49 protein-coding genes (2 of these 49 cut by a window edge) are annotated in these 57,671 nt (G+C 44.8%); 20 read left to right on the top strand and 29 right to left on the bottom strand.

The window, feature by feature from the left end; all coding sequences use genetic code 11:
* Positions 1-1,045, top strand: partial view of a phosphoglucomutase/phosphomannomutase family protein gene (locus J4N40_RS03355; protein WP_033905585.1) — the 3' portion only. Its footprint begins 368 nt before the window's first position; 1,045 of the gene's 1,413 nt are visible here — the last part of the coding sequence; its start codon lies beyond the left edge, outside the window; the stop codon is at positions 1,043-1,045.
* A gap of 157 nt (positions 1,046-1,202) precedes the next feature.
* Here the strand turns inward: J4N40_RS03355 and J4N40_RS03350 are convergent, their stop codons facing one another.
* The 10 genes from J4N40_RS03350 to hrpB form a co-directional block, all read right to left on the bottom strand.
* Positions 1,203-2,234 (bottom strand): ABC transporter ATP-binding protein, encoded by a 1,032-nt coding sequence (locus J4N40_RS03350; protein WP_005380055.1) that lies wholly within the window; start codon positions 2,232-2,234, stop codon positions 1,203-1,205.
* Positions 2,234-3,859, bottom strand: coding sequence for an ABC transporter permease (locus J4N40_RS03345; RefSeq protein WP_053304117.1), 1,626 nt, complete (start codon positions 3,857-3,859; stop codon positions 2,234-2,236). Before J4N40_RS03345 ends, J4N40_RS03350 begins: the two co-directional genes overlap by 1 nt.
* 99 nt (positions 3,860-3,958) lie before the next feature.
* The gene (locus J4N40_RS03340; protein ID WP_005386566.1) at positions 3,959-4,972 is read right to left on the bottom strand and encodes a Fe(3+) ABC transporter substrate-binding protein; all 1,014 of its coding nucleotides are present in this window, start codon (positions 4,970-4,972) and stop codon (positions 3,959-3,961) included.
* Positions 4,973-5,124: 152 nt separating this feature from the next.
* Positions 5,125-6,354 carry an ammonium transporter AmtB gene (locus J4N40_RS03335; protein ID WP_047102648.1) on the bottom strand — a complete coding sequence of 410 codons (1,230 nt, stop codon included), beginning with the start codon at positions 6,352-6,354 and terminating at the stop codon, positions 5,125-5,127.
* 27 nt (positions 6,355-6,381) lie between these two features.
* A complete protein-coding gene (locus tag J4N40_RS03330) occupies positions 6,382-6,720 on the bottom strand; it encodes a P-II family nitrogen regulator (RefSeq protein WP_005386570.1) in 339 nt (112 codons plus the stop codon).
* Positions 6,721-6,908: 188 nt separating this feature from the next.
* A complete protein-coding gene (locus J4N40_RS03325) occupies positions 6,909-7,277 on the bottom strand; it encodes a YacL family protein (RefSeq protein ID WP_025768192.1) in 369 nt (122 codons plus the stop codon).
* A gap of 99 nt (positions 7,278-7,376) precedes the next feature.
* Positions 7,377-9,974 carry a bifunctional aconitate hydratase 2/2-methylisocitrate dehydratase gene (gene acnB / locus J4N40_RS03320; protein ID WP_005380009.1) on the bottom strand — a complete coding sequence of 866 codons (2,598 nt, stop codon included), beginning with the start codon at positions 9,972-9,974 and terminating at the stop codon, positions 7,377-7,379.
* Positions 9,975-10,242: 268 nt separating this feature from the next.
* Positions 10,243-12,573 carry a patatin-like phospholipase family protein gene (locus J4N40_RS03315; protein ID WP_115386276.1) on the bottom strand — a complete coding sequence of 777 codons (2,331 nt, stop codon included), beginning with the start codon at positions 12,571-12,573 and terminating at the stop codon, positions 10,243-10,245.
* A gap of 122 nt (positions 12,574-12,695) precedes the next feature.
* Complete coding sequence (gene mrcB, locus J4N40_RS03310; protein WP_250654367.1) at positions 12,696-15,068, bottom strand: penicillin-binding protein 1B; 2,373 nt, start codon at positions 15,066-15,068, stop codon at positions 12,696-12,698.
* Positions 15,061-17,529: an ATP-dependent helicase HrpB gene (gene hrpB, locus J4N40_RS03305; RefSeq protein WP_115386277.1), complete on the bottom strand. Its 2,469-nt coding sequence runs from the start codon at positions 17,527-17,529 to the stop codon at positions 15,061-15,063. Before hrpB ends, mrcB begins: the two co-directional genes overlap by 8 nt.
* A 66-nt stretch (positions 17,530-17,595) precedes the next feature.
* Between hrpB and sfsA the strand changes: the two genes are divergently transcribed.
* The 7 genes from sfsA (at position 17,596) to panC (ending at position 23,542) form a co-directional block, all read left to right on the top strand.
* Entirely contained in the window at positions 17,596-18,312 is a 717-nt protein-coding gene (sfsA, locus tag J4N40_RS03300; protein ID WP_005380023.1) for a DNA/RNA nuclease SfsA, read from the top strand.
* A gap of 136 nt (positions 18,313-18,448) precedes the next feature.
* Complete coding sequence (dksA, locus tag J4N40_RS03295) at positions 18,449-18,895, top strand: RNA polymerase-binding protein DksA (protein ID WP_005386584.1); 447 nt, start codon at positions 18,449-18,451, stop codon at positions 18,893-18,895.
* Between the two features lie 95 nt (positions 18,896-18,990).
* On the top strand, positions 18,991-19,854 hold the full coding sequence (gluQRS, locus tag J4N40_RS03290) for a tRNA glutamyl-Q(34) synthetase GluQRS (protein WP_104975576.1): 864 nt from the start codon (positions 18,991-18,993) through the stop codon (positions 19,852-19,854).
* Between the two features lie 102 nt (positions 19,855-19,956).
* A complete protein-coding gene (gene pcnB, locus J4N40_RS03285) occupies positions 19,957-21,324 on the top strand; it encodes a polynucleotide adenylyltransferase PcnB (RefSeq protein WP_005386589.1) in 1,368 nt (455 codons plus the stop codon).
* Positions 21,321-21,806, top strand: a complete 486-nt coding sequence (gene folK, locus J4N40_RS03280; RefSeq protein ID WP_005380007.1) for a 2-amino-4-hydroxy-6-hydroxymethyldihydropteridine diphosphokinase — start codon at positions 21,321-21,323, stop codon at positions 21,804-21,806. Before pcnB ends, folK begins: the two co-directional genes overlap by 4 nt.
* A 24-nt stretch (positions 21,807-21,830) precedes the next feature.
* On the top strand, positions 21,831-22,625 hold the full coding sequence (gene panB / locus J4N40_RS03275; protein WP_115386278.1) for a 3-methyl-2-oxobutanoate hydroxymethyltransferase: 795 nt from the start codon (positions 21,831-21,833) through the stop codon (positions 22,623-22,625).
* 11 nt (positions 22,626-22,636) lie between these two features.
* Complete coding sequence (gene panC, locus J4N40_RS03270; RefSeq protein WP_005380005.1) at positions 22,637-23,542, top strand: pantoate--beta-alanine ligase; 906 nt, start codon at positions 22,637-22,639, stop codon at positions 23,540-23,542.
* A gap of 53 nt (positions 23,543-23,595) precedes the next feature.
* Here the strand turns inward: panC and J4N40_RS03265 are convergent, their stop codons facing one another.
* The 4 genes from J4N40_RS03265 to J4N40_RS03250 all read right to left on the bottom strand — a co-directional run bounded on the left by J4N40_RS03265 (position 23,596) and on the right by J4N40_RS03250 (position 28,262).
* Positions 23,596-24,525: a Kdo(2)-lipid IV(A) acyltransferase gene (locus J4N40_RS03265; protein ID WP_104975578.1), complete on the bottom strand. Its 930-nt coding sequence runs from the start codon at positions 24,523-24,525 to the stop codon at positions 23,596-23,598.
* 127 nt (positions 24,526-24,652) lie between these two features.
* On the bottom strand, positions 24,653-25,423 hold the full coding sequence (locus J4N40_RS03260; RefSeq protein WP_005386598.1) for an ABC transporter permease: 771 nt from the start codon (positions 25,421-25,423) through the stop codon (positions 24,653-24,655).
* A complete protein-coding gene (locus J4N40_RS03255; RefSeq protein WP_005380000.1) occupies positions 25,424-26,341 on the bottom strand; it encodes an ABC transporter ATP-binding protein in 918 nt (305 codons plus the stop codon).
* 250 nt (positions 26,342-26,591) lie between these two features.
* Entirely contained in the window at positions 26,592-28,262 is a 1,671-nt protein-coding gene (locus tag J4N40_RS03250) for a SulP family inorganic anion transporter (RefSeq protein WP_005379997.1), read from the bottom strand.
* Between the two features lie 281 nt (positions 28,263-28,543).
* Between J4N40_RS03250 and can the strand changes: the two genes are divergently transcribed.
* The gene (gene can, locus J4N40_RS03245) at positions 28,544-29,212 is read left to right on the top strand and encodes a carbonate dehydratase (RefSeq protein ID WP_005379996.1); all 669 of its coding nucleotides are present in this window, start codon (positions 28,544-28,546) and stop codon (positions 29,210-29,212) included.
* A 75-nt stretch (positions 29,213-29,287) separates the two neighbouring features.
* Here the strand turns inward: can and hpt are convergent, their stop codons facing one another.
* Positions 29,288-29,818, bottom strand: a complete 531-nt coding sequence (gene hpt, locus J4N40_RS03240; RefSeq protein WP_005379995.1) for a hypoxanthine phosphoribosyltransferase — start codon at positions 29,816-29,818, stop codon at positions 29,288-29,290.
* Positions 29,819-30,137: 319 nt separating this feature from the next.
* On the opposite strand from hpt, the gene opaR reads away from it, so the two are divergent.
* Positions 30,138-30,752 carry a transcriptional regulator OpaR gene (gene opaR, locus J4N40_RS03235; protein ID WP_005379994.1) on the top strand — a complete coding sequence of 205 codons (615 nt, stop codon included), beginning with the start codon at positions 30,138-30,140 and terminating at the stop codon, positions 30,750-30,752.
* A 145-nt stretch (positions 30,753-30,897) separates the two neighbouring features.
* On the opposite strand, the gene lpdA is transcribed toward opaR, so the two are convergent.
* From lpdA to ampD, 5 genes are all read right to left on the bottom strand, one after another.
* On the bottom strand, positions 30,898-32,325 hold the full coding sequence (gene lpdA, locus J4N40_RS03230) for a dihydrolipoyl dehydrogenase (RefSeq protein WP_005379993.1): 1,428 nt from the start codon (positions 32,323-32,325) through the stop codon (positions 30,898-30,900).
* A 267-nt stretch (positions 32,326-32,592) separates the two neighbouring features.
* Positions 32,593-34,524 (bottom strand): pyruvate dehydrogenase complex dihydrolipoyllysine-residue acetyltransferase, encoded by a 1,932-nt coding sequence (aceF, locus tag J4N40_RS03225; RefSeq protein ID WP_250654366.1) that lies wholly within the window; start codon positions 34,522-34,524, stop codon positions 32,593-32,595.
* Between the two features lie 19 nt (positions 34,525-34,543).
* Positions 34,544-37,207, bottom strand: coding sequence for a pyruvate dehydrogenase (acetyl-transferring), homodimeric type (aceE, locus tag J4N40_RS03220; RefSeq protein WP_005386612.1), 2,664 nt, complete (start codon positions 37,205-37,207; stop codon positions 34,544-34,546).
* A 48-nt stretch (positions 37,208-37,255) separates the two neighbouring features.
* Positions 37,256-38,023, bottom strand: a complete 768-nt coding sequence (gene pdhR / locus J4N40_RS03215; protein ID WP_005379989.1) for a pyruvate dehydrogenase complex transcriptional repressor PdhR — start codon at positions 38,021-38,023, stop codon at positions 37,256-37,258.
* A 405-nt stretch (positions 38,024-38,428) separates the two neighbouring features.
* Entirely contained in the window at positions 38,429-38,980 is a 552-nt protein-coding gene (gene ampD, locus J4N40_RS03210; RefSeq protein WP_042521337.1) for a 1,6-anhydro-N-acetylmuramyl-L-alanine amidase AmpD, read from the bottom strand.
* Positions 38,981-39,072: 92 nt separating this feature from the next.
* On the opposite strand from ampD, the gene nadC reads away from it, so the two are divergent.
* The 8 genes from nadC (at position 39,073) to yacG (ending at position 46,260) form a co-directional block, all read left to right on the top strand.
* On the top strand, positions 39,073-39,960 hold the full coding sequence (gene nadC, locus J4N40_RS03205; protein ID WP_115386280.1) for a carboxylating nicotinate-nucleotide diphosphorylase: 888 nt from the start codon (positions 39,073-39,075) through the stop codon (positions 39,958-39,960).
* 263 nt (positions 39,961-40,223) lie between these two features.
* Positions 40,224-40,658, top strand: a complete 435-nt coding sequence (locus J4N40_RS03195; protein WP_029803401.1) for a type IV pilin protein — start codon at positions 40,224-40,226, stop codon at positions 40,656-40,658.
* Complete coding sequence (gene pilB, locus J4N40_RS03190) at positions 40,658-42,343, top strand: type IV-A pilus assembly ATPase PilB (RefSeq protein WP_115386281.1); 1,686 nt, start codon at positions 40,658-40,660, stop codon at positions 42,341-42,343. The genes J4N40_RS03195 and pilB overlap by 1 nt, the downstream gene beginning before the upstream one ends.
* 23 nt (positions 42,344-42,366) lie before the next feature.
* Entirely contained in the window at positions 42,367-43,590 is a 1,224-nt protein-coding gene (locus J4N40_RS03185) for a type II secretion system F family protein (protein ID WP_017635918.1), read from the top strand.
* Positions 43,591-43,654: 64 nt separating this feature from the next.
* Positions 43,655-44,524 (top strand): prepilin peptidase, encoded by an 870-nt coding sequence (locus J4N40_RS03180; RefSeq protein ID WP_025768182.1) that lies wholly within the window; start codon positions 43,655-43,657, stop codon positions 44,522-44,524.
* Complete coding sequence (gene coaE / locus J4N40_RS03175) at positions 44,525-45,139, top strand: dephospho-CoA kinase (RefSeq protein WP_017635920.1); 615 nt, start codon at positions 44,525-44,527, stop codon at positions 45,137-45,139. It begins immediately after the preceding gene.
* 27 nt (positions 45,140-45,166) lie between these two features.
* Positions 45,167-45,907, top strand: a complete 741-nt coding sequence (zapD, locus tag J4N40_RS03170; protein WP_005373086.1) for a cell division protein ZapD — start codon at positions 45,167-45,169, stop codon at positions 45,905-45,907.
* 158 nt (positions 45,908-46,065) lie between these two features.
* A complete protein-coding gene (gene yacG, locus J4N40_RS03165) occupies positions 46,066-46,260 on the top strand; it encodes a DNA gyrase inhibitor YacG (RefSeq protein ID WP_017635922.1) in 195 nt (64 codons plus the stop codon).
* Positions 46,261-47,598: 1,338 nt separating this feature from the next.
* On the opposite strand, the gene rplS is transcribed toward yacG, so the two are convergent.
* The 5 genes from rplS to ffh all read right to left on the bottom strand — a co-directional run bounded on the left by rplS (position 47,599) and on the right by ffh (position 51,201).
* Positions 47,599-47,952, bottom strand: a complete 354-nt coding sequence (rplS, locus tag J4N40_RS03160; RefSeq protein WP_005379971.1) for a 50S ribosomal protein L19 — start codon at positions 47,950-47,952, stop codon at positions 47,599-47,601.
* 41 nt (positions 47,953-47,993) lie between these two features.
* A complete protein-coding gene (trmD, locus tag J4N40_RS03155) occupies positions 47,994-48,755 on the bottom strand; it encodes a tRNA (guanosine(37)-N1)-methyltransferase TrmD (protein ID WP_115386283.1) in 762 nt (253 codons plus the stop codon).
* A gap of 27 nt (positions 48,756-48,782) precedes the next feature.
* Complete coding sequence (gene rimM, locus J4N40_RS03150) at positions 48,783-49,331, bottom strand: ribosome maturation factor RimM (protein ID WP_005379964.1); 549 nt, start codon at positions 49,329-49,331, stop codon at positions 48,783-48,785.
* Between the two features lie 29 nt (positions 49,332-49,360).
* Positions 49,361-49,609: a 30S ribosomal protein S16 gene (gene rpsP, locus J4N40_RS03145; RefSeq protein ID WP_005379962.1), complete on the bottom strand. Its 249-nt coding sequence runs from the start codon at positions 49,607-49,609 to the stop codon at positions 49,361-49,363.
* Positions 49,610-49,818: 209 nt separating this feature from the next.
* The gene (gene ffh / locus J4N40_RS03140; RefSeq protein ID WP_005385423.1) at positions 49,819-51,201 is read right to left on the bottom strand and encodes a signal recognition particle protein; all 1,383 of its coding nucleotides are present in this window, start codon (positions 51,199-51,201) and stop codon (positions 49,819-49,821) included.
* 224 nt (positions 51,202-51,425) lie between these two features.
* Between ffh and J4N40_RS03135 the strand changes: the two genes are divergently transcribed.
* Together J4N40_RS03135 and J4N40_RS03130 are read left to right on the top strand one after the other, a co-directional pair.
* Complete coding sequence (locus tag J4N40_RS03135) at positions 51,426-52,220, top strand: cytochrome C assembly family protein (protein WP_005379950.1); 795 nt, start codon at positions 51,426-51,428, stop codon at positions 52,218-52,220.
* Between the two features lie 124 nt (positions 52,221-52,344).
* The gene (locus tag J4N40_RS03130) at positions 52,345-53,625 is read left to right on the top strand and encodes an HlyC/CorC family transporter (RefSeq protein ID WP_005379948.1); all 1,281 of its coding nucleotides are present in this window, start codon (positions 52,345-52,347) and stop codon (positions 53,623-53,625) included.
* 67 nt (positions 53,626-53,692) lie between these two features.
* Here the strand turns inward: J4N40_RS03130 and luxS are convergent, their stop codons facing one another.
* From luxS to J4N40_RS03110, 4 genes are all read right to left on the bottom strand, one after another.
* Complete coding sequence (gene luxS / locus J4N40_RS03125) at positions 53,693-54,211, bottom strand: S-ribosylhomocysteine lyase (protein ID WP_017820391.1); 519 nt, start codon at positions 54,209-54,211, stop codon at positions 53,693-53,695.
* Positions 54,212-54,295: 84 nt separating this feature from the next.
* Entirely contained in the window at positions 54,296-54,901 is a 606-nt protein-coding gene (locus J4N40_RS03120; RefSeq protein WP_171343190.1) for a transglycosylase SLT domain-containing protein, read from the bottom strand.
* A gap of 23 nt (positions 54,902-54,924) precedes the next feature.
* Entirely contained in the window at positions 54,925-56,493 is a 1,569-nt protein-coding gene (gene gshA / locus J4N40_RS03115; RefSeq protein ID WP_115386284.1) for a glutamate--cysteine ligase, read from the bottom strand.
* Positions 56,494-56,649: 156 nt separating this feature from the next.
* A protein-coding gene (locus J4N40_RS03110) for a M16 family metallopeptidase (RefSeq protein WP_017820389.1) crosses the window boundary here: on the bottom strand, positions 56,650-57,671 show its 3' end. The gene runs 1,822 nt beyond the window's last position; only the last 1,022 of its 2,844 coding nucleotides appear in the window; the start codon falls outside the window, past its right edge; it ends in the stop codon at positions 56,650-56,652.

Here is a 57,671-nt window from a genome sequence, read left to right as displayed (position 1 = left end):
CATCACCCAAAAAATCGAATCACAAATAGACGCGCTCACTGCGCAAGATGTAAAAAGCGTCGACTTTGAACAAGCGGTTGAAGATAAGCTGATTGAAATCATCAATCCGATGAACGAATTCGTTGACTCAATCATCGACTTTATCGACATCGAAGCGATCAAGAAGGCGAATTTACGTGTTTTGATCGACCCAATGTTTGGTGTCGCGAAAAACGCACTGCAAACCGTATTAATCAACGGCCGCTGTGACGTTGATGTGATTAACGATGGCAAAAACCCAGATTTCGGTGGGTTAATGCCTTCGCCAAGCGCTGCAACACTCTACCGTTTGATGCACCTAGTGAAAGAGCAAGGTTACGATATTGGCATCGGTACTGATGGCGATGCGGACCGTCTTGGTATTATCGACGAAAAAGGTAACTTCATTCATCCAAATGAAGTGCTACTGCTGCTTTACTACTACCTACTTGAATACAAAGGCTGGAAAGGCTCCGTGGTACGTAACATCGCAACCACCCACCTTCTCGATAAAGTCGCCGAAGATCATGGCGAGAAATGCTTTGAGGTTCCTGTAGGCTTTAAGCACATCAGCTCCCAAATGGAAGCGGATGACTCACTGATTGGCGGGGAAAGCTCTGGTGGCCTAACCATTCGCGGCCACATCAAAGGTAAAGACGGCGTATTCGCATCAAGCCTATTGGTAGAAATGATTTCAGTAACCGGCAAGAAGCTGTCTGAGTTGCTGGATGAAATCTATGGCAAGTACGGCTATGCCTACATGGCAGAAGGCGATTGCAAGTTCAAACCAGCGCAAAAAGACGTACTGTTCAACAAGATTTATGTTGAAAAGCAGTTGCCTGAGTTTGAGTTTGAAATCGAAAAAGTCAGCTACGAAGATGGTGCGAAAGTCTACTTCAAAAACGGCGGTTGGATCATCGCTCGCTTCTCTGGTACTGAGCCACTGCTACGAATTTTTGCAGAGATGCAAGATAAGGACACTGCGGAACGTGTTCTTCAACAGTTTAAAGACTTCTTGTCTTTATAACTGAACCTTGTGCCCGCTTCGAGCACTATGATGAGAGTCGACGCTGTCTGAAAAGGCGCTCATCAACAGGAGAAGAGCACTTGCCCGGCCCCACTGCCGGGCTTTTTTATTGTATGTTGGAAAGTCGTAAACGAGATAGCAAAGATACTCAGGACCGTTAAGCAAATGCCAGGACGCCTTGCGTTTCAATTTTCACCGCGACGGACTCACCTATATTTAATGCTTGCGAAGCTGTAGCTAACAAACGGTCACCATTCGCGTTAATCACATAACGGCAGTGATCACCCATAAAATGCTGTTCCAATACGGTTACCGAACTATCTTCATCGGATTGAATTTGCACATGCTGCGGTCTTAGCAGTAAAGAGCACTCCGCCTGTACTGGAATATCTTGTTGAGCCGTGGCTTCAACCACGCCCAAGTGGGTTTCATATTCTGAATTCGAAACTCGTTTAGCAGCAAGGTAACTGCCACCACCTAAGAAATCAGCGACAAATTTACTTGAAGGTTGGTAGTAAAGCTCAGATGCTGTGCCATATTGCTCGATGACTCCATTGTTCATCACTGCCATTTTATCGGCGAAAGCAAAAGCCTCTTCACGGCTATGCGTAACAAAAATGGCAGTCACACCTTGGGCCTTAAAAATCTTACGGATCTCACTTATCAACTCATGGCGAACTTGCGTATCAATATTAGAAAACGGTTCATCCAGTAACAGTAAGTCTGGGCTGTAAGCTAATGAGCGAGCAATCGCAACACGCTGCTGCTGTCCACCAGACAATTGATGAGGATAACGATCGCCATAACCTTGAAGGTGCACGAGTTCTAACATTTCTTGAACTTTGGCATTTTTCTCTTTTGTCGAGCACTGCTTTAAGCCAAAGGCAATGTTTTGCTCCACCGTCAAGTGAGGAAAAAGTGCGTAATCTTGGAAAATCATCCCTATGTTACGCTGTTCTGGCGGCAACCAGTTTTCCCCATCATCAATTGTGACGCAATTTAGACTCATTTCGCCTGACGTTAACGGCAATAATCCCGCAACGGCCTTTAATAGTGTTGTTTTCCCACAACCACTTGCTCCTAGCAAACAGACAATCTGCCCTTGTTCTACCTCAAGAGACAATGATTCGAGTACGGTTTGATCGTCATATTGGCACGTTAGGTTTTTAATTGATAATGCACAGCTCATCAGTGATTTTGCTCCAGTGAACGGTTAACAACAACAAGCGGGATCAACCCAACAAGAACCAACAGAACCGCTGGCAAAGCGGCCAATTCTAAATGCTCATCCGAGGCGAAGTTATAAACGTATGTGGCTAGTGTTTCAAAGTTAAACGGACGAAGTAACAAAGCCGCATTAAGCTCTTTCATCGACTCGATAAACACTAATAAAGCCGCAATCAGTGCACCGCGCTTAACCAGCGGAAAGTGCACGCGCCACAGCATGACATTGGGCTTACAACCCATAGTGCGCGATGCCATATCTAACGACGGAGAAATTTTATTTAAATTACTTTCGATACTCCCAATCGCCACCGCTGAAAAGCGCACAACCATGGCAAAAACCAGGGCGAACATGGAGCCAGAAAAAATAAGTCCCGGTCTTCCCCACTCCATGGCTTTAGCAACGTCGTTGACACGATGATCCATAAACAGCACAGCGACCATCACACCGATGGCTAGTACCGTTCCTGGTACTGCATAGCCCATAGAAGAAAGACGCATAAATGCCAAGCTTTCTCGTTTACCATTGACTCGATGGGTAAAGTTAACGATCAGTGCGACAGCAACACCAATAATCGCAGCAATAACAGACACAACTAAGCTATTCCATGCGTATTCACGAAACTCTGAGGTCCAACTCTGCGCAAAATAAGTGATCGCATAATCAATCAGCTGTAGTAGCGGCAAAATAAACGCGACCGAAACCAAGCCCCAGCACCAAACTAGTGCGGTCCACTTTTTCCAGCCCGTCAACTCGTAACGAAAATCTTCGTGACTGTTAAATTGGCTTTGAAAAAGCTTTTGTTTACGGCGGCTGTATCGTTCGGCACTAAGAAGCAGTACTACAATGACGAGCATCATGGCAGAAATCTTGGCTGCCGCATTAAGATTAGAGTACCCCAACCAAGTATCGTAGACCGCTGTGGTTAACGTATTCACCGCGAAGTAACTTACCGTACCAAAGTCACCGATGGTCTCCATTGCGACCAATGATAAACCCACTGCGATAGAGGGTCTTACTAACGGCATCGAGATGCGCCAAAAGCTTTCCCATGGAGAGCACTTGAGCAAACGCGCGCTTTGCAATAAAGAGACATTTTGCTCCATAAACGCAGCCCGGCACAATAAATACACGTAAGGATACAACACCAAAGCTAACACAAAGGTCGCGCCAGGCAACGTACGAATGTCAGGGAACCAATACTCGCCAGGTCCCCATCCGGTTACATCACGCAAAAAGATTTGAATTGGACCAGCAAAATCAAACCAATCCGTAAAAATATAACCAATGATATAACCTGGCATCGCAAGAGGTAGCACCAATGCCCACTGCAACCATTTTTCGGTCGGCAGTTTACACATGGCCATTATCCAAGCGCTTGGAATACCAAGAATTAAGGACAGCACCATTACGCCAACAGTTAGCGCAACCGTGTTAAAAATATAAGTCGGCATGACCGTTGCCATTAAATGAGCAAACAAATCATCCGTTTCACCAATCGCGGTGTAGAAGATCGCTAAGATCGGCAAAACCAGTAGCAGAGTTATTACCCCACTACTGGTTTTCCATAAAGAGTGTTTATCTTTCATCGCCTAATTACTGCAAGGCTGTATGAAATACAAATGCTGTTGCAAATACATCTCATATCCTTTAATCAAATGGGGGTACTGTTATACCCCCACAAGGAATTAAAGGTCAAATTTCACTTCGTCTAATAGCTTAATTGCCGCTTCGTGGTTGGCTGCAATATCGTCTAGAGAAAGCTTGTCTGCTTTAAAGTCACCCCAAGATTCCACAAGCTCAGAACGCTTCACGCCTTCTTTAACTGGGTACTCATAGTTAACTTCTGCGTACATTTGCTGCGCTTTGTCACCCGTTAGGAATTCCATTAGCTTCACAGCATTGTCTTTGTTTGGAGAGTACTTCGCCATCGCCATACCAGAGATATTCACGTGAGTGCCTGTAGTCTCTTGGTTAGGGAAGTTGATGTAAACTGCATCAGCCCAAGCCTTTTGCTCTTTGTCGTTAACCATTTTACCTAGGTAGTAGCTGTTACCCAGAGAAACATCACATAGGCCTTCTTTGATCGCTTTAACTTGTGCACGGTCGTTGCCTTGTGGTTTGCGAGCAAGGTTTGCTTTCACGCCTTCCAACCACTCTTTGGTTTCTGCTTCGCCATTGTGAGCAATCATTGCTGAAACTAGAGAAACGTTGTACGGGTGCTTACCGCTACGAGTACAAATTTTACCTTTGAACTCTGGCTTAGCTAAGTCTGCGTAGTTGAAATCTGCGCCTAGTTTACCTACGCGATCACGTGATGAATAAACGCTACGAGAACGTAGAGTTAGAGCAAACCACTCATTCTCTTTATCTTGGTATTGAGCAGGTACGTTTTCTTCAATGATTTTGCTATCGACTTTCTGAACTAAACCTTTGTTTGTCAGTTCAGCTAGACGGCTGATGTCTGTCGTAAGAATAACGTCAGCAGGGCTGTACTCACCTTCTTGAGCTAGCTTTTCTGCTAAGCCTTTTTTAGCAAATTTTACGTTTACTTTGATGCCAGTTTCTTTAGTGAACTCATTGAACATAGGTTCAACTAGGAAAGGTTGACGGTAAGAGTAGACGTTCACTTCTTCAGCAGCCATTGCTGTTGGAGCTAGAGTAGCGCAAGTTAGTGCTGAAAGAGTTAGCAGTTTTTTCATTGTTTAATCCTTTACCATGCTAATGATAACGTTTATCAGTTGCGTTATTATATGTATGTTCAATAAGAAGACAATGACGAATATTAAAAAACCTGCTCATCGGAGCAGGTTTTATTGTGTTAAGTGTGTAACCATTTATTACAAGCTAATGATTATTTCACCGTAACAAACTCTGGGTAAGCACCAACACCACAATCATGCATGTCCATACCTTCCATTTCTTCATCTTCTGTAACGCGAATCCCGACGGTTGCTTTCAAGATTGCCCACACAACTAGGCTGGCACCAAATACCCAAGCAAAGATAACTACGGCACCTAAAAGCTGAGCACCAAACGTTGCATCACCGTTGCTCAGTGGCACTACCATTAGGCCGAAGAAACCACACACACCATGAACTGAGATAGCACCTACTGGATCGTCAATTTTAAGTTTATCTAGAGCAATGATACTGAATACTACTAGTGCACCCGACACCGCACCAATCGCAACCGCGTACAGTGGTGATGGCGATAGAGGGTCTGCAGTGATGGCAACCAAGCCAGCTAGCGCGCCATTGAGAATCATCGTTAAATCGGCTTTACCCCAAGTAGTTTTACAAACGAATAGCGCCGCAATTGCACCGGCAGCCGCTGCTGCGTTAGTGTTTAGAAAGATCTGACCTACCGCTGTAGCATTCTCAAAATCTGAAACCATCAACTGAGAACCACCGTTAAATCCAAACCAGCCAAACCAAAGGATAAAAGTACCCAACGTTGCCAAAGGCATGTTAGAACCTGGAATCGGATAAATTTCACCATTTTTACCGTACTTACCCTTACGCGCGCCAAGCAGTAACACACCAGCTAGAGCAGCAGAAGCACCTGCCATATGTACGATACCAGAACCCGCAAAGTCACTAAATCCAGCTTCTGCTAGGAAGCCTCCACCCCATGTCCAGTAACCTTCCATTGGATAGATAAACGCAGTTAAAATCGCAGAGAAAATCAAGAAAGACCAAAGCTTCATGCGCTCAGCTACCGCACCAGAAACGACGGACATGGCAGTTGCAACGAAGACAACTTGGAAGAAGAAGTCAGACTCTAAAGAGTGGTCGGCCCCTTCACCTTGAGTACCAATTAACGTACCAAATGAAGGTAACCAGCCTCCTTCTCCATTATCGACATACATGATGTTATAACCGACAATCAGAAACATCGTACATGCGATGGCGTACAAACAGATGTTCTTCGTAAGAATTTCTGTTGTGTTTTTAGAGCGCACAAGGCCAGCCTCTAGCATCGCAAAGCCTGCTGCCATCCACATTACCAACGCACCGGAAATGAGGAAGAAAAAGGTGTCAAGTGCGTAACGTAACTCGGTTACTGTTGTTGCTAATTCCATAATAAGTATCTCCAATCCTTTGAATTCTTAAAGTGCTTCTGCGTCCATTTCGCCAGTTCGGATACGCACCGCTTGGTTCAGATCGTAAACAAAAATTTTACCGTCGCCGATTTTTCCGGTTTGCGCAGCTTTTGTAATTGCTTCAACAACACGATCTACATTGTCTGCGTGAGTCGCGATTTCAATTTTCACCTTTGGTAGGAAATCAACTTGATACTCTGCACCGCGGTACAATTCCGTATGACCTTTTTGACGACCGAACCCTTTAACTTCTGATACTGTCATCCCTTCGATACCGACATCAGCCAATGCTTCTCGTACATCGTCTAATTTAAACGGCTTAATAATGGCATTGATTATTTTCATTGAGTTATCTCCGAAGCTTTCATCCTGAAACACTTCTTATAATCCAATCTACGTGCCAAGTTTTTAAGTCATTGAATAATAAAAGCTAACCTCAATTTACATATCTATAAACAAAAAGAGCGCACCATATCGGTGCGCCCTTTTCACAAATTTAAAGCAACGGCAGAGAAGTTACCCAAAACTGTGCATTAAATGTTCAAAAAGTCTTTCCATTGTTCGATAAGTGTCATGAAATCCTCTATCCCACAACTTGCTGTACTTTCTGCATTGTAGAAGTCGAACTCACTTTCCATCTCGACATCATATTCATGGGCTAATGCGTTTTCTTGTACAAGAACTTCGTCGCCCTGAATCATCAAGCTAATTTCCGTGCCTGTTAGGTTATGCTCCTGAGAAGGCGCTGAAAATGACCGCTCAATTAGCTTTTCAACCTGTGCAATCTTCATCGGATCTTTGCCAATTTCTTCTTGCAACCAGCGCCCTACAATCTCATGTCCCATGCTACATTTTACGTAGTACTCGCCCATCAACGTGTTACGAATGAATTCAAATTCCACCGAGATTGCCTATTTCGTATCAATTTGGTGCGAGTATAGCGAATTGCTCCCATAAAAAAAGCACCTCATATGAGGTGCTTTCGAATTGTGCATTTCTGATTATGCCGGTTCTTGGAAGATCACTTCGTCCGCTTTCTTGGTGTATTGATCCATTTTATGGAAGTTCAAGTAGCGGTACGTATCCGTTGCCGTAGCGTCGATTTGCTTCGCGTATTCTAGGTATTCTTCTTTGGTTGGAATCTTACCTAGGATTGCACCTACTGCAGCTAGCTCAGCTGACGATAGGTAAACATTCGCACCAGTACCCAGACGGTTCGGGAAGTTACGCGTTGAAGTCGACATTACTGTTGATTTATCTGCAACACGTGCTTGGTTACCCATACAAAGTGAACACCCTGGCGTTTCAATACGCACCCCTGCACGTCCGAAGATACCGTAGTAGCCTTCTTCAATCAGTTGGTCTTTATCCATCTTTGTTGGTGGCGCTACCCAAAGGCGCGTCGCTAACTGGCCATTGAACTTATCAAGCAATTTACCTGCTGCGCGGAAGTGACCGATGTTCGTCATACAAGAACCGATGAACACTTCATCAATCGCTGTGCCTTGTACTTCAGACAACAAACGAGCGTCATCTGGGTCATTCGGTGCACATAGTACTGGCTCATTAATTTCAGCCATATCGATTTCAATCACATGTGCGTATTCAGCGTCTTTATCTGCTTGCATCAGCTCAGGGTTTGCTAGCCACTCTTGCATTGCAGTAATGCGGCGCTCGATAGTACGGCGATCACCGTAGCCTTCAGAGATCATCCACTTCAGCATCACGATGTTAGAGTTTAAGTACTCTTCGATCGACTCTTGAGACAATTTCACAGTACAACCTGCCGCCGAACGCTCTGCAGATGCATCAGAAAGCTCAAATGCTTGCTCAACCGTTAGCGTTTCTAAGCCTTCAATCTCAAGGATACGGCCAGAAAATTCGTTGATCTTGCCCGCTTTTTCTACCGTTAGTAGACCTTGCTGAATCGCGTAGTAAGGAATGGCATGAACAAGATCACGCAGTGTGATACCCGGTTGCATTTCACCTTTAAAACGAACCAAGATTGACTCTGGCATGTCTAGCGGCATAACGCCTGTCGCAGCTGCAAAGGCAACCAAGCCCGAGCCAGCTGGGAATGAAATACCCAGAGGGAAACGAGTATGTGAGTCACCACCCGTACCGACAGTATCCGGCAGCAGCATACGGTTTAGCCATGAGTGGATAATACCGTCACCAGGACGAAGAGATACACCACCGCGGTTCATAATAAAGTCCGGAAGTGTATGGTGAGTGTTAACGTCTACTGGTTTTGGATAAGCCGATGTGTGACAGAAAGACTGCATGACAAGATCAGCAGAGAAGCCGAGACACGCCAAGTCTTTAAGTTCATCACGAGTCATAGGGCCTGTAGTATCTTGCGAACCTACTGTCGTCATTTTCGGCTCACAGTAGGTTCCAGGACGGATGCCTTCTACGCCACATGCTTTACCAACCATTTTCTGTGCAAGCGTGTAGCCTTTACCAGAATCTGCGATTTCACCAGGTTTGCGGAATACGTCCGAAGGCTCAAGACCTAGAGACTGGCGCGCTTTGTCTGTCAAACCACGACCGATGATCAATGGGATACGACCACCAGCACGAACTTCATCAATCAGTACTTCTGTTTTTAGCGAGAACTCAGCTAGAACCTCACCAGTTTCGTGGTTGCAAACTTTACCTTCATATGGGTAAACATCGATAACATCGCCCATGTTGAGCTTAGTTACGTCAACTTCGATTGGTAGTGCGCCAGCATCTTCCATTGTGTTAAAGAAGATAGGGGCAATTTTGCCACCAAGCACATACCCACCAGCTCGTTTGTTTGGAACGTAAGGGATATCATCACCCATAAACCAAAGCACTGAGTTGGTTGCAGATTTACGTGAAGAGCCAGTACCAACAACATCACCAACGTAAACCAATTGATGGCCTTTGTCTTTTAACTCTTCAATTTGCTTGATCGGGCCAATAGTACCCGGTTGATCAGGGTTTATTCCTTCACGCTCGTTTTTAAGCATCGCCAGTGCGTGTACTGGGATATCAGGGCGAGACCAAGCGTCAGGTGCAGGTGAAAGGTCATCCGTGTTCGTTTCACCTGTTACTTTAAATACGGTTAGAGTGACTTTTTCTTCAAGCTTAGGCTTAGAAAGGAACCACTCAGCATCAGCCCATGATTGAAGTACTTTCTGTGCATGCGCATTGCCTGCTTTTGCTTTCTCTTCGACGTCATAGAAAGCATCAAACATCAGCAGCGTATGAGACAGCGCTTTTACTGCGATCTCTGCCAGTGCTTCATCATCCAATAGCTCAACTAGCGGTTCGATGTTGTAACCACCTTGCATAGTGCCTAGCAGTTCAGCCGCTTTTTCACGACTCACTAATGGTGATTTAACTTCACCTTTTGCTACTGCTGTTAGGAACCCCGCTTTTACATAAGCAGCTTCATCAACACCTGGAGGGATACGGTTTTCAAGTAGGTCAAGAATGACTTCTTCTTCACCTTGCGGGGGATTTTTCAGAAGTTCTACAAGTCCAGCAACTTGTTCTGCGTCTAGCGGTTTAGGAACAACTCCTTCAGCAGCACGCTCTTCGACGTGTTTACGGTAGGCTTCAAGCACGACTTTTTCCTCTCATTGCGGTTCCTCCTCTATTATTACTATTGTTAAAGTAAAGGAGTGAACATCCTTGGAAACTTGGCTCTCCATTGCCCTTGTTTTCATTCAATTATGATTGAGAAACAGCGCCGTAGAGGCCAAACTGTGGGCAAAATAATAGCAAATTTAACCTTAAATTAAAATCTTATCATTTTGACCAACATAGCAACTTACGACTAAAGTTCTGCTAATTTTGACCAAATATGCCAAGTTTTTGCTTTCTCATACCCGATTAATTAAACGATGTTCCTACGATCAAATACACAGCATCCAAATCTTGCTCGGTACGACCGTATGCCAACATTATTGGTCCTATTGGTGAGTCAACACCAAAGAAGATGGAGCCAGCATTGTAAAGCGGCGCTTCGTTTAGTTTCAGATCATTATCAGACCAAACGCCGCCATATTCGACCGATGCGCCCAGGTAGACTGGAGCTTCAAACAATCCGAAATCATTATCAAACCACTTATATCGGTACACCAAACTGCTGAAAAATAAGTTCTGTCCGATCAGGCTATTTCTTGGGATTCCAGATAGGCTTAAAAAGCCGCCCAACTCTCTGGGATCAAGCGGTAAAGATGAGTTTTTACTCTCTACAAAACTATATTCAGCATGTCCGACTAAAGTATGACGCTGATGACTCACTGCACCTTTAAATCGTGCAGAGATTTCATAAACGGTATCTTCAATAATTTTGTCAGTCTCTAAAAGGCTAACGCCCTGAGGACTTTGATCATGAGACACTAAATATTCGAGATCGACTAAAAGTCCACGAGTCGGAAATGCGAAATCATCAAGTGTATCTAGACGATAATTGGCAAACAGGCCACGACGTTCAAAATCCAATTTACCAGCAGAAGCCAAAGTAGAAAGCTCAATATCTCCGGTAGAGTAGCGAGCGCCAAATCGAAGTTCTTGCCACAATGTGGGTTGGATACCTATCGCTAACTCTGTTGTAAAATCATCGTAAGTGACCGGAAAAAAATCATTTACTGACTCTAAATCTGGTGCTTGAGGCTCTGTTAAAGGTAAGTTTCGGCTCTCACTGCCATAGGAAATACGCCCCGATACAAAAAGTTCTTGGCTAGATAAAACAGGAGAATACAACTCAGCTTCAATCAGCTTATCCGTGCCCATTTCTACGTTGAACGCCAACTCCGCGCCATGAGAGTTCAAGTTGGTAAAGTTGGTTGATATCCCTATGCCGTACTGGCTATCTGTATCGAAGTCATCTTCAAGAAAAAATCGGAAGTTGAGATAATTAGGCCCCCACGACTTCTCGTTAACATCAAAAACCAACAATGTCTCACCATCAACCTCTTCAAAGTGATAAGTGATGAGCTCGAACCGATCTAACGCGTAGAGGTTTTCAACGGCTTTCTCAATTTCGGCCGTTGAAATACGACGTCCGGTTTCTAATTCAATACGATTCGTCAACAACACATCGCTGTAGTGCGTGTTATTAACAATCACTATGTCATCAACCACACGCTGATCGCCATAAATCAAAGTTTTACGAACTTCTTGTTTGCGATCGATGTATTTTTGATAGTCCGCATTGGACAAGCGCACCCCTTTCAGCTTGTCTTTTAACTGCTTGGTAATATCGTACCCAGCTTGAAAAGCCCAAGGCATTTTGTCGAACTCGACAGTTTCCATGGTGCCCACATTGGGACGAATATAGATATCTTGAGGTTCAAGCTCGTCCACTTGCTGTTGTGTACTACGACGAACGAGATAGTTAGAGAGTTGGTCCGCGACAGTAAACAGCCCCGTAAATTCATCTTCGGTTTTGTAATCGGTGCTAATATCGACGGCAATAACGACATCAGCCCCCATGGCGCGAGCCACATCGACAGGCATGTTATTGACGACGCCGCCATCAACAAGCATATGGCCATTGAGCTTATAAGGAGGAAGCGCTCCTGGTACAGACATGCTAGCCATCATTGCATCAACAAGGTAACCATTGCCCAGTACGACTTCTTCTAGGGCAAGAATATCTGTCGCAACAGAACGATAGGGAATGGCAAGATCATCAAAAGAATCGAATCGCCCTAAGTTCCCTGTAGTCTCACGCAATACTCGCAACATGTTCTGGCCTTGCACCACACCCGTTGGTGCTCGTACCTCACCGAATCTTAAGCCGAGGTCGGTATTAATTTGATAGCGGTCTTCATACTCTTTGTCACGAACTCGACGTTGGCTACGGTCAACACGATCTCGATAACCGCTGCCCCAATCGACGGTGTAGATAAAACTCTCGATTTCATCAGCACTCATCCCCGTGGCATAAAGCCCACCCACATAGGCGCCCATACTGGTACCAGTCACAATATCGACAGGGATCTGCATTTCTTCCAATGCTTTTAAAACCCCAATATGTGCCGCACCTTTCGCTCCGCCACCAGCGAGCACAACCGCCACCTTTGGTCGAGGTTCCAAGTCATCCGTTTTTGTTAGAGAGTTTGCGAGGGAAACAGAAGGAGTGATCATCAAAAAGGTACTAACCCAAAGCGCAAAGTTGCGAACCGATGGGCTTGATAACAGCTTTTTGAACATTCACTTCTTCCTTTATTGAATATCTGATCAAGTAGGGCGTGCTAGCAGTACTGTACTAACACGCCCTAATATGTACTAAGAATTAATCAGATAAACAAGCTAATGTTGTTGATTTGGCGATGCTACCAATCAAATATGCTATTTAACCAGTTTGATTTCTTCTCACACTGTTGCTTTATCTGACCAGTTTTATCCCAAACCGGCAGTTTGTAATCACTACGGCAGTTCATTTCTAAACCTCCATCTGATGTCGGCTTGAACCCTAATGTGGTGATTTCTCTTGGCCATGGGAGCTCTAAACGCTCAGGAATACGCTGCTTCAAGTACTCTGCGTATACTCGTAATGCACCACTCGACCCCGTTAGATTCACGGGTTTATTATCGTCACGGCCTAGCCAAATTGTCGTCACCTCACGACCATCAACACCGACAAACCAACTATCGCGGTTATCATTACTGGTACCCGTTTTTCCTGCCAATGCAGCCCAACCAAACTGGCTTTGTAAGAAGCGGCCAGTGCCTTGAGCAACCCCTTGTTTCATCGCGTAGGTCGTTAGCCATGCTGCTTGTTCATCCACGGCTCTTGATGAACGAGGCAAGGATTGATACAGCACATTACCTTCCATATCCATGACTGAGCGCAGAGCGGTCAGTTTTGCACGCTTACCTGAATTCGTCAGAGTCTGATACATCTGTGCGACTTCGAATGGCGTCAAAGAAAACGAACCCAAAAACATCGAAGGCACTGGGCGAATTTCGTCTTTGTTCACGCCCAAACGCTCTAAAGTATTGGATACTTCAGGAATGCCAAGTGCCATACCTAAGCGCACGGTTGGTACGTTAAGTGATTTCGCTAAAGCAATGTAAAGTGGCACATCACCACGATATTTTCTATCGTAGTTGCGCGGCGTCCACACGTTACCTTTACTGCTCTTCAGACTTAACGGCGTGTCGTGTAGCGTCGTGCCTAGGTTGTATTTATCCGGTTGTTCTAGAGCCGTTAAGTAAATCGCTGGTTTCACTAAAGAGCCAATTGGACGACTGGCATTGAGCGCGCGGTTAAAGCCTTCATAACCGACACGTTTACCACCAACCATCGCACGGATTTCACCACTATGGCGATCAACGGCCACAGCAGCGGCTTCTAACTCTTTACCACCCCGTTTAGCTAGTTCTGGGATCTTTTTCGCGATAGCTTGTTCCATTTTGCTTTGCGATACTGGGTCCAGAGACGTAAATACGCGCAGTCCGGTCTCTGCCTTAAATCGCTCCCCAACTTTTTCTTTTAATTCAATACTCAATTGTTGGAAATAAGCTGGCTGACGGCTCGCAATACGTGGCTTGCTTTGCGTATCGAGTGGACGACTTACAGCTTGTTCATACTGCTCTGAAGTCAACATGTTTTGCTGCATTAACAGGCGCAGAACGAGATCACGACGCTCTTTCGTTCTCTCAGGGTAACGAATTGGGTTGTAGTAAGACGGTCCTTTTACCATCCCAACTAACATCGCCAGTTGATCGATTCGCAACTCCTGAATTGGCTGCCCAAAATAGTAACGCGACGCCAAGCCAAACCCGTGGATCGCTTCACCTCCACTTTGACCTAGGTACACTTCGTTTAGGTAGGCTTCCAAGATACGATCTTTGCTGTAACGGTAATCCAAAATTAGCGCGATATACGCTTCTCGAACTTTACGCCACAGTGTTTTATCACGAGCCAAAAACAGGTTTTTTGCCAATTGCTGAGTCAGCGTACTACCACCTTGAACAGTACGACCCGCCTTAATGTTCGCAACCAATGCACGTGCAATCGCGAGCGGTGACACCCCGTCATGTTGATAAAAATCCCGGTCTTCGGTCGCAAGCAGTGCATCCACCAAAATTTCAGGGAACTGATCACGACGTAAGAAAAGGCGCTGTTCATCACGGTCTTTCTCCAGCATGCCCAACATCTTCGGTTCTAGGCGCAAGTAACCAAGGTCTCCTCGAGATTCTAAAGACTGAATACGTTGCAAGCCGGAATCAGAGAAATGCAGCATAATGTGACGATCCGGCTCGGGACCATCGGCAAACTCGAATGGACGACGAATCAATTCAATCCGAGTGGATGAAGAGGAATATTCGCCTGGGTAACGAGGTTGACTCACTTTACGGTAATTCAACACATCTAGCTCGTTGCGCAGCTCTTGGATAGTGATATTCTCACCAGGACTTAGATTCAAGATACGGGCATAAACCACTGTTGGCAGCTCAAATAGCTGACCTTCAAAGCGTTCTTTCACCACACTATCTAAGTAAATCCCAACAAACAGCAAAACAGCGGCAAGTGCAACGCCAGCTTTCCAGCTAAACGACCACAGAACTTTCAACCACGAACGTTTCTCGTTAGTCGGCTTTTTACTCGGCGTACGTCGAGTCTGTTTTGCGGTTCCTTTATTGGTTGTACTTTTCTTCGCTGGCGCTTTTTTGGCGCTAGGCTTCTTGCTGTCAGTCATTATTCAATTGTCTTTTTGTTTTCGTTGTTGCTACATGATTGGCAGGATCATCTGGCCAAACGTGTTTTGGGTAGCGCCCTTTCATCTCTTTTTGAACGTCTTTGTAGCTTCCGTTCCAGAAAGCCGCCAAGTCCGACGTTACTTGCAATGGACGTTGTGCCGGTGAAAGCAGTTCAAGCACCAAACGCTTGCGGCTAAGAGCCACCGTTGGGGAACCACTCTCCCCAAATACTTCTTGCATACGCACCGATAATATCGGCTCGTGGCCATATTGGTAACGGATACGCTTCTTTGAACCTGTGGGCAGTTGGTAATGCTCAGGTAACCATTCATCCAGTTGTTGATTGAGTGGCCAACCTAATCGAGCATTAAGCGCTTCGACCAAGTTTATCTTGCTCAGGTCTTTAACCGAGCTGACAGACGTCATGTATGGCTCTAACCACTCCTCTAATGAATCCAGCAAACTGGCTTCATCAAACATTGGCCATGACTGCTCAGGTAACCATTCCACCGCACAACGAATCCGAGCCAACAAGCTCTCCGCTGCCGGTGTCCAGTTTAGACTCTGTAAGCCCTGGCGGCGGACATACGTGAGTAAAGCTTGTGTCATTTTTTCTTTGCCAGGGCTTGGCAACGGCTCGCGTTCAACGACCAGCAGACCGAGTTTTGTTTGTCGCTCAGCTATTAGACGGCCTCTTTTTTCATCCCAGTCCACTACTTCTTCAGACGAAAATAGCGTATCAAAGGTCGTTCGCAATATATTGACATCCAATTCACATGCCGAATGAATTTGACTTGAGTTAGAATGAGAACGCATTAAGTCAACGGCAACCAAATACTCACACCCACCTAGCATGTCTTCCTGACGACATTCTGCACCATGACCATTAGCCAAAGTAAATCGCCCAAATTGATTTGTGCGCTGCTGCGCAATGCGATCTGGAAATGCCAAACTTAACACCAGCGGTAATGCATCTTCATCCACGCCTTTCAGGTCAAATACCGTATCCAATTTGTACGCTAGAGATTGAGCACGCTTGAACAACATCGACTTTTTTGGATGAGTACCAACAAGCCAACGATGCAAGCTATGAGCGATATTGGTAACATTTCTCTCTGGCTCTTCAATCAGTGCGACCGCCGCCAAAGCAGCATTTAACATCTTATCACTGTAAGATTGCGCTTTAATTAGCATCGCAGCCGCACGAGGCTCAACGCCTAGTTCATGCGCCTGTTTTCCTTCGGACGTTAATTGCCCTTTTTCCGTCAGTAGTCCCAATGACACCAATAGCTGCTTCGCTTGTTCCAATGACGCATTAGCGGGAACATCAAGCCACTTTAGATCGTGGATATCACTCGCTCCCCAAAAGGCAAGCTCCATAACTAAACTAGCTAAATCGGAATGCAAAATTTCGGGTTGGGGAACCAGCGGTTGCTGCTTGAACTGGTTTTCAGAATAAAGACGAACACAAATGCCCTCTTCTATTCGTCCCGCTCGTCCTGCACGCTGAATCGCTGAAGACTGTGCAATGCGTGTTTGCTCTAAGCGTGTTAAAGCGTTTTTCAAATCAAAGCGGGCAATACGCTCTAACCCAGAATCAACGACGAGGCGAATGCCTTCAATCGTTAGTGAAGTTTCTGCAATGTTGGTCGCTAGAACGACTTTACGCTTACCTTGTTCTGCTGGCGTAATCGCTTTTTGTTGATCTGCAAAGCTCAGTTGACCATAAAGTGGGCATACGTCGATATCATCCGCTAAATGAGACAACCGCTCTTCAACTTGTTTTATGGCACCAACACCCGGTAGGAAAGCCAACAAAGATCCGGACTCTTTGTTCATAAGACTTTCTATTGTTTTTGCCATACTCGTAGGTAAATGCTCGTTCACACCTAACGGCTGGTAACTCATTGCCACATCAAAGATCCGCCCTTCAGATTCAATGTAACTGGCTTCTGGCAACAGCGATTGTAATGCTTGTTGATCAAGCGTTGCTGACATTACCACCAGCTTGAGATCGTCTCGCAATGCCTCTTGAACTTCTAAACTGAATGCCAAAGCGGTATCGGCATGAATGCTGCGTTCATGAAACTCATCAAAGATCAGTAGATCAACCCCATCCAACTCCGGGTCTGTTTGGATCATCCGAGTCATAATCCCTTCGGTTACGATCTCCAGCTGCGTTGCTGAGCTTACCTTTGCCTCACCACGGACTCGATAACCCACGCGTTGACCTACTTGCTCTCCCAATTGCTCAGCAAGATAACGGGCAATGTTACGCGCCGCGAGTCGTCTTGGCTCAAGCATGATGATTTTTCCATCAACCGAATGATTTAAGAGTAACTGCAAAGGGAAGTAAGTCGACTTACCGGCACCAGGCGCCGCTTTTAAGATCACTTGATGTTGATTTTTGACCGCCGTCAGCAACTCAGGAATCACGGCTTCAATCGGCAATTGTGACAAAGGAAATACCTTATGGTGTAATGGTGGCAACATTGTACATAAAAAATTTTTTGTCTAAATAAGCAAATGCATTTCACACCCGCTTTAGAGTCCGCCACTCTACTCAAACGCTATAAACGCTTTCTTGCCGATATCGAGCTCGATACTGGTGAAATCCGTACAATCCACTGCGCAAATACAGGTGCAATGACGGGTTGTGCAACACCCGGAAACAAAGTTTGGTTTTCTACTTCCGACAACCCGAAACGAAAATACCCCAATAGTTGGGAGTTGAGTGAGACCGAACAAGGCCACCGTATTTGTATCAACACCGCGCGTGCCAATCAATTAGCCGTAGAGGCTATTGAAAATAATGTCATTTCAGAGCTTTATGGTTATGACACACTTCAAACTGAGGTGAAATACGGTAATGAAAATAGCCGAATTGATATCTTGCTCAGCGCAGACGACAAGCCAAAGTGCTATATAGAAGTGAAAAGCGTCACTCTTCTTGATGAGACCGACTCTACTGGACAAGGATACTTCCCAGATGCGGTCACGACTCGGGGACAAAAACACCTGAGAGAGCTCACAGAAATGGCACAAAATGGAAGTAGGGCCATACTTTTATTCACTGTTTTACATTCAGGTATTGAAAAAGTATCCGCGGCGCACCATATAGACGCGAAATATTCACTATTACTCAAACAAGCACAAGACGCTGGAGTGGAAGTTCTCTGCTACAAAGCTGAACTGAGCGATACTGGAATGAAGCTGATTTCCGCTATTGATTTTATCAATTAAGAGAAAAAATGATGTCGTCTTCACATTGACGATAACTTTGCGATTCAGTATTTGCTTGCACCGCCTCTTTTTGCTATAGATACCCGCCTTAAATTGACTGCGTAGCAGTTGACTAGGTGTAAGTAGGAGATGCTGTATGCCAGAATCAAAGAAGAAAACGATAGGCATCCTAGCCATTGCCGGCGTGGAGCCATATCAGGAAAAACCTGGTGAAGAGTACATGTCACCAGAGCAGGTTGAACACTTTACGAAAATCTTAACAGCTTGGCGCGACCAGCTAAGAGCTGAAGTGGATCGTACTGTTCACCACATGCAGGACGAAGCAGCAAACTTCCCAGATCCAGTTGACCGCGCCTCTCAAGAGGAAGAGTTCAGCCTAGAACTGCGTAACCGTGACCGCGAACGCCGTTTGATCAAGAAGATTGAAAAGACTTTGGATAAAATCAAAGAAGACGATTTTGGCTTCTGTGAGTCTTGTGGCGTAGAGATTGGCGTTCGCCGTCTTGAAGCACGTCCAACCGCTGACCTTTGTATTGACTGTAAAACACTTGCAGAAATCAAAGAGAAGCAAATGCAAGGTTAATCACCCAGCATTATGATTGTTGAAGGGAGCTCAGGCTCCCTTTTTGTTTTGGCTATCTTCGCACCCTATTTGTTTACTAAATTCGAGATACACGCATGACACGCTATGTAGGTCGATTCGCCCCATCTCCTTCAGGTCCACTGCATTTTGGTTCACTGATTGCCGCTCTTGGCAGTTATTTTCAAGCGAAAGCACAAAACGGAGCTTGGTTAGTACGTATTGAGGACTTAGACCCACCAAGAGAAATGCCAGGTGCAGCGCAACTTATCCTAGAGGCACTCAAGGCCTATCAGCTGCATTGGGATGGAGAAGTGGTATACCAGAGCGAACGTCACGACCTTTACCAAGCTCAAATAAACAAATGGCTCGAAAATGGAGAAGCCTATTATTGCCAATGTACTCGTAAGCAAATTAAAGAGCATGGCGGTTTTTATCCTGGCACTTGCCGCGATAAAAACTTGAAAGAAGGCGCGATTCGCCTAAAAATGACCAAGCCTGTCGCTCATTTCCTCGACCAAAAGCGGGGAACCATTACTATTCCAGAGCAACTCGTTAATGAAGATTTCATTATTAAACGTCGAGATGGATTATTTGCTTATAATCTTGCGGTAGTATTGGACGACATCGACCAAGGCGTCACAGAAGTCGTGCGAGGTGCAGACTTAATCGAGCCGACAGGGCGTCAAATTAGCCTGTACCAAATACTTGGTCAGCCTGAAGTTAGCTACTTGCATTTACCATTGGCGATGGACAACAACGGCAATAAATTGTCGAAACAAAATCACGCGACGGCTATTGATATAGATACACCAAAACCTACTCTATTGCGCGCCATGACATTTTTAGGTTTCGAGATACCTGAAACCGTAAGGGCGGCCAACATAGAAGATATTCTTCGTTGGGGCTGCGAAAACTGGCGGTTGGAACAGCTTCCAGCAGAGATCGAGATCACACCGTGATTCTCAAATGGCATTGTGTAGGCTATCATTAGCCGCAAATTAGGCCCTAGAGGCGTATAAAACTAACCAAAGCAAGATTGGATTAAACCCAGTTATTGCCAGATGCACATGAATACAAACGACTATACACCAAGCGAACCTGCCACAATTCCAGAGCTCGCTCTCAATGTAATAACTCGTGAAGAGCACAACATTTCGCGTAAGCAGATCAGTGATAATGCGCTGAAGGTACTGTACCGCCTAAATGGTGCTGGTTTCGATGCTTTTCTTGTGGGTGGCGGGGTTCGAGACTTACTGCTTGGACAAAAACCAAAAGATTTTGACATTGCGACCAACGCAACGCCGGAACAGATCAAACAGCTATTTCGTAACTGCCGTTTGATTGGTCGCCGCTTCCGCTTGGCTCATATTATGTTTGGCCGAGACATCATTGAGGTTGCGACATTCCGTGGTCACCACCAAGAGCAAAAGAATAAGAGCATTTCTCAGCAATCAAAAGAGGGTATGCTGCTGCGTGACAACGTCTACGGCACCATCGATGAAGATGCTGAGCGCCGTGATTTCACGATTAACTCGATGTACTACAACATCGCAGATTACTCGATTCACGACTACGCACGTGGTATTGAAGATTTAGAAGATCGCCTAATTCGACTTATTGGTGATCCAGAAACACGCTACCGTGAAGACCCTGTGCGCATGCTGCGTGCGGTTCGTTTCGCGGTAAAACTAGACTTTGATATTGAAGAAGACACCGCAGCGCCAATCGAACACATGGCACCGTTGCTCGGTGACATTCCGTCAGCGCGTCTTTTTGAAGAGTCACTCAAATTATTGCAATCCGGTCATGGCTTAGAAACCTACCACCTACTGCGTGAGTACAACCTATTCCAGCAACTATTCCCGACGATTGCAGCGCACTTTACAGAAGATTACTCCTCTCACACTGAGCAGATGTTGGATCTTGTCCTAGATTCTACCGACATGCGCATCGAAGATGGGAAACGCATCAATCCAGCATTTATGTTTGCTGCAATGCTGTGGTACCCACTGTGTGCGAAAGCCGATGAACTGATGGAAGAGCGCAACTTAGGCCATTACGACGCCATTATGGAAGCGAGCAACATCATTCTTGACGAGCAAGTTCGCACAATTGCCATTCCAAGACGCCACACCGCAACCATTCGCGAGATTTGGCAGTTACAGCTTCGTCTTCCACGACGTAACGGTAAACGCGCATTCCGTCTTATGGAGCTCAATAAATTTAGAGCTGGCTTTGATTTTCTTGAAATGCGCGGTGAAATTGAAGGTGGTGACACTCAGAAGCTTGCCAAGTGGTGGGAAACTTTTCAAAATGCAGGCCGAGAAATGCGTCAAGCAATGGCTGCCGACTTAGACGGTCAATCACCGAAAACAGGCCAGCGCCGCCGTAAAACTTATCGCAAGAAAAAGAGTAAGCCCAAATCATGATTACAGCGTACATTGCGGTAGGCAGTAACTTGGCTGATCCTGTCAGCCAAGCGAAGCAAGCGATTGAAGCATTAAAAACGCTGCCTAAATCAGAGTTTGTTCAAGCTTCTTCGCTATACAGCAGCACGCCAATGGGGCCACAAAACCAACCGGATTACATCAATGCGGTTGTGTCTATTAACACCAGTTTGACGCCTATTGAATTGCTCAATTGCACACAAGCTATAGAGCAAGAACAAGGGCGTGTCCGTAAAGACGAACGCTGGGGACCAAGAACCTTGGACCTCGACATTGTGCTTTATGGCAATGAGGTGATTAATTCCGAGAGGCTGATCGTTCCTCATTATGGAATGAAAGAGCGTGAATTCGTACTCTACCCTCTTGCGGAAATTGCACCAAGTTTACAACTCCCTGATGGGACCGAGGTCTCTAAACTACTGGAACAAGTAGATAGAAACGGCCTCAGTATCTGGCAGTCATAGCCAACTCCTAGTAAGGATAAAACCATGAAAAAAATGACCATCAACGACCTAATCAAGTGGAAGCAAGAAGGTCGTAAATTTGCTACTTCAACCGCTTATGATGCGAGCTTTGCCCAACTGTTTGAAAGCCAAGAAATGCCAGTACTTCTTGTCGGTGATTCTCTAGGTATGGTTTTGCAAGGTCACAACGATACTCTACCAGTAACGGTCGATGATATCGCTTACCATACTCGTTGCGTACGCGCTGGTAGCCCAAATTGTTTGTTGATGGCAGACATGCCATTCATGAGCTACACCACCCCAGAGCAAGCTTGCGAAAATGCGGCTAAACTGATGCGTGCTGGTGCCAATATGGTAAAAATTGAAGGTGGTGACTGGCTTTTCGACACGGTGAAAATGCTCACTGAACGATCAGTTCCAGTTTGTGCTCATCTTGGTTTAACTCCTCAAGCTGTTAATATTTTTGGTGGTTACAAAATCCAAGGTCGCGATCAAGAAAAAGCAGACCGCATGGTAAAAGACGCATTAGCGCTGCAAGAAGCAGGCGCTCAAATCGTCTTACTAGAATGCGTACCAGCTGAGCTTGCTGAACGTATTACGCAAGTGCTTGACGTTCCTGTTATCGGTATTGGTGCAGGTAACGTAACAGATGGTCAAATTCTCGTAATGCATGATATGTTTGGTATTTCTGCCAACTACATGCCGAAATTCTCCAAAAACTTTCTTGCTGAAACAGGTGATATGCGCAAAGCCGTTACTAAATACATTGAAGATGTAGCCAACGGTGTATTCCCAGACGACGCTCATACCATTGCCTAGAGGATAAATGCATGCAAACTTTTGCGGAAATCTCAGCAGTTCGTGAACACCTTAAAACCTTTAAACGTGAAGGTCGTAAAGTGGCGTTTGTCCCTACCATGGGCAACCTTCACGAAGGCCACTTAACTTTAGTGCGTAAAGCACGCGAATACGCTGATATCGTTGTCGTAAGCATCTTTGTTAATCCGATGCAGTTTGATCGTGCAGACGATTTAAATAATTACCCACGCACGCTAGAGGAAGACTTAAGCAAGTTAACCTCTGAAGGGGTCGATGTGGTATTTACGCCAACACCAGAAGTTATCTACCCAGAAGGTCTGGATAAGCAAACCTTCGTCGATGTCCCTGGCCTATCAACAATTCTCGAAGGCGCGTCTCGACCAGGTCATTTCCGTGGCGTGACGACGATTGTGAATAAGCTGTTTAACATCGTACAACCGGATGTCGCGTGCTTCGGCGAGAAGGACTTCCAACAACTTGCTGTTATCCGCAAGATGGTTGATGACCTAGCAATGGACATTGAAATCATCGGTGTACCAACCGTACGTGAAATGGACGGTTTAGCAATGAGTTCACGCAATGGCTTGCTTACGCTGGACGAGCGTCAACGTGCTCCTGTACTTGCTCGTACAATGCGTTGGATCAGTAGTGCCATTCGCGGTGGCCGCGATGACTACGCATCGATCATCGAAGATGCAAGCGACCAACTTCGAGCTGCAGGTCTGCACCCTGATGAGATCTTCATTCGTGATGCTCGTACATTACAAGTGATCACACCAGAAACGACACAAGCTGTCATTCTGATGTCTGCGTTCCTAGGCAAAGCTCGTCTTATCGATAACCAAACGGTAGATATGGTTGTCGAAGCGAAGGAAGAAGCTGAATCTAACAATACAAACTCAGAGAGCGCAGAGTAAGCTCTGAGTCATAAAAGTAAAAAGGTCGACTCTTAGTCGACCTTTTTTATACTCTACGTATAGACGCAATCTAACCCTTCAGGGCGAGTTTTAAACCGCTTGTGCAGCCACATCCACGCTGGAATATCACGTTTTATCATTTTCTCAAGCTCTTGGTTCAAGATGCTTGCCGCTTTAACCGCATTACGTCTCTCGAAACGCTCGCTAATGTCTTTTCCAATGTACAGCGTGTAATGGTGATTTTTACTCACTGTAACGCCAGATATAACCGCGCACTTTGTTGCATCAATGAGAACACTAGACCCGACGGTACTCGCCGCTTGTTCAACAGCAAAAAACGGCGCAAAAACAGAATGGCTAACGCCATAATCATGGTCGGGCAAATACCAAAGTCGATGACCATTCTTCAGAACTTTGAGCATTGATTTCACGTCTTTTCGATCAATCATTTGATGTCCAAAACGAGTTCGACCTCGATGTTGAATAAACTCATAAGCAGGATTCGAATTTGGGCGATAAACGCCATAACCTTGGGCAAACTGGCTAAAAATACGAGCGGTTATCTCCAAGTTTAAATGGTGACTGCACACCACCAACACACCACGTCCATTATTTTCCTCAGCGAGTAAACGATCTTTTCCAACAATAGAGGTTATCCGACGTATCCGCCAATCTGGCCAAAACCAAGCGATACCGGTTTCGATGATCGCCATTCCAGTATATTGAAAGTTTTTTCGTACTACGTCCTTACATTGCCAATCCGTAAAATCAGGGAAACACAGCTGGAGATTACGCAGAGCGATCTTGTGTCGGCGCTTCATTACATGCATCGCAATACAGCCGATGCTTCTACCTAAGATTCGCAATACTACGTATGGCAGTACATTAACAAGAATCGCTAAAGATCCAAATGCCAGCCATACAGACCAATATTTGGGCTTAAGTAACTGATAGGAGAAAGGCGGCGGCGGGACAATATTCATAGGATCACTCATTTATTACAAATGATTGAAACCTACCATGATAAAAACCGAAAAATTGTATGGGTATGTATTGTTATGCACGCGAAAGAGCAGCGTGAATCGCCGCTCTTTGCTTTATGAGAATGGCTTAGCTTCTTAGCCCAATCCCTTTGGTTACTAGATAATGCGCAATGGCATACAGTGCAACAACAAACACTGCAAGTACACTAAATGAAGTGACAATGCCCACATCCGAGACACCTAAAAAGCCGTAGCGGAACGCATTCACCATGTAGACGATTGGGTTGATCTTAGAAACGCCTTGCCAAAATTCAGGCAGCAGACTGATCGAATAAAAGACTCCTCCCAAGTAAGTTAAAGGAGTCAATACAAACGTAGGGATGATCGAAATATCATCAAACGTTTTTGCGTAAACCGCATTGATCAAGCCACCGAGAGCAAATACCACCGACGTCATGAAGACAGTCGCGACAATAATGCCCCAGTGCTCCACTTGCAAATCAACGAACAAAAGTGACACACAAGTAACAATTGCACCGACCAACAAACCTCGAGTCACGCCGCCCATCACATAGCCAGCAATAATCACATAGTTTGGTACCGGTGCCACCAGCAGTTCTTCAATATTCTTCTGTAGCTTTGCACTAAAGAATGACGACGCCACGTTCGAGTATGAGTTAGTGATCACCGACATCATGATCAAACCTGGAACAATGTACTCCATGTAACTAAAGCCGCTCATCTCACCAATTCGAGAGCCAATAAGATTGCCGAAAATGATGAAGTACAACGTCATCGTAATGGCTGGCGGCACTAAGGTTTGCACCCAAATACGTGTAAAACGAGTGACTTCTTTGCTCAGCAAGCTGCGAAATGCCGTCCAATATAAACCGTACATTTAATTACTCCCCTCTCTTACAATGCTGACAAACAACTCTTCAAGTCGGTTGGCTTTGTTACGCATTGAGAGAACTTTAATGCCATGCTCTGTTAACTGACTGAATACCGAATTCAATCCTTGGCTCTTATCTAGTTCTATCTCTAAAGAGCCATCAACAATACTTTGTCGATTAACACCTTCAAGCTCAGGCACCTCGACTTCTGACTCAATATCCAAGATAAATGTCTCGACGCTTAGCTTACCTAGTAACGCCTTCATGGTGGTATTTTCAATCAGCTCACCACGATTAATAATGCCGATATTTCGACACAGCATCTCCGCTTCTTCTAGGTAGTGTGTCGTTAAAATAATCGTAATTCCTTGCTCTTGGTTGATCTCTTTCAGAAACCCCCACATTGAGCGGCGTAGTTCAATATCCACTCCAGCCGTTGGTTCATCTAAAATGAGTAATTGCGGCTCGTGCATCAAAGCTCTTGCGATCATTAAACGACGCTTCATCCCACCGGATAGGTTACGAGCACGCTCTTGGCGTTTTTCCCATAAATCCAATTTTTTCAGGTATTTTTCTGCTCTTTCTTTGGCTAATACTTTAGACACACCGTAATAGCCAGCTTGCTGCATCACAATTTGCTCAACGGTTTCAAACTGGTTGAAGTTGAACTCCTGTGGCACCAAGCCTAAATTCTGCTTGGCCAATTCGAGGTCGGTATCAATGTCATAACCGAAAACTTTCGTCGTTCCGGAGGTTTTATTCACTAAGGAGGAAATGATGCCAATCGTGGTCGATTTTCCTGCACCATTGGGACCCAGAAGCGCGTAGAAGTCACCCTTTTTCACTTGGAGACTTATACCTTTTAACGCCTCAAAGCCACCTGCATACGTCTTGCGCAATTGTTCAATTTCTAATGCGTACATAAGGTCTTGATTGCCGTTTGTTTGTGATTACTAATACCGACTCATATTTAGCAGCGGTTTACTACAAAATCGCCTTGGGTATCGTACTGGAGGTCCATCAGTTTATCGTTGAATAACGATGATTACAAATAAACCTTTCGATAATATTGGAAATATAACCCTTACCTCGTAAAGGTTATCTCTAAGTAAGACAAAATAGAGCATAAAAAAACGCAACAGGAAACTGTTGCGTTTTTAACTGTCAGAATGATTACGCCGTTATGCGCTGATACTGGTCTGCCTCAACATGTGCCACCGCCGCATTCAATGCTTCGTAACGGAATTGGTACATATTTTCATCCGGGACAAGGTCAATCACATGGAATTTCTCTAGCTGTTCTCGTGTTCGCTCATTCGGGCATAATAAATACACGGCACAATTGGCATCGAGAGCATCCTTAATCGCATTCTCTAACGCCAAACCGACGGTTACATCAATCATTGGTACATCCGTAAGATCGAGAATCATCACGTCATAGTCCGAAATACTAGAGTGCTGACGTGAAATGGCTTTAGAAACACTAAAGATCATCGGACCGGAAAGATAAAAGAACAGCACTTTACCATTAGCACGATCCAACAAACCACGCTCGCTGTCAGTCAGCGGCACATCATCTTCATCCGCGTCGCTGATCGCTTTTACTTGTCGCGCCTGCTCTCGGCTCAAACGCTCGATGATGATAATGTTCGAGATAAAGACGCCTAAACCCACCGCAACGATAAGATCAACGAATACTGTAAGCAACATAACGCCATACATCACCGCCATTCCGGAAAAGCTTACCTTATGTGCCCTCTGAATAAAGCTCCAGTCTAGGATGTTAAAGCCAACATACACCGCAATGCCTGCTAACACAGCCATCGGGATTGGCTCTGTTAGCCCACCAGCAACCAGTACAACCAACGCCAACATTAGTGCGCGAATCACACCAGATAATGGCGAACGAGCCCCAACTTGGATATTCGTTACCGTCCCCATGGTAGCTCCCGCCCCCGGCAGCGCACCAAACAAGCCAGAGATCATGTTAGCTAACCCTTGACCTCGCAGCTCTTTATCTGAGTCGTGTTCTTTACGAGTTAATGAGTCACCGATAACCGCCGTTAACAAAGTATCAATACAACCTAACGTGCCGAGCACTAATGCATCAATGACCATCTCGACAAACATATCTGTGTCAATATAAGGGGCGACGAGAGAAGGTAACCCAGCAGGAATTTCACCGATACGACGAATATCTTCTGTATCAAAGAGAATCACAGACAATAAAGTCACCGCGACCAATGCCACGAGCTGTGCAGGAACGTATTTACGATATTGCTTAGGGAAGAAAAAAAGAATCCCCAAAGTCAGTAGTCCCAAAAACAACTCACTGAACTTAAGGTTAGAAATGGTCTCCGGCAAAGCAGATAACGTTCCGAGTACTCCCCCTGAAGGCGCAGCATGCCCCATCAAAGGCGATAACTGCAGAATGATAAGAATCACACCTATGCCAGACATAAACCCAGAAATAACGCTGTAAGGCATCAAGGTAACGTATTTACCCAGTTTTAACGTCCCCAATAGGATTTGGAACGCTCCAGCCATCATGACAACCGTGAAAGTCATAGCCATGCCCGTTTCTGGGTATTTCGCCATCATACTGGTTAATACTGCGGTCATGATTACCGTCATTGGCCCTGTCGGTTCTGATATTAACGTATTAGAACCACCAAATAACGAGGCAAACAAACCGACCATTATTGCCCCCCAAAGGCCGGCCTCAGCACCGGCTCCGGATGCAACACCAAACGCTAACGCCAGAGGGAGAGAGATAATCGCCGTGGTTACCCCGCCAAATACATCCCCTTTGAAATTGATATCTTCAAAACGACTACCGAACACTGCTGATTTTCCCTGCATTCAATTTTAAAAAGTAAAATATCACTACTTTAACGAGCTAGGCGAAAATTTAAACCATAAATAGATTAAGGCTAAATTCACACCACAAATAGTTTCACCAGATTTTACTTTTTTCTTAATGAAAACTAGTCAGATGAGTCCTATCTGACGAATATTTAACGAGATCGAAATTGTAACATTGTGTATAGTTACAACACTGATCGCTTGCATGTGCACACAAACAGCGGCAGCGATTTTGTCTTTTAAGGGAAGTAGTTTGCAAAATGCCGGAAATAAAACAGTTATTTGAAAACAATTCGAAATGGTCTCAAGAGATCAAATCTGATCGACCTGAATACTTCGCAAAACTCGCAGAGGGTCAAAAGCCTGATTTTCTTTGGATTGGCTGCTCTGATAGCCGCGTTCCTGCCGAGCGACTAACCGGACTATACTCAGGTGAACTCTTTGTTCATCGGAATGTTGCAAACCAAGTTATCCATACTGATCTCAACTGTCTATCGGTCGTCCAGTACGCCGTAGACGTGCTTAAGGTGAAACACATCATTGTCTGTGGACACTATGGATGTGGTGGCGTAAACGCAGCCATTGATAACCCTAAGCTAGGTCTTATTAATAATTGGCTGTTACATATCAGAGATATCTATTTCAAACACCGCACTTACCTAGATCAAATGCCGCAACAAGATCGAGCGGATAAACTAGGCGAGCTTAATGTTGCAGAACAAGTGTACAACTTGGGTAACTCAACAATCCTGCAAAACGCTTGGGAGCGTGGGCAAGATGTTGAAATTCATGGTGTGGTATACGGAATTGAAGATGGTCGCTTAGAGTACTTAGGCATTCGTTCTAACTCTAAGGAAACCGTAGAAGCGTCTTACCAGAAAGCTCTTTCGACGATTCTAAATACAGACAACAAGCTGCTTTGTCGCTAAGTCATATCTAAAAGTTGAACAAAAAACGCCCATCTTGATTGGGCGTTTTTTTATTTTTAATGCTGAACTCAATGATTATTCTTGAGGTACAACTTTACCGATGTATGGTAAGTGGCGGTATTTCTGCGCGTAATCAATACCCACCCCAACGACAAATTCATCTGGAATTTCGAAACCAATCCAATCCACAGGAACATTCACTTCACGACGAGATGGCTTATCTAGGAGCGTACAAATAGCGATAGACTTCGGCTCACGTAGCGAAAGAATCTCACGGATTTTATTTAGTGTGTTACCAGTGTCAATGATGTCTTCAACAAGCAGAATGTCTTTACCTTTGATGTCATCATCCAAATCTTTCAAGATACGAACGTCACGTGAGCTTTCCATCGTATTGCCGTAGCTTGACGCAGTCATAAAATCAACTTGGTGAGTCAGTTCGATAGCACGTGCCAAGTCTGCCATAAATACAAATGAGCCTCGCAATAAGCCTACCAACACAAGATCTTCACTACCTTGATAACGCTCTGTAATTTGTTTGCCTAATTCACGAACTCGCTCCTGAACTTCTTGCTCAGAAATCATGACTTCTATTGTATGTTTCATACTGTGCTCAATCTAAATTTGTGGGTTGAGGTAAGTCGCACGCAAACGATCACCTAATCTTACGGCGTGTAGTGTATCACCACGTTCATTGGGTTGAAAGTCGCATCCTGTTGCCAAAAAATCTTGGAAGAAGGTCTTAGTTTTATAAAGTTCATAGCTAAATTTATCAATAATAATGACATTACTGTATATAAATTGTTCTACAGATGTTGACCTTGTGCATATGCACCATTACACTCATCACTGCTTTAAGCAACTATTAAAATAATCAATTAGGGGGTTACCCCCAATATCAACTCAAATGGCAAGGAAAATGGATATGGACTCAATTGCAAAGAGACCTAGAACTAGGCTTTCTCCAATTAAGCGTAAGCAACAGTTAATGGAAATCGCATTGGAAGTATTTGCGCGCCGCGGCATCGGTCGTGGTGGTCACGCAGATATCGCAGAAATTGCTCAAGTTTCTGTGGCGACTGTTTTTAACTACTTCCCTACACGCGAAGACTTGGTGGATGAAGTTCTCAATCACGTCGTACGTCAGTTCTCAAACTTCCTATCTGATAACATAGACCTAGACTTACACGCACGTGAAAACATCGCCAATATTACTAATGCGATGATCGAGCTTGTCAGCCAAGACTGTCACTGGCTAAAAGTATGGTTCGAGTGGAGTGCTTCAACACGTGACGAAGTATGGCCATTGTTTGTTTCAACTAACCGCACTAACCAGCTGCTAGTACAAAACATGTTCATTAAAGCAATTGAACGCGGTGAGGTGTGTGACCAGCACGATTCAGAACACTTGGCAAACCTGTTCCACGGTATTTGTTACTCACTGTTTGTCCAAGCGAACCGCGCTAAAGGTGAAGCGGAACTGAAACATCTAGTGAATTCATACTTAGATATGCTTTGCATTTACAACCGTGAACACTAAAGCTTAACTCGTGATATATGTCAGCCCACCGTTTGGTGGGCTTTTTATTGTCTACTGTCAGATCAGCACACATTTATATTTCTATATAACAAGCATAAAAAAACCGCTGCACTGCAGCGGCTTCTATCATTCAGTCAGAAAAAGCTTACTTCTTCTTAACTGCTTTTTTGTTTGGCAGGTCAGTGATTGAACCTTCAAATACTTCAGCAGCTAGACCTACAGACTCGTGTAGAGTTGGGTGAGCGTGGATAGTCAGAGCGATATCTTCTGCATCACAGCCCATCTCAATTGCAAGGCCGATTTCACCAAGTAGTTCACCACCGTTAGTACCAACGATAGCACCACCGATTACGCGGTGAGTTTCTTTGTCGAAGATTAGCTTAGTCATACCGTCTGCGCAGTCAGATGCGATTGCACGACCTGATGCTGCCCATGGGAATGTTGCTACTTCGTACTTGATGCCTTCTTCTTTCGCTTCTTTTTCAGTCTTACCAACCCAAGCCACTTCTGGCTCAGTGTACGCAATTGAAGGGATAACTTTAGGGTCGAAGTAGTGCTTCTTACCAGAGATAACTTCAGCAGCTACGTGACCTTCATGCACACCTTTGTGAGCAAGCATTGGTTGACCAACGATATCACCGATCGCGAAGATGTGAGGAACGTTAGTACGCATTTGCTTATCAACGTTGATGAAGCCGCGCTCGTCAATTTCTAGACCCGCTTTTTCACCGTCGATTAGCTTACCATTTGGTACACGACCGATAGCAACTAGAACCGCATCGTAACGCTCAGCTTCAGCTGGTGCTTTCTTGCCTTCCATTGAAACGTAGATACCGTCTTCTTTTGCTTCAACTGCTGTTACTTTCGTTTCTAGCATTAGCTTGAACTTGTCTTTGATACGCTTAGTAAATACTTTAACGATATCTTTGTCTGCTGCAGGAATTACCTGGTCAAACATTTCAACAACTTCAACTTTAGAACCTAGAGAGTGGTAAACCGTACCCATTTCTAGACCGATGATACCACCGCCCATGATAAGCAGTTTTTCTGGCACTTCTTTTAGTTCAAGAGCGTCAGTAGAGTCCCAAATACGTGGGTCTTCATGCGGGATAAATGGCAGTTTGATTGGACGAGAACCAGCCGCAACGATTGCGTTGTCAAAGTTAACAACTGTTGGCTCACCTTCGCCTTCTACAAGGATAGAGTTAGGGCCAGTGAACTTACCGTAACCGTTAACTACTGTTACGTTACGCATCTTAGCCATACCGCTTAGGCCGCCAGTTAGTTGGTTAACAACTTTTTCTTTCCAGATGCGGATTTTGCTGATGTCTGTTTGAGGCTCACCGAACACAACGCCGTGGTCAGCCATCGCTTTCGCTTCTTCAATTACTTTAGAAACGTGAAGCAGTGCTTTAGATGGGATACAACCCACGTTCAGACATACACCGCCAAGCGTGCTGTAACGTTCAACTAGTACAGTTTCAAGACCTAAGTCCGCACAACGGAATGCAGCGGAGTAACCAGCAGGACCAGAACCAAGTACAACAACTTGGGCTTTAATTTCTTTGCTCATTTTGACCTCTTGTAGTCATTATCCCTAACAGGCTGAGTGGGTATCGATTTTTTATGTTTAAGAGAGATTTGTTTTAAACAGTTATTTTCAGACCGCTAACAGTTTACAGAGATGTTAATGGTGTGAAAAGTAAATCAATTTAGCCTGTGAGCTAGACAACAATTCGATTGTGAAAACCCTGAACGAAGCAAGGCTGATAACCAAATTGTCGGTAATTATGATTAGCAGAGGCGGCTAAGTTGCCGCCTCTCATTCATCTAATTTCTATTACAGAACTAGACGACGAATGTCAGATAGACATGAGTTTAGGTAAGTGATGAAGCGCGCACCTTCAGCACCATCGATCACACGGTGGTCGTATGATAGAGACAGTGGAAGTTGTAGACGCGGTTCGAACTCTTTACCGTTCCATACCGGTTTCATTTCTGACTTAGACACACCTAGGATACCAACTTCTGGTGCGTTTACGATTGGAGTAAACGCCGTACCGCCGATACCGCCTAGGCTAGAGATAGTGAAACAGCCACCTTGCATGTCAGCCGCAGTTAGCTTACCTGCACGTGCTTTCTTAGAAACCGCCATTAGCTCTTCAGATAGCTCGTAGATGCCTTTCTTGTTCACGTCTTTAAATACAGGAACAACTAGACCGTTTGGTGTATCTACCGCGATACCAACATTCACGTATTTCTTCAGAATTAGGCTCTCACCGTCTTCTGATAGAGAAGAGTTGAACGCTGGGAACGCTTCAAGCGCTTTAGCTACCGCTTTCATGATGAACACAAGTGGTGTGATCTTCATTCCAGTGTCTTTCTTCGCTTCAATCGCGTTTTGCTCTTTACGGAATGCTTCAAGAGCCGTGATGTCTGCGTTATCCCACTGTGTAACGTGCGGGATCATTACCCAGTTACGGTGTAGGTTTGCGCCAGAGATCTTCTTAATGCGAGATAGCGGTTGAACTTCTGTCTCACCAAACTTGCTGAAGTCCACTTTTGGCCATGGTAGTAGACCAAGAGCTGCGCCGTCGCCTTTGCCAGATGCTGCTGCACCTGCGCCAGACTCAAGACGCTTAAGTGCATCTTTCACGTAAGCTTGAACGTCTTCTTTTAGGATACGGCTCTTACGACCAGAACCTTTAACCTTAGAAAGATTAACGCCAAATTCACGCGCTAGACGACGAACAACTGGAGACGCGTGAGCGTACTCATCGTTTTCTTTGAAATCGCCAGTCGCTGCTGGAGCTGCTGCCGCTGGAGCTTCTGCTTTAGGAGCTGGAGCTGCAGGTGCTGCCGCTTGAGCTGGAGCTGCTGCAGGAGCAGGTGCTGCGCCCGCCACTTCGAATACCATGATTAGTGAGCCAGTAGACACTTTGTCGCCAGCTGCAATCTTGATTTCTTTAACTGTGCCAGCGAATGGTGCAGGAACTTCCATAGAAGCTTTGTCACCTTCAACAGTGATTAGAGATTGCTCTTCTTCCACTGTGTCGCCAACCGCAACCATGATCTCAGTAACTTCAACTTCGTCGCCGCCGATATCTGGAACGTTCACTTCTTTTGCCGCAGACGCTGCTGGAGCTGCTGCCGCAGGAGCTTCAGCTGCCGCTGGTGCTGGTGCTGCTGGAGCTTCAGCTGCCGCTGGTGCTGGTGCTGCTGGAGCGCCTGAACCTGCTGTTTCGAATACCATGATAAGTGAGCCAGTCGATACTTTATCGCCTGCTGCAACTTTGATCTCTTTTAGAGTACCTGCGAATGGCGCTGGAACTTCCATAGAAGCTTTGTCGCCTTCAACTGTTAGAAGAGATTGCTCTTCTTCGATGCTGTCGCCAACGGCAACCATGATTTCAGTAACTTCTACTTCATCACCACCGATGTCTGGTACGTGAACTTCTTTTAGTTCTGCCGCTGCTGCTGGAGCTGGAGCTGCTGCTGGAGCTGCTTCTGCCGCAGGAGCAGGTGCAGCGTCAGCTGCACCCTCGGCTTCGAAAATCATGATTAGAGAACCAGTAGAAACCTTGTCGCCTTCTGCAACTTTGATTTCTTTAACGATACCCGCTTGAGAAGCAGGAACTTCCATAGAAGCTTTATCGCCTTCAACTGTGATCAGAGATTGCTCTTCTTCAACCTTGTCGCCAACGCTTACAAGAATCTCAGTAACTTCAACCTCATCCGCACCGATGTCTGGTACATTAATTTCGATTGCCATTTCTTATCTACCTTCTTAATTAAGCGTATAGCGGGTTTGTTTTCTCTGTGTCGATGTCGAATTTCTTAATTGCTTCTGCAACTACAGATTTCTCAACTTCGCCACGTTTCGCTAGTTCAGTTAGCGCTGCTACTACTACGTAACCTGCGTTCACTTCGAAGTGACGACGTAGGTTTTCACGGCTGTCTGAACGACCGAAGCCATCAGTACCAAGAACTTTGAAAGACTCAGCAGGAATGTATGCACGAACCTGCTCTGCGTAGTTCTTCATGTAGTCAGTTGCTGCGATAGCAGGTTCAGTACCCATTACTGTTTGGATGTAAGGTACTTTCGCTTCCGCTTCTGGGTGAAGCATGTTGAAACGCTCTGCATCTTGGCCATCGCGAGTTAGTTCGTTGAATGACGTTACAGAGTAAACATCAGAAGCAACACCGTAATCTTCGCTTAGGATTTGAGCTGCTTTACGTACTTCATTCATGATAGTACCAGAGCTCATTAGCTGAACTTTCGCTTTGTCGCCCGTGTAAGTTTCTAGCTTGTAGATACCTTTACGGATGCCTTCTTCAGCGCCTTCTGGCATTGCTGGCATTGCGTAGTTTTCGTTCATTAGCGTTAGGTAGTAGAACACGTTTTCTTGTTCTGGACCGTACATGCGACGGATACCGTCTTGCATGATTACTGCTACTTCGTACGCGAATGTTGGGTCGTAAGAAATACAGTTAGGAACCGTACCCGCCAAAATGTGCGAGTGGCCGTCTTCGTGCTGTAGACCTTCACCATTCAACGTTGTACGACCCGCAGTTGCACCTAGTAGGAAACCACGTGCTTGTTGGTCACCAGCCATCCACGCCATGTCGCCAACACGTTGGAAGCCGAACATTGAGTAGTAGATGTAGAACGGGATCATTGGTAGGTCGTTTGTCGAGTATGAAGTCGCAGCAGCAACCCATGAAGACATAGCACCTAGCTCGTTGATACCTTCTTGTAGAACCTGACCTGAAGTCGCTTCTTTGTAGTAAGAAACAACGCCACGGTCTTCTGGTGTGTAAGTTTGACCGTGCGGGTTGTAGATACCGATTTGACGGAACAGACCTTCCATACCGAATGTACGTGCTTCGTCAGCAATGATAGGAACGATGTTCTTACCAATGTTCTTGTTCTTAAGTAGAACGTTTAGCGCACGTACGAATGCCATAGTAGAAGAGATATCACGCTTCTGTTCTTCTAGTAGTGGCTTGAATTCTTCTAGCTCAGGAACGATGAATTCTTGAGTGAATTTTGGTAGACGCTGTGGCGTGTAGCCGTGTAGCGCTTTACGACGAGCGTGTAGGTATTCGTACTCTTTTGAACCTTCTTCAAGTTTCAGGTACGGAAGTTCTTTCACTGCTTCGTCAGTTAGGATGTCTTGAAGACCTAGACGGTCACGTAGGTGTAGTACGTGAGTCATGTCCATCTTCTTAACTTGGTGCGCGATGTTCTTACCTTCAGCCGCTTCACCCATGCCGTAACCTTTAACAGTCTTAGCTAGGATTACTGTTGGACGACCTTTAGTTTCTGCCGCGTTTTTGTATGCCGCGTATAGCTTAGAAGACTCGTGACCACCACGCTTAAGTGCGAAGATTTCGTCATCAGTCATGTCAGCAACAAGTGCAGCTGTCTCTGGGTACTTACCAAAGAAGTGCTCACGTACGTACGCGCCATCTTTTGATTTGAATGTTTGGTAGTCGCCGTCGATCGTTTCATTCATAAGCTGTAGAAGCTTACCAGTCGTATCTTTAGCTAGTAGTGAATCCCAGTTGTTACCCCAGATTACCTTCACTACGTTCCAACCAGCACCTTTGAACAGACCTTCAAGTTCTTGAATGATCTTACCGTTACCCATTACAGGGCCATCTAGACGCTGTAGGTTACAGTTGATTAGGAAGCATAGGTTGTCTAGTTTCTCACGCGCAGCGAAAGAGATAGCACCACGTGATTCTGGCTCATCCATCTCACCGTCACCTAGGAACGCGTAAACGCGCTGCTCTGAAGTATCTTTAAGACCACGGCCTTCTAGGTACTTAAGGAAACGAGCTTGGTAGATAGAAGCGATTGGACCTAGACCCATCGATACTGTCGGGAACTGCCAGAATTCAGGCATCAATTTAGGGTGCGGGTATGAAGGAATACCTTTGCCGTCTACTTCTTGACGGAAGTTGTCTAGCTGCTCTTCAGTTAGACGACCTTCAACGAATGCACGTGAGTAGATACCTGGTGAAATGTGACCTTGGTAGTAAACTAGGTCGCCACCATCCTTCTCGTTTGGTGCACGGAAGAAGTGGTTGAAACATGTCTCGTAGAACGCAGCAGAAGACTGGAAAGACGCCATGTGGCCGCCTAGCTCTAGGTCTTTCTTAGATGCACGTAGAACGATCATGATAGCGTTCCAACGAATAATTGAGCGAATACGACGCTCAAGTGTTGTGTCACCTGGGTATGCTGGTTCTTGGTCTGCAGGAATCGTGTTGATGTAGTTAGTTGTGATACCTGTTGGCATATCAACACCGTCTAGACGTGCTTTATCTAGAACTTGCTCTAATAGGAATTGAGCACGCTCTAGACCTTCTTCACGTACAACTGACTCAAGCGCTTGTAGCCATTCTTGAGTTTCCAGTGCATCTACGTCATGCTTCATATCAGACATGGCGATCTATCCTTCTGTTGGTTGGATCTACTTATTTAAGTAACGCTCTTACGAGTCATTACCCTGCTGAATTCGACGTAGAGAACGCTCTCGTCGAGACTCTTCTCGAGTCAAATCCAACAATGTTTCTTCGATGTAAGCCAAGTGCGAGTGGGACATTTCTCGCGCCTTTTCAGGCTGACCAGAAACAATCGCATCCACGATATTGGCTCGGTGTTTACTGACTTTCTCGACCGCTTCTGGGCGGCGACGTAGTAATTTAAAATTTTGTAGAATATTTTGCTCAAGCAAAGGTGCTAAGCTTCGAACAATGTGCAACAAAACCACGTTGTGCGCGGCTTCTGTCAAAGCGATCAAAAATTGCATTACTTCCGCAGATTCAGCTTCGATATCGTTGTTTGCTTGCTCTTGGCTAATGCGCTCAAGGCAACCTTGAATACGCGCAAAATCTTCTTCGGTACCACGTAAAGCTGCAAAGTAGGCTGAAATTCCTTCCATCGCATGACGAGACTCAAGCACATCAAGCTGGGTTTCAGAATGACTAGACAACAAATTCAACAAGGGATCTGAAAAGCTCTTCCAGATATTCTCACTTACGAATGTTCCGCCACCTTGGCGACGAGTCAACAAACGCTTCGCTTCCAAGCGTTGAATGGCTTCTCGGACTGAAGGACGAGACACATCGAACTGTTTTGCCAGTTCACGCTCTGGAGGCAGTTGTTGCCCCGGAGACAATGTTCCTTCCACTATCAACCTTTCTAACTCTTGTTCTATAACATCAGAGAGTTTTGGCTGACGAATCCTTTGATAAGCCATAATTTATTGTTCTTCTACTCTTGCAGGTAATTGGTAATACCAATTTTAAGTTGGTGCAGAAATTAACATAATTAAAACGCCACTGTCCAGCCGAAAATTGACCTAAATCATAGAACGAGCTTACTTCCAACACTCTGATAACAATCGACTGTTAAAACAGCAATAGAATTGGTATGACCAATTACATAAAGCATACAAATGGGAAGTCGACGTGCTAGCAGTTTTGGAAAAGAAACACAGAAAATGACAAAATTATCAGTCTATTTATTCACCAAAACGGCATGTACGAGCGTAAAAGTGTAGTTAACTTTTAACAATCATTAATATTTCTGGTATCAAAAAAAGGCATACCTGATCGTATGCCTTATTTATTTCGCTTTTTTGAATTTACACTTTCGCTACAAATCAACGCTGTATAAGCAGTCTATATTTCACCCAATCAAAGCTTAGACCAGGATCGCTTTTTCTCAAGGGCGCAATATATTGATGACCGGTAATTCGTGGCGGGGTGATTTGAGGATAAGACTGCATAATCACCTCAGTAATCTCTGCAAGTGATTGATATTGCGCTTCTGTGTAGGCAGTAAATTCTGTCCCTTCAAGCTCGATACCAATGGAATAGTCATTACAACGCTCCCTGCCCGCGAAACTGGATTGACCGGCATGCCATGCTCTATCAAGAAAAGAAACAAATTGAACAACCTCGCCGTTTCTTTTAATCAAGCAATGTGCAGAAACGCCCATTTTGTGAATAACTTCAAAAAATGGATGTTCATTTGGGTCTAGCTTGCCAGTGAAGAAGTCCTCTATATATGGTCCACCAAACTGCCCAGGAGGCAAACTGATGTTGTGTACCACCAGCAGAGAGATGTCGTTTATATCAGAGCGGGCATCAAAAAATGGTGACGGAACATGCTTTGCCTGTGTCAGCCAGCCATTCTCGATAATTGGGCGCATATCAACCTCTCTACTTTGCAAATTAACTGCTGAAATTATTGACACCGGAGAGTATCATTCGTTGCCATCTCCCTTTCAAGACAAGATTTGCGATGAAGAACACACACAACATTCAAGAACGCCTAGAATACCTTAAACAACAACTCCCTTTAGAGATCACTCGCTCTGTCGCTGATACCTTAAAAGAAGATCTAGGTGGCAGTGTCGACGTAGATAACGACATTACTGCATCTTTGATCCCTGCCGAGGCGGTTAATACCGCAACGATTATTACTCGTGAGCATGGTGTGTTCTGTGGTCAAGCATGGGCTGATGAAGTTTTTAAACAGCTCGGTGGCAAGGTCAGTATTGAATGGCACGTAAAGGACGGCGATAAAGTCGAGCCTAACCAAACCCTTTGCACGCTGACAGGCCCTGCTCGTGACTTGTTAACTGGTGAGCGTAACGCAATGAACTTCATCCAAACGCTGTCTGGCTGCGCAACAGTTACCGCAGAGTACGCTGAAAAAATCGCGCATACTGAGTGTCGTCTACTCGACACACGTAAAACCATTCCTGGTCTGCGTAGCGCACTAAAATACGCCGTGACGTGTGGTGGTGGCTTTAACCATCGCATCGGCGTGTTCGACGCTTACCTCATTAAAGAAAACCACATTATTGCTTGTGGTGGCATCACCCAAGCCATCCAAAAAGCGAAAGAGCTTAACCCAAGCAAACCGGTAGAAGTAGAAACGGAAAGCTTAGAAGAGTTGAAGCAAGCGATAGAGGCTGGTGCCGACATCATCATGCTCGATAACTTCACAAAAGAAATGATGCGTGAAGCCGTAGCGATTAACGCAGGTCGTGCCGCTTTAGAGAACTCCGGCAACATTACGCTAGAGACCATCGCAGAATACGCAGAAACCGGTGTCGATTACATTTCGGTAGGCGCGTTGACTAAGCATTTAAAAGCGATGGATCTTTCGATGCGCTTCAAATAATAAAAGCAACAAATCTGAAATTACTTCAACTAACTCAGTGAGTTGTGAGTAATTCATCATTTAAAAGGGCCAATTGGCCCTTTCTTTTTATCCACTAAAAAAATAGTACTACTCGCAAAACTCTGCATGCGAGATGCAACTTTTCACCAAAGAGTTTTATCTCACTCGAGAGCCCATCCCTTCCCCATTTTCAACCTTTATGAAGTCTCCATAATCCTTCGCTAATGCAAGGGCATTATTTATTTCATTAAGAAGGAAAGAAAATGAAACACAGTAAACAGAAAAAACAGCAAGGCTTTACGTTAATTGAATTGATGATTGTGGTAGCAATTATTGGTGTGTTATCAGCAGTCGCAATCCCTGCATATAAAGACTATGTCGCAAAGTCAGCTGTAACCTCTGCTGTGGGTACTTTAAAGTCATTACTTACTAATGCTGATTTATATACTCAGAACAACACCACAGCTACTTCCGACTTAGGAGACATCGGTGGGAACGCTACTATGAACGCCCTTGGCAATATTACCGCATCAATTGAAGGTGCTGGAGCAGCCTCAAACGCAAAATCTACACTCAAATTTGTATTTAATACTGGCAATGCTGCAGCAGGTGACATCGAATATGCTAGGACACCAAACACACCCTGGGGCTGTACAAATAATACTAACCCAAAAGTATCTATTGATAGCTGCCCATAATGCAAACCAACCTCTCCACGATTCTTCGTCAAAAAGGACTATTGGCTTTTTCCCAAGAAGAATCGTTGCTTGAGCAAGTCAAAGCTTCTGGCATTTCGATGCCGGAAGCTTTGCTCAGTTCAGGGTTATTTACATCACGCGAACTCACTGAACATTTAAATTCTATTTTTGGATTAAATCAGCCCGAGTTATCTCAGTACGAGTACGCCTCGCTTTGTCAGCAACTTGGCCTTAGGGAATTAATCACACGGCATAACGCACTCCCACTCCAGCGTACACCTTCAACGTTATTATTAGCCGTTGCCGACCCCACGAACCAACAAGCAGAAGACGATTTCCGCTTTGCCACTGGTTTACAGATTGAATTGGTGTTGGCGGATTTTCGTCAACTCAGCGCGGCAATTCGACGCTTATATGGTCGTTCATTGAGTCATGAGAAGTCCGGGTTAAAAGAGATCAACCAAGAAGAGTTAGCCAATCTGGTTGATGTGGGCGCAGATGAAATCGACAACATTGAAGACTTGAGCCAAGATGAGTCTCCTGTTAGCCGTTACATCAACCAAATTCTGTTGGACGCTGTGCGCAAAGGCGCATCCGATATCCACTTTGAGCCTTATGAAAAGATGTACCGTGTGCGCCTACGCTGTGATGGCATCTTAATTGAAACACAGCAGCCACCAAGCCACTTAAGTCGCCGCTTATCCGCTCGTATCAAAATCCTCTCTAAACTTGATATTGCAGAGCGACGTTTACCACAAGATGGGCGTATTAAGCTCAAGTTGAATCAAGACACCGCAATTGATATGCGTGTATCCACGCTACCGACTCTATTCGGAGAGAAAATTGTACTACGACTGCTCGACAGCAGCTCTGCGTCATTGGATATCGACAAGCTTGGTTATAGCGAACAACAAAAACAATTGTACTTGGATGCGCTGCGTCGCCCACAAGGCATGATTCTGATGACAGGCCCAACCGGGAGCGGAAAAACCGTTTCTCTGTACACTGGGCTGAGTATCCTCAATAAGCCAGAAATCAACATTTCCACGGCAGAAGACCCAGTAGAAATTAACTTATCGGGCATTAACCAAGTTCAAGTTCAGCCTAAGATTGGTTTTGGTTTTGCCGAAGCCCTGCGCTCTTTCTTACGTCAAGACCCGGATGTGGTAATGGTCGGTGAGATTCGTGACTTAGACACCGCCGAAATCGCTATAAAAGCATCGCAAACCGGTCACTTAGTACTTTCAACCTTACATACCAATTCTGCGGCTGAAACGGTTATTCGTTTATCAAACATGGGCGTAGAAAGCTTTAACTTGGCCTCATCTCTTAATTTGATTATTGCCCAGCGCTTGGCCCGTAAACTGTGCTCGCACTGTAAACAATCACAAGAGCTTACCGTTCAGCTACAACATCTTGGAATTCAAGCAAGCGACAACATTTTTAAAGCCAATCCCGATGGATGTAATGAGTGTACCCATGGTTATTCCGGCCGAACGGGAATTTATGAAGTGATGCGCTTTGATGAATTTCTTTCCGAAGCGCTTATTAAAGGCGCCTCAGTACATGAACTAGAAAAACTCGCCATCGCAAATGGTATGAGCACGTTACAAATGTCGGGCATAGAAAAACTCAAACAAGGGATCACAAGTTTTAGTGAACTACAGCGCGTACTTTATTTTTAATCCTTTAATCAGCAGTCACCTCTATGAAAAGCACTACACCACAACTTAAAAACTTCCGCTGGAAAGGCATCAACAGTTCTGGCAAAAAGACGTCTGGACAAACCCTCGCGATGACAGAAATTGAAGTACGCGAGCGTCTAGACGCACAGCACATCAAGATCAAGAAGTTAAAGAAAAGCAGTATCTCGTTTCTCACTAAACTCAGCCATCGCGTGAAAGGCAGAGACATCACGGTGTTTACCCGTCAGATTTCGACGATGTTGATAACCGGTGTACCCTTAGTTCAGGCTTTAAAATTGGTCTCAGAAAATCATAAAAAAGCAGAGATGAAATCCATTTTGATGAGCGTGACACGCGCCGTTGAAGCGGGGACGCCCATGTCAAAAGCCATGCGCACTGCAAGTGAACACTTTGACCCACTCTATACCGATCTTATCGCCACAGGTGAGCAATCCGGTAACTTAGCAGAAGTGTTCGAGCGCTTAGCCACCTACCGAGAAAAAAATGAACAACTCCGTGCGAAAGTGATCAAAGCACTGATTTACCCAGCGATGGTAGTGCTAGTAGCGTTAGGCGTGTCGTTTATCATGCTCACCAAAGTCATTCCCGAGTTTGAAAAAATGTTTGTTGGTTTTGGTGCTGACTTACCGTGGTTTACCAGGCAAGTATTAGATCTTTCCGCCTGGACACAAAACTGGAGTCCGTTTATCGCACTAGGCTCCATTAGTTTATTCATTTCGGCGAGAATCCTCTCTAAGCGTTCAGATTCTTTTCGCTTAATGCTCAACCGCTCTGTGCTTAAATTTCCTGTCCTGGGCCCTGTATTATCAAAAGCCGCTATCGCCAAATTTAGTCGAACACTCGCCACAAGCTTTACAGCGGGCATTCCAATTCTAACCAGTTTAAAAACTACATCAAAAACATCAGGAAACTTGCACTATCAACTCGCCATAGAAGAAGTTTACCGTGATACCGCCGCAGGTATGCCAATGTATGTAGCCATGCGCAACTGTAATGTGTTCCCTGAATTGGTGTTACAAATGGTTATGATCGGTGAAGAGTCTGGTCGACTTGACGATATGCTCAATAAAGTTGCAACAATCTACGAGTTTGAAGTCGACAACACCGTCGACAACCTTAGTAAAATTCTAGAGCCACTAATTATCGTTTTTTTAGGTATCGTTGTTGGCGGATTAGTGACAGCAATGTACTTGCCAATCTTTAACTTAATGAGTGTATTGGGCTAGAATGAGCTGTTAACTCCTTTAAAACAGCATCTTGCTGATTTCACTCATCGCTCAAGAGACAAATATGGAAGTATTCCAGTACTACCCTTGGCTATTCGTTGTGTTTGCCACCATCTTCGGTCTTATCGTGGGTAGCTTCCTCAATGTGGTTATTTATCGACTACCTAAAATCATGGAACTAGAATGGCGACGCGAATGTGCCGAGTCATTTCCTGAATACAAAATAGAACCTCCTAAAGAAGTGCTGACCTTGAGCGTCCCACGCTCCTCCTGCCAGAAATGCGCAACACCGATACGTATTCGCGACAACATTCCTGTGATTAGCTGGCTGCTTTTAAAAGGCAAATGTCACAACTGTCAGACAACCATTAGCACACGCTATCCACTGATTGAACTGCTCACTGCATTCTGCTCAGGCTTTGTCGCTTACCACTTTGGTTTTAGTTACTTTACCGTTGCACTACTCTTTTTCACTTTTATCTTAATCGCTGCAACATTTATCGATCTCGATACTATGTTGTTACCTGACCAATTAACATTACCATTAACTTGGGCTGGCATTGCCTTAGCATTAGTCGAAATAAGTCCTGTTACTCTACAAGATTCTGTCATTGGTGCTATTGCTGGTTACCTATGTCTCTGGTCCGTTTACTGGGGCTTTAAGCTACTTACTGGTAAAGAAGGAATGGGATATGGTGATTTTAAACTACTAGCAGCACTAGGGGCTTGGCTGGGCTGGCAGTCACTGCCGATGATCATTCTACTTTCTTCTGTGGTTGGCATCGTATTTGGCATCATTCAACTACGCTTGCAAAAGCAGGGAATTGAAAAAGCTTTCCCTTTCGGTCCTTACTTAGCAATTGCTGGTTGGATAAGCTTAATTTGGGGCGAGCAGATTTTAAACTGGTACTTTACTTCAGTTCTAGGAGTGTAAATGGCTTTGGTTATTGGTTTAACAGGTGGTATCGCTAGTGGAAAAACAACCGTCGCGAATCTGTTCAAACAACAATTTAAAATCGATATCGTTGATGCCGACATTGTAGCAAGAGAAGTTGTCGAACCAGGTACTCCCGGCCTAAACGCGATTATTGAACACTTTGGTCACGATATCGTTCGTGAAGACCAAACTTTAGATCGCGCAAAGCTGAGAGAAAAAATCTTTTCGAATTCAGATGAAAAAGCATGGCTCAACGCACTGTTGCACCCGATAATTCGTGAAAAGATGATCGAAGATTTGCAGCAAGTCACTTCAGAGTATGCGTTACTTGTGGTGCCGTTGCTCGTAGAAAACAAGCTAGATAGTTTGTGTGATCGCGTTCTTGTCGTCGATGTAGAACCGAATACACAGATATCTCGCACGATGAAACGAGACAATGTGAGTGAAGATCAAGTTCGCGCCATCCTTGCCTCTCAAGCATCAAGAGAGCAAAGGCTCGCGCTTGCAGACGATGTGGTTAAGAATAATCCAAGTGACCCTGATCTTTTGCTTCAAATCACAGATTTGCACGAAAAGTACCTAGCCATGTGTAAGAAAAATCTGCGAAAATAGGAACGAAACTCACAAAGGCTTATGTCGATGACCACGCACAAATTTGAACATCCGTTAAATGAGAAAACTCGTATTTATCTAAGAGTGGAGTCTCTGCTGCGTCAGGCTCACTTGGCCTCTGGGTTTAGCGAAAATCATCAGTATCAACTGTTTTTCCGTGCGTTATTCGATATGGTTGAGATCTTCGAACAGATCCAGTTGAAAAGTGAACTGGCTAAAGATCTTGAGAAGCAACGGCTGTCGTACCGCCATTGGCTAAATGTTGATGGCGTCGATCAAGACGCATTAAATACCCTACTACAAGAGATAGATGTCGTTCATAGCCAACTGATGGGTGCAGAACGTTTTGGCCAAGCATTAAAAGAAGATCGCTTCCTAAGCTCTATCCGTCAACGCTTTAATCTACCGGGTGGTTCATGCTGTTTTGATCTGCCAGCATTACACTACTGGCTTCATCTACCTATTGAACGTAAAAAGCGTGATGCACAACAGTGGCAAGCAAGCTTAAAGCCCTTATCTGATGCGCTTTCGTTATGGTTAAAGCTCACTAGAGAGACCGGACATTTCAAAGCTCAAATCGGTCGTGCAGGTTTCTTCCAAAGTGACGCTGATGAAGCCAACATTCTAAGACTTCACATCCCAATGGAATATGGCGTGTATCCTATGATTTCAGGCCATAAAAACCGCTTTGCGATCAAGTTCATGTCGTTTGAAAACGGTCAAGCGTGCACACAAGATATTGAATTTGAACTTGCTGTGTGCAGCTAAGACGACACTTAGCCTCGCCTCCATAATCTAAAATTCAACGCTTTATTGCGCTTATATTTGATAAAATTTCGTAGCAGCAATAGCGCGTTGAATAAGCCATCTTTAATTCGTTTAGGTATACTACCCTTTAACACCAATTAGTAATGGGACGCTCAACTATGTCTAAAGTTACCATCGTTCAATGTCCACAATGTGGCGCCGACGTAGAATGGGGAGAACAAAGTCCTCATCGCCCTTTCTGCAGTAAACAATGCCAAATGATTGATTTTGGTGAATGGGCAGATGAAGAAAACACCATCCCAGGCGCACCCGATATGTCCGATAGTGATGGCTGGTCTGAAGACCAGTATTAAATTGAGACCTAGGGTAAAGGAATACCCTAGGTTCCTTCTTGGGGAACCTGAATCACGCTCCGTCGTCGCTGTCCAGAATGACGAATTTGAACCTCGGTGCTATATAATCTTTGACCATCATTTTCCGTCATTCCGAGTAGCCATAGCGACATCAGGAATCTACTCACAGTAAGGATGAAGCTAACAACTTAAACACTTGCATGCTCGACTAGTAGATTCTGAATCACGCTCCTTCGTCGCTGTCCAGAATGACGAATTTTAACCACGGTACTCTATAATCTTTGACCATCATTTCCTGTCATTCCGAGGAGCCATAGCGGCATCAGGAATCTACGCATAGCAAGGATGAAGCTAACAACGTAAACAATTGCATGCTCGACTAGTAGATTCTGAATCACGCTCCTTCGTCGCTGTCCAGAATGACGAATTTTAACCACGGTACTCTGTAATCTTTGACCATCATTTCCTGTCATTCCGAGGAGCCATAGCGACATTAAGAATCTACTAACAGCAAGGATGAAGCTAACAACTTAAACACTTACATTCTCAACTAGTAGATTCTGAATCACGCTCCTTCGTCGCTGTCCAGAATGACGAATTTTAACCACGGTACTCTGTAATCTTTGACCATCATTACCTGTCATTCCGAGGAGCCATAGCGGCATCAGGAATCTACGCATAGCAAGGATGAAGCTAACAACGTAAACAATTGCATGCTCGACTAGTAGATTCTGAATCACGCTCCTTCGTCGCTGTCCAGAATGACGAATTTTAACCACGGTACTCTGTAATCTTTGACCATCATTTCCTGTCATTCCGAGGAGCCATAGCGACATTAAGAATCTACTAACAGCAAGGATGAAGCTAACAACTTAAACACTTACATTCTCAACTAGTAGATTCTGAATCACGCTCCTTCGTCGCTGTCCAGAATGACGAATTTTAACCACGGTACTCTGTAATCTTTGACCATCATTACCTGTCATTCCGAGGAGCCATAGCGACATTAAGAATCTACTAACAGCAAGGATGAAGCTAACAACTTAAACACTTACATTCTCAACTAGTAGATTCTGAATCACGCTCCTTCGTCGCTATCCAGAATGACGAATTTTAACCACAGTACCCAGTAATATTTGATCATTGTTTCCCGTCATTCCGAGGAGCCATAGCGACATCAGGAATCTATTCACAACAAGACAGAGGCGTGGAGTGTACGTCAGTGCATGAGCATCGACAGTGCAGGTCGGGTGAAAAGAAACGAGCAAGCTAATTACACAAATAAAAAAACGGAGCCCTAAAAGGACTCCGTTTAAGATGAGAACGCTAGTTATAGCATTACTTCTTAGCAAGTTTCTCTTTGATACGAGCAGACTTACCAGAACGCTCACGTAGGTAGTACAACTTGGCACGACGTACTGCACCACGGCGTTTAACTTCGATGCTATCAACGATTGGAGAGTGTGTTTGGAACGTACGCTCAACACCTTCACCGTTAGAGATCTTACGTACAGTGAAAGCAGAGTGTAGACCACGGTTACGGATTGCGATTACAACGCCTTCGAAAGCCTGTAGACGCTCACGGTCACCTTCTTTTACCTTAACTTGAACTACAACAGTGTCACCTGGTGCAAATTTAGGTAGGTCTGATTTCATTTGCTCTTCTTCAAGAGCTTTGATGATGTTACTCATTTTTTAAATTCCTAGAATAAACTGATACTAAATAAATTAGGTTACTTTGCGTTATGTTCTTTAATGGCTTTATGCTCATTAACAAACTCAGCAAGTAATTGTTCCTGTTCGTCAGTCAGAGCTAGGTTTTCCAGGAGCTCTGGTCTTCTTAGCCAAGTACGGCCCAACGACTGCTTGAGTCGCCATTGACGAATGTCCTTGTGATTGCCTGACATCAGTACAGCTGGTACCTCTTTGTCATCCAATACTTCTGGACGCGTATAGTGAGGGCAATCTAACAAGCCATTTGCAAAAGAGTCTTCTTCTGCTGACGCGAAATCCCCTAGTACACCCGGAACAAACCGAGAGACAGAGTCGATTAACGTCATGGCTGGTATCTCACCACCCGTCATCACAAAATCACCAATCGACCATTCTTCGTCGACTTCAGATTGAATGATGCGCTCATCTACCCCTTCATAACGACCACAAATCAGAAGCAAGTTCTCATTCGTTGCCAGTTCTTCCACTCCTTTCTGGTCGAGCTTGCGACCTTGAGGAGAAAGGTAGATGACTTTCGTCTTGCCCGGTGAGGCTGCTTTCGCGGTATAAATGGCATCGCGCAAAGGCTGAACCATCATTAACATACCAGGGCCACCACCGTAAGGTCGGTCATCGACTGTGCGATGTTTGTCGTGAGTGAAATCTCTAGGATTCCAAGTCTCAATCGACAAAAGACCTTTTTTAACCGCTTGACCTGTTACTCCAAAATCAGTAACAGAACGGAACATTTCTGGAAAAAGGCTAATAACGCCAACCCACATGTTTATCTCGCTCTGTAATTTTGGAGATTAGAATCCAGGATCCCAGTCAACTTCGATCCGTTGAGCTTCGCGATCAACATTAATGATCACTTGCTCTTCAAGGAACGGGATTAATCGTTCCTTCTGCCCGAAAGCATCTTTAAGATTTGCTTTAACAACCAGAACATCGTTTGAGCCAGTTTCTAGCATGTCAGTAACGACACCTAGATCGTAACCTTTAGTAGTTACAACTTGCATCCCAAACAATTCGCGCCAGTAGAACTCATCTTCTGACAATTCAGGAAGTACCGCAGGGTCAATAGCAATTTCAAAGTTCGTCATTAGATGCGCGTCTTCACGAACATCCATGCCTTCCAGCTTAGCCACCATACCTTTGTTATGGCGCTTCCAGCTTTCTACTTTGTACTCAACCCACTTGCCCTTTTGGTTAATGTACCAAGGGCTGTAATCGAAAATGCTTTCAGCATTGTCTGTGTAGGAAAAAACTTTAAGCCAACCACGAATGCCGTAAGTAGCACCAAACTTGCCTACAACAATCTTTTCGTTGCTCATTGTTTCTTTACCTTTCATCGACATAAACTAGTTTCTACTTTTCAAGTAAAAAATTAAGCCGCTTTTTGAGCGTCTTTAACTAGCTTAGCAACACGGTCAGATACTGACGCGCCTTGACCAACCCAGTGGTTAACGCGGTCTAGGTCTAGACGTAGACCTTCTTCTTGACCTTTAGCAGTTGGGTTGAAGAAACCAACTTTCTCGATGAAACGGCCAGTTGCAGCGTTGCGGCTGTCCGCTACTACGATTTGATAAAATGGACGCTTTTTAGCGCCGTGACGTGCCAAACGAATGGTTACCATGTCGTCCTCTTTGCTTTCTCAAAAATAAAATTAACCCCAAAAACCATTCAAGAAATTAAACAGTTTGGGGTCTCGTGCCAAAATAAAGCTCCGGAATTTTACTCTTCTCCCGGAGCAATGCAAGGAGTTTAGTTACTTTTTCACCAACATAAATTGAATTTAAAGTTTGTGACGTACCTAACACCCTGAATCTATGCGTGATCGATTAATTAACGACCAAATGGGTTGAAGCCACCGCCACCACCCATGCCGCCCATCATGCCTTGCATGTTGCGCATCATGCCTTTCATGCCACCTTTTTGCATCTTTTTCATCATTTTCTGCATTTGGGTGAACTGTTTTAGTAAGCGGTTTACATCTTGAACCTGCACACCAGAACCAGCCGCGATACGCTTCTTGCGCGAGCCCTTGATAATTTCTGGGCGTTGACGTTCTTTCATTGTCATGGAGCTGATGATCGCTTCCATCTGTTTGAACATCTTGTCATCGACTTTGTCTTTTACATTGTCTGGTAGCTGGGACATTCCTGGAAGCTTATCCATCATCCCCATCATGCCGCCCATGTTTTGCATCTGGCCTAGCTGTTCACGGAAATCTTCAAGGTCGAAACCTTTCTTCTCTTTGAACTTCTTCGCTAACTTTTCTGCCTTTTCTTGGTCAACGTTGCGTTGTAGGTCTTCAATCAAAGACAAAACGTCACCCATGCCAAGAATACGTGAAGCAACACGATCTGGGTGGAACGGTTCTAGCGCGTCAGTTTTTTCACCGACACCCAAGAATTTGATTGGCTTGCCCGTGACATGGCGTACTGAAAGTGCCGCACCACCACGAGCATCACCATCAACCTTAGTTAGAACTACACCGGTAAGAGGTAGCGCATCGCCAAAGGCTTTTGCTGTATTTGCTGCGTCTTGACCCGTCATGGCGTCAACAACAAATAGCGTTTCTACTGGGTTGATAGCTGCGTGAAGATCTTTGATCTCCCCCATCATCTCTTCATCAATTGCCAAACGACCTGCGGTATCGACAATCAATACGTCGTAGAATTTTTTCTTCGCATGGTCAATCGCTGCATTGGCGATATCAATAGGCTTTTGGTCTGGTGATGATGGGAAGAAGTCAACACCGATGTCTGATGCCAGTGTTTCAAGCTGCTTGATTGCCGCAGGACGGTAAACGTCGGCAGACACAACCAAAACTTTCTTCTTGTCACGTTCTTTTAGAAGCTTAGATAACTTACCTACCGATGTGGTTTTACCCGCACCTTGTAGACCAGCCATAAGAAGCACAGCAGGTGGTTGAGCAGCAAGGTTTAGCGCCTCATTCGACTCACCCATTACGGCTTCAAGTTCTGTTTGAACGATCTTGATAAATTCCTGACCTGGAGTCAGAGATTTAGAAACTTCTACGCCCACCGCTTTTTCTTTAACGCGGTTCACAAATTCACGAACGACCGGAAGCGCAACGTCAGCTTCAAGTAGAGCCATTCGGACTTCACGTAGGGTTTCTTTAATGTTGTCTTCGGTCAGACGACCTTTACCACTGATATTTTTCAGCGTTTTGGATAATCGATCCGTTAAATTCTCAAACATCTTTGTCTCTTCGCTAAAATGGCGATTAATTAGTGTGAGTATACATTAGCCAAGGTCTGAGTCATACCCGTACCGCTGTCCTATTCTTGTCTCTATTTATATATGGTGCGGTAACTTATTAATTTCAATATCTCATCTCTCACGATTGATGTCGGATATAACGTAGCCCCAAAGTGTAATGCAAGGTATAATTTCTCCATCGTGCACAATAATATTTAGGATTCATGGATAGCTTAATAGCCATCGCGGCCGCCATACTTTATGTCTTGGCGATTGCGACCATCATACCCGGACTCTCACAACAGTCAGGAATCAAAGCAAAAACAGTGTTTGCTAGTGCTGCCTGTGCGCTTGTTTTTCATGCGTGGATTTTGAGTGATCTGATCTTTGATGGTTCAGGTCAAAACCTGAGTATTCTCAACGTGGCTTCTTTGATCAGTTTTATTATTTCTCTGGTCATGAGCCTTGCTATGTTGAAAAACCGACTGTGGTTTTTATTGCCTGTCGTTTATAGCTTTGCTGCCATCAATTTATCTGCTGCCACATTTTTGCCAAGCACGTTTATAAAGCACCTAGAGAATGACCCTAAGCTACTCATTCATATTTCATTTGCGCTCTTCTCATACGCGACTTTAACTATCGGGGCACTATATGCGCTTCAGTTGGCTTGGCTGGATCACAAACTGAAAGCAAAAAAATCTTTGGCGATTAACCCAAACCTGCCGCCTCTATTAATGGTGGAGCGTCAACTCTTCAAAATTATTTTGATCGGTAACTTATTGTTAACTGCCACGCTCATTACTGGCTTTGTCTTTGTGCAGGATATGTTTGCCCAAGGTAAGGCACATAAGGGCATTCTTTCTTTCATCGCTTGGGTGGTGTACTCAATACTGCTTTGGGGTCACTATCAAAAAGGCTGGCGTGGTAGAAAAGTCACATGGTTCGCTGTTGCAGGAGCAACACTGTTAACTCTGGCATATTTTGGCAGTCGCTTTGTAAAAGAAATCATCTTGAATTAAGGAGCTCTAGGGCTCCTATCCTTTATATTTTAGGCTAGATAAAATACAGTACGCCTTAACTCTTTGACTTAACGGACTTACTCAACCGTTATATAACCCAATACTTACAAGGAACAGCAACGTTTTGGACGACATCTCTACGGGTATCTTGTTTGCGCTACTCGCGTGTCTTATCGTCATATCAGGTTACTTTTCCGGTTCAGAAACAGGGATGATGTCTCTGAATCGTTATCGCTTAAAACACTTAGCCAAAAACGGGCATAAGGGTGCTAAGCGAGTCGAAAGACTATTAGACCGTCCAGATCGTTTGATTGGTCTTATTCTTATCGGCAACAACCTCGTTAATATTCTCGCGTCCGCGATCGCGACCATTATTGGTATGCGTTTGTATGGTGATTTAGGTGTCGCTATCGCAACCGGTGCACTAACTATGGTTGTATTGGTTTTTGCCGAGGTTACCCCTAAAACAATTGCAGCGCTTTACCCTGAACGTGTGTCCTACGCGAGCAGTATATTATTGACCATACTGATGAAGTTACTGTCGCCTTTAGTGATGCTTGTTAACTTTATTACGAATGGCTTTATCCGCTTACTTGGTGTAAGAGCGGATCACTCAGCAGAAGATCATCTTAGCTCCGATGAGCTGCGTACGGTAGTAAATGAAGCTGGCGGTTTGATCCCTCGCCGACACCAAGACATGCTGGTGTCTATTTTGGATCTTGAGCACGTCACCGTGAACGACATTATGGTCCCACGCAATGAAATTACTGGTATCGATATTAACGACGACTGGAAATCCATTGTTCGTCAACTAACCCACTCACCACATGGGCGCATAGTTTTCTATCGTGACCAAATTGATGAAGTGGTTGGCATGCTGCGCTTGCGTGAAGCTTATCGTCTGATGTTGGAAAAGAACGAATTCAACAAAGAAACGCTATTACGTGCTGCTGATGAGGTCTATTACATCCCAGAAGGCACACCACTGAACGTGCAAATGTTGAAATTCCAACGCAACAAGCAACGTATCGGTCTGATCGTGGATGAGTACGGTGATATCATCGGTCTAATTACTCTTGAAGATATTCTGGAAGAGATCATTGGTGAGTTCACGACGTCAATTTCTCCAAGCCTCTCTGATGAAATCAGTCCTCAAGGTGACGGAAGCTTTCTTATTGAAGGCAGCACCAATATCCGAGATATTAACAAAGGCCTGAAATGGGATTTACCAACGGATGGCCCAAGAACGTTAAACGGTCTTATTTTGGAGCACCTGGAAGATATTCCTGAGAGCCATCTAAGTGTGAGAGTAGCGGGTCACCCAATGGAACTTGTTGAGATTGAAGAGAACCGAATCAAGCTCGTTCGTGTTTATCCGAAGAAGAAAAAATCGACATCCAAATAACCAAAAGAAAAGCCTGACTCATGTCAGGCTTTTTACTTATTGGGGCAATATGCTTCTTAATGAGCACCTAGTCGATGCGCAACTCTTTTAACATCGACTCAGGCAAAGCAAGTTCATCATTTTTGTTCACCGAAACACCAGCATCCAAAATGTTCTTTGCGATCTGTTGTGCTTCTTTTAAAGAGTGCATTGCTGCCGTGCCGCATTGGTATTCGTTAAGTTCAGGGATCTTATTCTGACTTTCTACCTTCAGCACGTCTTCCATTGCTGCAATCCAAGCATCTGCGACTTGCTGCTCTGATGGTGTGCCAATCAGGCTCATGTAAAAACCTGTGCGGCAACCCATAGGCGAAATATCGATGATCTCAACAGAATCACCGTTTAGGTGATTACGCATAAAGCCTGCATAAAGGTGCTCTAGGGTGTGAATACCTTTTTCAGAAAGAATGTCTTTGTTTGGCGCAGTAAAGCGTAAGTCGAAAACAGTAATCGTATCCCCTTTTGGGGTCTGCATGGTTTTCGCCACTCGTACAGCGGGTGCATTCATACGAGTGTGGTCCACGGTAAAACTATCGAGTAAAGGCATTACATCTCTCCTGATTGTAACTCCAGTACCTTTCGGTAATGGATAAATGTCATTCATCCCTACAGCACATGAACAGACTGTGGGCTAAAAGAACCAGCTGCTGTTGTCTTCTAATTCCTGACGACATTGCTTCAGCTGCCAGCCATAAGTTTTCGCTGTTTGTTCAACACGTCGAGCGACTTTGATTAAACTAGGCTTTCGATTATAAGTACCTCGCTTATACCCACCTCGCCCTTCATGATAAGCCAGATACTGGTTATAGGGATCCCATAATGAAATCCCTAGCTGACGCCGTGTTTCATGAGTGTACCAACCGACAAACATCATAGAATCATCGAAGTTGGTACGAGAGCCACCCTGACCTGTCGCATCTTGGAAGTCTTCCCAAGCAGGGTCTTGAGCTTGAGCGTAACCATACGCACTGCTGACTCGTCCCCAAGGAATAAACCCTAGCAAATAATCTTTAGGTGGTTTTGCATCGTGCCGAAAGCTGCTTTCTTGTTTAATGATGGCCATAGCGACATGAATAGGGGTACCCCATTCATCTTCCATATCTTTGGCATCATCGTACCAACCGGATTTCTCTCGGAATATCTCGCATAAGTTATTCTGCTGCTTTGGCGGTGCCGTAGCACAACCTGCAAGTAACACGCTTCCAAGTACCGCTACTACTAACGACTTAATGTTCAACCCCACCAATCCTTAGTTAGTCATTACTGCTTCAGGTAAGCAAAGTAATCTTCCAAAAAATCATCAAAAGAAAGCATGTCACTCTGCTCTGCTTGCTTTTGTTTTTCCACGGACGACGCAACTTCCGTTTCCATCGTATCTTGTGAATAGTACTGATAACCGTGAGCTAGGTTTTCATCACGGTACTTCATACCAAGAGTACAACCGACTTTACCTAGCCCACCCAGCTCTTTCGTTAGCTCTAATAGTTGACCAGAGATCGTTAGTTCTGGGTTATCAATCCATGTCTCGAGTTGATTACACACATCTTGGTATGCACTGCCACCAGCGGTCATATCCATTTGCTGTGCTATTTGACGTAACTCGACGAAAACTCGGTGTGCCCAATCTTGTAGAGATAGACGTTCACCTTGACAACCAATTTGCAGCATTAGACCTTTTTCACGGCCAGAAACAATGACTTTATTCCAGTTATCGCGCCAACACTCTAATTCACAGTTATCCATAGGGTCTGAGTCTGACAAGGCCGCCCAGGTAAGGAAGAGATCCAAGAATCGTACTTGATCTTCATTTAAGCCCACTGCGCTGAATGGGTTAACATCTAGAGAACGAACTTCAATGTATTCGACACCACCGCGTCGTAACGCATCTGAAGGCTTCTCACCACTTTTCGATACACGTTTTGGACGAATCGGAGCGTACAGTTCATTCTCAATTTGTAAGATATTGGAATTAAGCTGGCGGTATTCACCATCCACTTTTACCCCAATTTTCGCAAACTCTTCTGATGGGTGGCGAATCGCATCACTCAAACCATCGAGGTATTGGTCAATGCTGTTAAAACCAATTTTCAGCACACTTTGCGCACTATTGGTATAGCCAAGATCGCTCAAACGCAAAGACGTCGACTTCGGCAAATATAATGTCCCGCCAATCTTCTCGAATGGCAGATCGGTTTCACGACCTTGAATAAAAGAGCCACATAACGCTGGTGATGCACCAAAGAAGTAGGGAATCATCCAGCCAAAGCGGTAGTAATTACGGATCAACGCAAAGTACGTATCAGACTTAGCATCTTGGCGGGCTTGTTCATCTTGCTCGCCATAGAGCGCATCCCAAAATGTTTCAGGAAACGAGAAGTTAAAGTGGACACCTGAAATAATTTGCATCAGGCTGCCATAACGACGCTTTAGGCCTTCTCGGTACAACGTTTTCATTTTCGCTGCATTCGAAGAGCCATACTGGGCTAACTGAATATCATCCTCTGAGCCTACGTAGCAAGGCATTGATAGTGGCCACATTTTCTCTTCACCCATTTTGGTTTGAGTGAAATGATGGATATCTTTCAGCTGTGCCATCAGTTCTGGAATTTCATGTGACACAGGCGTAATGAACTCTAACAATGATTCCGAAAAATCCGTTGTGATCCATTGATTTGTGAACGCAGAGCCTAACCCTTCAGGATGAGGAGTTGTAGCTAGATGTCCATCCTGACGATAGCGCAAAGTTTCTCGCTCAACACCGCGTCCAAACTGCTTAAATACTTCGGGGTTTGATGCAACTTTTTTTAGTCGCGCAGCAAAATCAGTCAAAATGAGGTTCGCTTATATTGGGAGCAGGACACTTGTTACATAACACAAGTGTAAGCTAAGTTATTGATAGTTAATGCATCTAGATAAATAACCCACGAAAAGTTGCTTATCTAGATGAATAGCGGAGAAACGTTTCTCCGCTATTAAATGTGTACTCTATCGAATGATTTCAAGCTCTTCTACGTCTTTCCCCAACTTTTCTAATTGAGGACGCAACGATTTAGCATCACCAACGACGATAATTTGATAGTCATTTGGATCAAACCATTTCTGAGCCAGCGCATTCAACGTCTGCTTATCGACTTTTTCTACGATAGCGTTTCTTTGCTGCAAGTAATCATGATCGAGGTTGTACTTAAGAATATCACTGATGAGCTCCGCTTTTTGTGTTGGCGTTTCATATTTCAGTGCATCTTTTTGACCGACCGCTTGACGCATAAATTTCATCTCTTCATCAGTAATACCTGACTGCGAGTATTCATTTAGCTCATTTTCCATCTCAATGATCGAAGCAACCGTTGCATCCGCTCGTACTTGCGCGGTGAAAACCACCGAGCCTGTTTCTGGATTGCCAGAGAAATATCCGTAAGCACCGTATGTGTAACCCTTGTCTTCACGTAGATTTTGGTTAATGCGGCTATTGAAGTTCCCAGCTAAGTTGAAGTTTGCCAGTTGGCTTAGGTAAAAATCGCCCGTTGCGTCGTAAGGCATACCTTGACGAACCATCATGACCACACTTTGCGGCGCTCCTGGTTTATCAACAAGATGGATCTTTTGCTCACCTAATGCAGCAATGCTTTGCGGTGCATACAATGGCGCAGCTTCATCTTGCCAGTTTTTCCAGAACGTCAGTTGCTGCTCAATTTCCTGTTTATTGATGTCACCAACAACGACGATTTGCGCACTTTGTGGCGTGTAATGCTTCGAGTAGAATTCACGGACATCATCCAACGTTAATGCACTGACACCTGCTTGCGTGCCGTCTTTTGGTCGAGCAAAAACCGAATCCCCATAGAGCACCTGGCGACTCGCTTGTGACGCCATCCAACTTGGATTTTGGTGCTCATATACCAGGCCTTCTAGCGCTTGCATTTTTACACGCTCGAAATCATCTTGATTAAATGCAGGAGACAGCAACATCTCTTCGACAATTTTTAACGTCGGCTCTAAGTTCTTTT

Source organism: Vibrio sp. SCSIO 43097, from assembly GCF_023650755.1.
Classification (GTDB): domain Bacteria; phylum Pseudomonadota; class Gammaproteobacteria; order Enterobacterales; family Vibrionaceae; genus Vibrio; species Vibrio alginolyticus.
Note: the sequence above shows the minus strand (reverse complement) of the source record. Positions and strands in the feature narration are given on the sequence as shown.

What these genes read in the sequence shown, in the direction of transcription:
- J4N40_RS03350 (WP_005380055.1), bottom strand. Translation starts at nt 2,234, where the DNA reads ATGAGCTGTGCATTATCAATTAAAAACCTAACGTGCCAATATGACGAT.
- J4N40_RS03345 (WP_053304117.1), bottom strand. Translation starts at nt 3,859, where the DNA reads ATGAAAGATAAACACTCTTTATGGAAAACCAGTAGTGGGGTAATAACT.
- J4N40_RS03340 (WP_005386566.1), bottom strand. Translation starts at nt 4,972, where the DNA reads ATGAAAAAACTGCTAACTCTTTCAGCACTAACTTGCGCTACTCTAGCT.
- J4N40_RS03335 (WP_047102648.1), bottom strand. Translation starts at nt 6,354, where the DNA reads ATGGAATTAGCAACAACAGTAACCGAGTTACGTTACGCACTTGACACC.
- J4N40_RS03330 (WP_005386570.1), bottom strand. Translation starts at nt 6,720, where the DNA reads ATGAAAATAATCAATGCCATTATTAAGCCGTTTAAATTAGACGATGTA.
- J4N40_RS03315 (WP_115386276.1), bottom strand. Translation starts at nt 12,573, where the DNA reads ATGTTCAAAAAGCTGTTATCAAGCCCATCGGTTCGCAACTTTGCGCTT.
- mrcB (WP_250654367.1), bottom strand. Translation starts at nt 15,068, where the DNA reads ATGACTGACAGCAAGAAGCCTAGCGCCAAAAAAGCGCCAGCGAAGAAA.
- sfsA (WP_005380023.1), top strand. Translation starts at nt 17,596, where the DNA reads ATGCATTTCACACCCGCTTTAGAGTCCGCCACTCTACTCAAACGCTAT.
- dksA (WP_005386584.1), top strand. Translation starts at nt 18,449, where the DNA reads ATGCCAGAATCAAAGAAGAAAACGATAGGCATCCTAGCCATTGCCGGC.
- gluQRS (WP_104975576.1), top strand. Translation starts at nt 18,991, where the DNA reads ATGACACGCTATGTAGGTCGATTCGCCCCATCTCCTTCAGGTCCACTG.
- pcnB (WP_005386589.1), top strand. Translation starts at nt 19,957, where the DNA reads ATGCACATGAATACAAACGACTATACACCAAGCGAACCTGCCACAATT.
- folK (WP_005380007.1), top strand. Translation starts at nt 21,321, where the DNA reads ATGATTACAGCGTACATTGCGGTAGGCAGTAACTTGGCTGATCCTGTC.
- panB (WP_115386278.1), top strand. Translation starts at nt 21,831, where the DNA reads ATGAAAAAAATGACCATCAACGACCTAATCAAGTGGAAGCAAGAAGGT.
- panC (WP_005380005.1), top strand. Translation starts at nt 22,637, where the DNA reads ATGCAAACTTTTGCGGAAATCTCAGCAGTTCGTGAACACCTTAAAACC.
- J4N40_RS03265 (WP_104975578.1), bottom strand. Translation starts at nt 24,525, where the DNA reads ATGAATATTGTCCCGCCGCCGCCTTTCTCCTATCAGTTACTTAAGCCC.
- J4N40_RS03260 (WP_005386598.1), bottom strand. Translation starts at nt 25,423, where the DNA reads ATGTACGGTTTATATTGGACGGCATTTCGCAGCTTGCTGAGCAAAGAA.
- J4N40_RS03255 (WP_005380000.1), bottom strand. Translation starts at nt 26,341, where the DNA reads ATGTACGCATTAGAAATTGAACAATTGCGCAAGACGTATGCAGGTGGC.
- can (WP_005379996.1), top strand. Translation starts at nt 28,544, where the DNA reads ATGCCGGAAATAAAACAGTTATTTGAAAACAATTCGAAATGGTCTCAA.
- hpt (WP_005379995.1), bottom strand. Translation starts at nt 29,818, where the DNA reads ATGAAACATACAATAGAAGTCATGATTTCTGAGCAAGAAGTTCAGGAG.
- opaR (WP_005379994.1), top strand. Translation starts at nt 30,138, where the DNA reads ATGGACTCAATTGCAAAGAGACCTAGAACTAGGCTTTCTCCAATTAAG.
- lpdA (WP_005379993.1), bottom strand. Translation starts at nt 32,325, where the DNA reads ATGAGCAAAGAAATTAAAGCCCAAGTTGTTGTACTTGGTTCTGGTCCT.
- aceF (WP_250654366.1), bottom strand. Translation starts at nt 34,524, where the DNA reads ATGGCAATCGAAATTAATGTACCAGACATCGGTGCGGATGAGGTTGAA.
- aceE (WP_005386612.1), bottom strand. Translation starts at nt 37,207, where the DNA reads ATGTCTGATATGAAGCATGACGTAGATGCACTGGAAACTCAAGAATGG.
- pdhR (WP_005379989.1), bottom strand. Translation starts at nt 38,023, where the DNA reads ATGGCTTATCAAAGGATTCGTCAGCCAAAACTCTCTGATGTTATAGAA.
- ampD (WP_042521337.1), bottom strand. Translation starts at nt 38,980, where the DNA reads ATGCGCCCAATTATCGAGAATGGCTGGCTGACACAGGCAAAGCATGTT.
- nadC (WP_115386280.1), top strand. Translation starts at nt 39,073, where the DNA reads ATGAAGAACACACACAACATTCAAGAACGCCTAGAATACCTTAAACAA.
- J4N40_RS03195 (WP_029803401.1), top strand. Translation starts at nt 40,224, where the DNA reads ATGAAACACAGTAAACAGAAAAAACAGCAAGGCTTTACGTTAATTGAA.
- pilB (WP_115386281.1), top strand. Translation starts at nt 40,658, where the DNA reads ATGCAAACCAACCTCTCCACGATTCTTCGTCAAAAAGGACTATTGGCT.
- J4N40_RS03185 (WP_017635918.1), top strand. Translation starts at nt 42,367, where the DNA reads ATGAAAAGCACTACACCACAACTTAAAAACTTCCGCTGGAAAGGCATC.
- J4N40_RS03180 (WP_025768182.1), top strand. Translation starts at nt 43,655, where the DNA reads ATGGAAGTATTCCAGTACTACCCTTGGCTATTCGTTGTGTTTGCCACC.
- coaE (WP_017635920.1), top strand. Translation starts at nt 44,525, where the DNA reads ATGGCTTTGGTTATTGGTTTAACAGGTGGTATCGCTAGTGGAAAAACA.
- zapD (WP_005373086.1), top strand. Translation starts at nt 45,167, where the DNA reads ATGACCACGCACAAATTTGAACATCCGTTAAATGAGAAAACTCGTATT.
- yacG (WP_017635922.1), top strand. Translation starts at nt 46,066, where the DNA reads ATGTCTAAAGTTACCATCGTTCAATGTCCACAATGTGGCGCCGACGTA.
- rplS (WP_005379971.1), bottom strand. Translation starts at nt 47,952, where the DNA reads ATGAGTAACATCATCAAAGCTCTTGAAGAAGAGCAAATGAAATCAGAC.
- trmD (WP_115386283.1), bottom strand. Translation starts at nt 48,755, where the DNA reads ATGTGGGTTGGCGTTATTAGCCTTTTTCCAGAAATGTTCCGTTCTGTT.
- rimM (WP_005379964.1), bottom strand. Translation starts at nt 49,331, where the DNA reads ATGTCGATGAAAGGTAAAGAAACAATGAGCAACGAAAAGATTGTTGTA.
- rpsP (WP_005379962.1), bottom strand. Translation starts at nt 49,609, where the DNA reads ATGGTAACCATTCGTTTGGCACGTCACGGCGCTAAAAAGCGTCCATTT.
- ffh (WP_005385423.1), bottom strand. Translation starts at nt 51,201, where the DNA reads ATGTTTGAGAATTTAACGGATCGATTATCCAAAACGCTGAAAAATATC.
- J4N40_RS03135 (WP_005379950.1), top strand. Translation starts at nt 51,426, where the DNA reads ATGGATAGCTTAATAGCCATCGCGGCCGCCATACTTTATGTCTTGGCG.
- luxS (WP_017820391.1), bottom strand. Translation starts at nt 54,211, where the DNA reads ATGCCTTTACTCGATAGTTTTACCGTGGACCACACTCGTATGAATGCA.